At 72.2% G+C, this 42,049-nt stretch carries 37 protein-coding genes and 2 pseudogenes; 8 read left to right on the forward strand and 31 right to left on the reverse strand.

Annotated features, from left to right (window positions below; genetic code table 11):
- The 3 genes and pseudogenes from ACR9ZG_RS05165 to dusB form a co-directional block, all read right to left on the reverse strand.
- Positions 1–429, reverse strand: a pseudogene (locus ACR9ZG_RS05165) (hypothetical protein); the annotation flags it as partial.
- 81 nt (positions 430–510) lie between these two features.
- On the reverse strand, positions 511–1,791 hold the full coding sequence (locus ACR9ZG_RS05170) for a deoxyguanosinetriphosphate triphosphohydrolase (protein ID WP_481283753.1): 1,281 nt from the start codon (positions 1,789–1,791) through the stop codon (positions 511–513).
- Positions 1,781–3,007, reverse strand: a complete 1,227-nt coding sequence (gene dusB, locus ACR9ZG_RS05175) for a tRNA dihydrouridine synthase DusB (RefSeq protein ID WP_481283754.1) — start codon at positions 3,005–3,007, stop codon at positions 1,781–1,783. The genes ACR9ZG_RS05170 and dusB overlap by 11 nt, the downstream gene beginning before the upstream one ends.
- A gap of 34 nt (positions 3,008–3,041) precedes the next feature.
- On the opposite strand from dusB, the gene ACR9ZG_RS05180 reads away from it, so the two are divergent.
- Together ACR9ZG_RS05180 and ACR9ZG_RS05185 are read left to right on the forward strand one after the other, a co-directional pair.
- On the forward strand, positions 3,042–3,587 hold the full coding sequence (locus tag ACR9ZG_RS05180; RefSeq protein ID WP_481283755.1) for an aminoacyl-tRNA deacylase: 546 nt from the start codon (positions 3,042–3,044) through the stop codon (positions 3,585–3,587).
- A 117-nt stretch (positions 3,588–3,704) separates the two neighbouring features.
- Positions 3,705–4,589, forward strand: a complete 885-nt coding sequence (locus ACR9ZG_RS05185) for a DUF559 domain-containing protein (protein ID WP_481283756.1) — start codon at positions 3,705–3,707, stop codon at positions 4,587–4,589.
- Between the two features lie 103 nt (positions 4,590–4,692).
- Here the strand turns inward: ACR9ZG_RS05185 and ACR9ZG_RS05190 are convergent, their stop codons facing one another.
- The 4 genes from ACR9ZG_RS05190 to recO are packed head-to-tail and all read right to left on the reverse strand — an operon-like array spanning position 4,693 to position 7,206.
- The gene (locus ACR9ZG_RS05190) at positions 4,693–4,872 is read right to left on the reverse strand and encodes a hypothetical protein (protein WP_481283757.1); all 180 of its coding nucleotides are present in this window, start codon (positions 4,870–4,872) and stop codon (positions 4,693–4,695) included.
- Positions 4,869–5,540 (reverse strand): DsbA family oxidoreductase, encoded by a 672-nt coding sequence (locus tag ACR9ZG_RS05195; protein WP_481283758.1) that lies wholly within the window; start codon positions 5,538–5,540, stop codon positions 4,869–4,871. The genes ACR9ZG_RS05190 and ACR9ZG_RS05195 overlap by 4 nt, the downstream gene beginning before the upstream one ends.
- A gap of 29 nt (positions 5,541–5,569) precedes the next feature.
- Positions 5,570–6,382 carry an isoprenyl transferase gene (locus tag ACR9ZG_RS05200; RefSeq protein WP_481283759.1) on the reverse strand — a complete coding sequence of 271 codons (813 nt, stop codon included), beginning with the start codon at positions 6,380–6,382 and terminating at the stop codon, positions 5,570–5,572.
- On the reverse strand, positions 6,379–7,206 hold the full coding sequence (recO, locus tag ACR9ZG_RS05205) for a DNA repair protein RecO (protein ID WP_481283760.1): 828 nt from the start codon (positions 7,204–7,206) through the stop codon (positions 6,379–6,381). Before recO ends, ACR9ZG_RS05200 begins: the two co-directional genes overlap by 4 nt.
- 32 nt (positions 7,207–7,238) lie before the next feature.
- Here recO and ACR9ZG_RS05210 point away from each other — a divergent pair, with 32 nt between their 5' ends.
- On the forward strand, positions 7,239–7,985 hold the full coding sequence (locus ACR9ZG_RS05210; protein ID WP_481283761.1) for a trimeric intracellular cation channel family protein: 747 nt from the start codon (positions 7,239–7,241) through the stop codon (positions 7,983–7,985).
- 115 nt (positions 7,986–8,100) lie between these two features.
- Here the strand turns inward: ACR9ZG_RS05210 and leuA are convergent, their stop codons facing one another.
- From leuA to hrcA, 15 genes are all read right to left on the reverse strand, one after another.
- On the reverse strand, positions 8,101–9,876 hold the full coding sequence (gene leuA / locus ACR9ZG_RS05215) for a 2-isopropylmalate synthase (RefSeq protein ID WP_481283762.1): 1,776 nt from the start codon (positions 9,874–9,876) through the stop codon (positions 8,101–8,103).
- A 138-nt stretch (positions 9,877–10,014) separates the two neighbouring features.
- Positions 10,015–12,552 (reverse strand): phosphatidylglycerol lysyltransferase domain-containing protein, encoded by a 2,538-nt coding sequence (locus ACR9ZG_RS05220; protein WP_481283763.1) that lies wholly within the window; start codon positions 12,550–12,552, stop codon positions 10,015–10,017.
- A complete protein-coding gene (locus tag ACR9ZG_RS05225; protein ID WP_481283764.1) occupies positions 12,549–13,850 on the reverse strand; it encodes an alpha/beta hydrolase in 1,302 nt (433 codons plus the stop codon). Before ACR9ZG_RS05225 ends, ACR9ZG_RS05220 begins: the two co-directional genes overlap by 4 nt.
- A gap of 181 nt (positions 13,851–14,031) precedes the next feature.
- The gene (locus ACR9ZG_RS05230; protein WP_481283765.1) at positions 14,032–15,471 is read right to left on the reverse strand and encodes an ABC transporter permease; all 1,440 of its coding nucleotides are present in this window, start codon (positions 15,469–15,471) and stop codon (positions 14,032–14,034) included.
- The gene (locus ACR9ZG_RS05235) at positions 15,468–16,229 is read right to left on the reverse strand and encodes an ABC transporter ATP-binding protein (protein WP_481283766.1); all 762 of its coding nucleotides are present in this window, start codon (positions 16,227–16,229) and stop codon (positions 15,468–15,470) included. The genes ACR9ZG_RS05230 and ACR9ZG_RS05235 overlap by 4 nt, the downstream gene beginning before the upstream one ends.
- 84 nt (positions 16,230–16,313) lie before the next feature.
- Positions 16,314–17,021: a response regulator gene (locus tag ACR9ZG_RS05240; RefSeq protein ID WP_481283767.1), complete on the reverse strand. Its 708-nt coding sequence runs from the start codon at positions 17,019–17,021 to the stop codon at positions 16,314–16,316.
- The gene (locus ACR9ZG_RS05245) at positions 17,018–18,886 is read right to left on the reverse strand and encodes a sensor histidine kinase (RefSeq protein ID WP_481283768.1); all 1,869 of its coding nucleotides are present in this window, start codon (positions 18,884–18,886) and stop codon (positions 17,018–17,020) included. Before ACR9ZG_RS05245 ends, ACR9ZG_RS05240 begins: the two co-directional genes overlap by 4 nt.
- Before the next feature lie 80 nt (positions 18,887–18,966).
- Positions 18,967–19,860, reverse strand: a complete 894-nt coding sequence (era, locus tag ACR9ZG_RS05250; protein ID WP_481283769.1) for a GTPase Era — start codon at positions 19,858–19,860, stop codon at positions 18,967–18,969.
- Positions 19,857–21,233, reverse strand: coding sequence for a hemolysin family protein (locus ACR9ZG_RS05255; protein ID WP_481283770.1), 1,377 nt, complete (start codon positions 21,231–21,233; stop codon positions 19,857–19,859). The genes era and ACR9ZG_RS05255 overlap by 4 nt, the downstream gene beginning before the upstream one ends.
- Positions 21,234–21,241: 8 nt before the next feature.
- Complete coding sequence (gene ybeY / locus ACR9ZG_RS05260) at positions 21,242–21,703, reverse strand: rRNA maturation RNase YbeY (protein WP_481283771.1); 462 nt, start codon at positions 21,701–21,703, stop codon at positions 21,242–21,244.
- 10 nt (positions 21,704–21,713) lie between these two features.
- The gene (locus ACR9ZG_RS05265; protein ID WP_481283772.1) at positions 21,714–22,808 is read right to left on the reverse strand and encodes a PhoH family protein; all 1,095 of its coding nucleotides are present in this window, start codon (positions 22,806–22,808) and stop codon (positions 21,714–21,716) included.
- A complete protein-coding gene (locus tag ACR9ZG_RS05270) occupies positions 22,798–23,163 on the reverse strand; it encodes a histidine triad nucleotide-binding protein (RefSeq protein ID WP_481283773.1) in 366 nt (121 codons plus the stop codon). The genes ACR9ZG_RS05265 and ACR9ZG_RS05270 overlap by 11 nt, the downstream gene beginning before the upstream one ends.
- Positions 23,164–23,258: 95 nt before the next feature.
- Positions 23,259–23,987 (reverse strand): 16S rRNA (uracil(1498)-N(3))-methyltransferase, encoded by a 729-nt coding sequence (locus ACR9ZG_RS05275; RefSeq protein ID WP_481283774.1) that lies wholly within the window; start codon positions 23,985–23,987, stop codon positions 23,259–23,261.
- Position 23,988: 1 nt separating this feature from the next.
- Positions 23,989–25,101 (reverse strand): molecular chaperone DnaJ, encoded by a 1,113-nt coding sequence (gene dnaJ, locus ACR9ZG_RS05280; RefSeq protein ID WP_481283775.1) that lies wholly within the window; start codon positions 25,099–25,101, stop codon positions 23,989–23,991.
- A gap of 43 nt (positions 25,102–25,144) precedes the next feature.
- A complete protein-coding gene (gene hrcA / locus ACR9ZG_RS05285) occupies positions 25,145–26,164 on the reverse strand; it encodes a heat-inducible transcriptional repressor HrcA (protein ID WP_481283776.1) in 1,020 nt (339 codons plus the stop codon).
- Between the two features lie 166 nt (positions 26,165–26,330).
- Between hrcA and ACR9ZG_RS05290 the strand changes: the two genes are divergently transcribed.
- Positions 26,331–26,738, forward strand: coding sequence for a DUF4870 domain-containing protein (locus ACR9ZG_RS05290; protein WP_481283777.1), 408 nt, complete (start codon positions 26,331–26,333; stop codon positions 26,736–26,738).
- A gap of 83 nt (positions 26,739–26,821) precedes the next feature.
- Positions 26,822–27,205 carry a DUF4870 domain-containing protein gene (locus tag ACR9ZG_RS05295; RefSeq protein ID WP_481283778.1) on the forward strand — a complete coding sequence of 128 codons (384 nt, stop codon included), beginning with the start codon at positions 26,822–26,824 and terminating at the stop codon, positions 27,203–27,205.
- A gap of 12 nt (positions 27,206–27,217) precedes the next feature.
- On the opposite strand, the gene hemW is transcribed toward ACR9ZG_RS05295, so the two are convergent.
- The 4 genes from hemW to ACR9ZG_RS05315 all read right to left on the reverse strand — a co-directional run bounded on the left by hemW (position 27,218) and on the right by ACR9ZG_RS05315 (position 32,306).
- On the reverse strand, positions 27,218–28,447 hold the full coding sequence (hemW, locus tag ACR9ZG_RS05300) for a radical SAM family heme chaperone HemW (RefSeq protein WP_481283779.1): 1,230 nt from the start codon (positions 28,445–28,447) through the stop codon (positions 27,218–27,220).
- A complete protein-coding gene (locus ACR9ZG_RS05305; protein WP_481283780.1) occupies positions 28,447–29,094 on the reverse strand; it encodes a DUF1990 family protein in 648 nt (215 codons plus the stop codon). Before ACR9ZG_RS05305 ends, hemW begins: the two co-directional genes overlap by 1 nt.
- A 50-nt stretch (positions 29,095–29,144) precedes the next feature.
- Positions 29,145–30,998, reverse strand: a complete 1,854-nt coding sequence (gene lepA / locus ACR9ZG_RS05310; protein ID WP_481283781.1) for a translation elongation factor 4 — start codon at positions 30,996–30,998, stop codon at positions 29,145–29,147.
- A gap of 87 nt (positions 30,999–31,085) precedes the next feature.
- Complete coding sequence (locus tag ACR9ZG_RS05315) at positions 31,086–32,306, reverse strand: amidohydrolase (protein ID WP_481283782.1); 1,221 nt, start codon at positions 32,304–32,306, stop codon at positions 31,086–31,088.
- 116 nt (positions 32,307–32,422) lie between these two features.
- Here ACR9ZG_RS05315 and ACR9ZG_RS05320 point away from each other — a divergent pair, with 116 nt between their 5' ends.
- Positions 32,423–33,313 (forward strand): NAD-dependent epimerase/dehydratase family protein, encoded by an 891-nt coding sequence (locus ACR9ZG_RS05320; protein WP_481283783.1) that lies wholly within the window; start codon positions 32,423–32,425, stop codon positions 33,311–33,313.
- Positions 33,314–33,469: 156 nt separating this feature from the next.
- Positions 33,470–33,730: a 30S ribosomal protein S20 gene (gene rpsT, locus ACR9ZG_RS05325; protein ID WP_481283784.1), complete on the forward strand. Its 261-nt coding sequence runs from the start codon at positions 33,470–33,472 to the stop codon at positions 33,728–33,730.
- A 182-nt stretch (positions 33,731–33,912) separates the two neighbouring features.
- Here the strand turns inward: rpsT and holA are convergent, their stop codons facing one another.
- Complete coding sequence (gene holA, locus ACR9ZG_RS05330; RefSeq protein WP_481283785.1) at positions 33,913–34,974, reverse strand: DNA polymerase III subunit delta; 1,062 nt, start codon at positions 34,972–34,974, stop codon at positions 33,913–33,915.
- Positions 34,975–35,192: 218 nt separating this feature from the next.
- On the opposite strand from holA, the gene ACR9ZG_RS05335 reads away from it, so the two are divergent.
- Positions 35,193–35,462, forward strand: a complete 270-nt coding sequence (locus ACR9ZG_RS05335) for a hypothetical protein (RefSeq protein WP_481283786.1) — start codon at positions 35,193–35,195, stop codon at positions 35,460–35,462.
- Here ACR9ZG_RS05335 and ACR9ZG_RS05340 read toward each other — a convergent pair.
- The 4 genes and pseudogenes from ACR9ZG_RS05340 to ACR9ZG_RS05355 form a co-directional block, all read right to left on the reverse strand.
- Positions 35,388–37,523, reverse strand: a pseudogene (locus ACR9ZG_RS05340) (ComEC/Rec2 family competence protein); the annotation flags it as partial. The gene ACR9ZG_RS05335 and the pseudogene ACR9ZG_RS05340 sit on opposite strands and share 75 nt — an antisense overlap.
- A gap of 68 nt (positions 37,524–37,591) precedes the next feature.
- Entirely contained in the window at positions 37,592–38,335 is a 744-nt protein-coding gene (locus ACR9ZG_RS05345; protein WP_481283787.1) for a helix-hairpin-helix domain-containing protein, read from the reverse strand.
- Positions 38,336–38,455: 120 nt separating this feature from the next.
- Positions 38,456–41,059 (reverse strand): leucine--tRNA ligase, encoded by a 2,604-nt coding sequence (gene leuS / locus ACR9ZG_RS05350; protein ID WP_481283788.1) that lies wholly within the window; start codon positions 41,057–41,059, stop codon positions 38,456–38,458.
- 98 nt (positions 41,060–41,157) lie between these two features.
- Positions 41,158–42,049 (reverse strand): anthranilate synthase component I family protein (locus ACR9ZG_RS05355; RefSeq protein ID WP_481283789.1); only part of this gene is annotated, 892 nt, incomplete at its 5' end.

Raw genomic sequence — 42,049 nt, forward strand, 5'->3', positions numbered from 1 at the left:
CGCGGACTTCGCCGCGGGTTTCGGCGCGGTGGTCTTGCGCGCACGCGGCCCTTGAGCCGTCGGAGCGGCCGAGGTCTCGGAACCCGACGTGTCCGCCGCGTCCGTCGAGGCCGTCACGCCCGCCGCCTTCGCGGCCGCACCCGTCGCCCCCGGGGAACCCGCGGCGGGCTTCCGGGCAGCAGCGCCGGTCGCGCCCTTCGCCGGGGCCGCGCCCTTCGCCGGGGTCGTGCTCGCGGACGCGGTGGTGCGCTTGGCGGTGGACGAGCCTCCGCTCGCAGCGCCGGTGCGACCACGCGGAGAACGTGAGGCACCCGCAGCACCGCCCGTCGCACCGCCCGCGGCGGTGTCCGGCGCACCGGTGCTCGGCGAGTCCGCGGTCTGCGGCTCCTCCGGCCGGTCGCCCTCCGACGGTGGCTGTGGCGTGCTCATGCGTCTCCCTCCGCTGCCGTGACTTCCATCGTTCTGCACCCGCGCCGGGTATTCAACCCCGCCCCGGCACGGGTCTGGGGTTCAGTGCTGGACCAGGCGCTCGTACCAGCTCAGCGCCGACTGGTCCGTCAGGCTGGCCACCTGGTCGACCACGACGCGCTTGCGCTCCTCGTCCGACTCCGCGAGCCGCCAGTCCTCGGCGAAGCCGGGGTCGAGCTGCTCGGGGCCGCGCGCGTACAGCAGGTCGGCCAGGGTCTTCAGGATCTCCCGCTGCTGAGCGTAGATCGGCTGCCGCGTGTTGCGCGACATCACGAATGTGGCGACGATCCCCTTCAGCACGGCGATCTCGGCGCGGATGGCGTCGGGGACCACCACGTCGGCGCCGAACCGGATGAGGTCGCCTCCGCCGGCCGTCTCCTTCGTGGCGTGCACCGCCGCGTGGGCGAACCGCCCGATCAGCTGGCTGGTCAGGTTCTTGAGGTGGGCCTGCGCCCTCCGGCTGCCGTCCCAGCCGTCGAGCCAGATGTCGAGGCTGTCGAGCCGGTCGAACGCGGCCACGAGGTCGTCGTGGCCGACCTCGCCGCCGACCCAGTCGTGCATGGAGCGGACGAGGTCGTCGTGGTCGACCCGGCTGCCGAGGGCGGCGACGTCGATATAGCCGTTGACGATGGCGTCCTCGAAGTCGTGCACCGAGTAGGCGATGTCGTCGGAGAGATCCATCACCTGCGCCTCGATGCAGCGCTGCCGGTCGGGGGCGCCCGCGCGCATCCACTCGAATACCGCGTGGTCGTCGTCGTAGAAGCCGAACTTGGCGCGACCGCTCGGGTCGGCCACCGAGGAGGTCGCCGGCCACGGGTACTTGCAGCTGGCGTCGAGGCTCGCGCGGGTCAGGTTGAGCCCGTACGGCCTCCCGTCGCGCCCGAACACCTTCGGCTCCAGCCGGCTGAGCAGTCGCAGCGTCTGCGCGTTGCCCTCGAAGCCGCCGATGTCGTCCGCCCAGGCGTTGAGCGCGCGCTCGCCGTTGTGGCCGAACGGCGGATGGCCGATGTCGTGGGCGAGGCACGCCGTGTCGACGATGTCGGGGTCGAGCCCGAGCGCGTTCGCCAGCTCACGGCCGACCTGCGCGACCTCGAGCGAGTGGGTGAGCCGGTTGCGCGCGAAGTCGAGCCCGGCGGTCGGGCTCAGCACCTGCGTCTTGGCGGCCAGGCGGCGCAGGGCGCTCGAGTGCAGAAGGCGCGCCCGGTCGCGGGCGAAGTCGCTGCGCCGGTTGGAGTGGTGCTCCGGGTGCCAGCGCTCGCGGTCGTGGTCGGTGTAGCCGGAGTCGGACGCGGTGTCCGCCGGCGTCGTCAGGCTATCCACCACTGTTGTGCACCTCCGCCTCGGCGACCTCGGCGCGGGTGGCGCCGTCGACCTCGCGGCTGGCGAGCCAGCCGTCCGGGAGGGCGGGACGCTTGGGCGAGCCGGCGCGGCCGCGCTGCCCCTCCGCGGCCTCGCCCGGGTACTCCTGATCCCAGTCGAGCGTCGCGAGGAGGTCGTCGAGGTGCGCCAGCGTGTCGACGGTGGCGAGGCTCGCCCGCAGGTCGCCGCCCACCGGGTAGCCCTTGAAGTACCAGGCGACGTGCTTGCGGATGTCGCGGCAACCGCGCTCCTCGCTGTCGAAGAACTCGGCCAGCAGCTCGGCGTGCCGGCGGAAGGTCGCCGCCACCTGACCGAGCGTCGGCCGGGCCTGAGCGGCTGCCGCCTCCTCGGCGGTGATCTCTCCCGCGCGGGCGCGGAACGCCGCGGCCAGGTCGCCGAAGAGCCACGGCCGGCCGAGGCAGCCCCGGCCGACGACGACGCCGTCGCACCCGGTCTGCTCCACCATCCGGATGGCGTCGTCGGCCGACCAGATGTCGCCGTTGCCGAGCACCGGGGTGCCCGTGATCGTCTCTTTGAGCGTCGCGATCGCCGACCAGTCCGCGTGGCCGGAGTAGAACTCGGCCGCCGTGCGGGCGTGCAGCGCGATCGACGCGACGCCGGCTCCTTCTGCGGCCTTCGCCGCCTCGAGGTACGTCAGGTGGTCGCTGTCGATGCCCTTGCGCATCTTGACCGTGAGCGGGATGTCGCCCGCCGCCTTCACCGCCTGCTCGACGATCTCGCGGAACAGCCCGAGCTTCCAGGGCAGCGCCGCTCCCCCGCCCTTGCGCGTGACCTTGGGCACGGGGCAGCCGAAGTTGAGGTCGATGTGGTCGGCGCGGTCCTCGGCGACCAGCATCGTGACCGCCTCGCGGACGGTCGTCGGGTCGACGCCGTACAGCTGGATGGACCGCGGCGTCTCGGACTCGTGGTGCGTGATGAGCCGCAGCGACTCGGGCGTGCGTTCGACGAGGGCGCGGGAGGTGATCATCTCGCTGACGTAGAGGCCGGCCCCGAACTCGCGGCAGAGCCGGCGGAACGCGGTGTTGGTGATCCCGGCCATGGGCGCGAGCACGACGGGCACGTCGAGGGTCAGCGGGCCGATGGCGAGCCGGTCGCCGGCGGTCGTCTGCCCGTCGGCGGCCGATCGGGGCGCGGGGCTTAGGGTGGCTGTGGTAGACATCTGATTCCGATTCTCCCAGAAAGCGTGCTGAAGCATGGCCGAGAGCCCCGAATCCGTGTACAACCCGACCGCCGCGACCCCGGTGGAGAATGCCGGGACAGCCGAATCCGCCGCCGACGGCCGCTCCCGCGTGCTGGCCGACGCCGCGGCCCGCGGCGTCGCGATCGAGATCGTGGAGCGCCCCGCCGCGCGCAGTCTGGAGGAGGCGGCGAGCCTCCTCGGCCTCCAGCCCTCCGACATCGTCAAGACGCTGGTCGTGAAGCGCAGCGACGACACGTTCGTCTTCGCGCTCGTGCCCGGCGGACGCAAGATCTCGTGGCCGAAGCTGCGCGGCTTCCTCGGCGTGAACAAGCTGCAGCTGCCCGACGCGTCGGTCGCCCTGGCGGCGACCGGCTACGAGCGCGGGACGATCACGCCGTTCGGCAGCACCACCGCGTGGCCGGTCGTCGCGGACGCGACCATCCCCGGCCGCCGCGTGTCGATGGGCGCGGGCGCTCACGGCTACTCCCTCTTCGTGGAGGCGGACGACCTGATCGCCGCGTACGACGCGACGGTCGCCGACATCACCGACCCCGAGTGATCCGTTTGGCGCAACACGCCGCCTGACGCCCCCGCGAGACGGCGTGTTGCGCCATCTCGTTACCCTGGCTGTGGAGAACTTCCGCGGCGTCGCGCCGGGCGTGCCAGGGTGGCGCGCATGCAACCGGCACCCCTTCCGCCCGTCCTCAGCAGCACCCCCTTCAGCACCGCGGAGGCGCGCGCCGCCGGCGTGCGCCCGCAGCGGCTCCGGCGCACCGACCTCGTACGACCGCACCACGGCGTCCGGGTCGCTGCGGAGGCGCGGGCCGCCGACCTGGACGCCCGCTGCCGCGAGCTCCTCCCGGTGCTGCCGGACGGAGGCTGCTTCAGCCACACCACGGCGGTACGGCTGCACGGGGTGAGCGTTGCCTCGCGGCTGATCGACCAGCTCCTCCACGTCGCGGTCCCGCCTCCGCATCGTGCGCCGCGACGACGGGGAGTGGTCGGCCACCAGTGCGCGGTGACCGTGGAGGAGGTCCGCGGGCTGCCCGTCGCCGCCCCGGTGGAGGCATGGTGCCAGCTCGCCGCGCTCGCGACGGAGGACGAACTGGTCCTGACCGGAGACGCCCTGCTGCGGCGGCATCAGCCGCTCGCGCGGCACCAGGACCTCACGAGCGCCGTCGAGGCGGCGGCCGGCCGGCCGGGTGTCCGCCGGCTTCGGGCGGCCCTTCCGCTCGTGCGGGCCCGCACCGACTCGCCGATGGAGACCGTGCTGCGGCTCGCGATCGTGCGGGCCGGGCTGCCCGAGCCCGTCGTCAACTACGCCATCGACGTCGGCGATCGGCTGCTCCACGCCGACCTCGCCTATCCCGCACACCGGGTCACGGTGGAGTACGACGGCGACCAGCATCGGACCGATCCCCGGCAGTACGAACGCGACATCGATCGCCTGTGGCGGATCGAGGCCAGGGGCTGGCGGGTGGTCCGCCTGAACAGGACGCACCTGGCCGGAGGCGCCGGTCAAGCGGTGGCGCGGGTGCGGGCCGCGCTCGCATCGAGTTGACGCGACACGCCGCCTGGCCAGGCGGCGAGACGGCGTGTTGCGACAAACGGATCGAAAATCGCGGTCTCGCCCTGCAGCGAGACGGCGTGTTGTGCCAAGTGGATCAGGAGGTGGTCGTGGGGATCACGCAGGTGTCGCCGTCGCAGACGGCGGCGGTGGTGTCGCCGAGCGGGAGGAGGGTCAGCGACGGTGCAGGGGTCGCGGCGGCGGCAGCGGGCGCCGCCGCGGTGTCCGCACCGTCCAGCACGCCCGCCCCGACAGCCCGCGCCCCGGCGCCGCTCACGCGGTCACCGCCTGGCGCTCGGCCCAGACCTGCTCCAGCACCTGGGCGAACGTCTGCGCCTCCTGCGCTCCGGAGACGCCGTACTTGCCGTCGATCACGAAGAAGGGGACGCCGTTGATGCCGAACTCGGCGGCGGTGCGCTGGTCGGCGCGGACGTCATCGAGGTACTGCGACGACTCGAGCGCCGCGAGCGCGTCCGCGCGGTCCAGCCCGACCTCGGCCGCGAGGTCGGCGAGGTCTTCGGCGCGGCCGACGTGGCGGCCCTCCTCGAAGTAAGCGGCGAAGAGGCGCTCTGCCAGCTCCAGCTGCTTGCCGTGCGCCTTCGCGAAGTGGAGCAGCTCGTGGGCCTTCACGGTGTTGGTGTGCTTGAGGTTGTCGTAGTCGTAGTTCAGCCCGAGGGTGGAGGCGATGCCGGTCACGCGCTCCAGCATCTGGCCGACCTGCTCGGCCGGGATGCCCTTGTGGCCGGCGAGGAAGTCGACCTCGCTGCCGTCGAAGTCCACCGGGGTGTCGGGCGAGAGCTCGAAGGAGTGGTACTCGACCTCGACCGCCCGCCCCTCGCCGGCTCCGGCGAAGAGGCCGCTGCCGCCTTCGAAGCGGCGCTTCCCGATGAAGCACCAGGGGCACGCGATGTCGGACCAGACGTCGATCTTGATGGGTTCGCTCACGATGAGGGCAACACCTTGCAGCCCTGCAGTTATTCCGCGGCGGCGGTGGGCGTATCCACTGCGCCGCCGAACCGCCGGTTGCGGCCCGCGTAGGTCTCGACCGCCTCCCACAGATCGGTGCGGCTGAAGTCGGGCCACAGCGTGTCGAGGAACACCATCTCGGCGTAGGCGCTCTGCCAGAGCAGGAAGTTGCTGGTGCGCTGCTCCCCCGAGCTGCGGACGAACAGGTCGACATCCGGCATGTCAGGGAGGTAGAGGTGGCGCTGGATGAGCTTCTCGCTCACCGCGGACGGCTTGATGCGCCCGGCGACGACCTCCTCGGCGATTCCGCGGACCGCATCGGCGAGCTCTGTGCGGCCGCCGTAGTTGACGCACATGGTGAGGGTCAGGACGTCGTTGCCGGCCGTGAGGCGCTCGGCGAACTGCAGCTCCTTGATGACCGACGACCAGAGCCGCGGCCGGCGGCCGGCCCAGCGCACGCGCACGCCCCACTCGTTGAGCTGGTCGCGGCGGCGGTGCAGCACGTCGCGGTTGAACCCCATGAGGAAGCGCACCTCGTCGGGCGACCGCTTCCAGTTCTCGGTCGAGAACGCGTACACGCTGAGGTGCTTCACCCCGACCTGGATGGCGCCGGCCACGACATCGAGCAGCGCGGCCTCCCCCGCCCGGTGCCCCTCGATGCGCGTCAGCCCGCGCCGGTTGGCCCAGCGGCCGTTGCCGTCCATGACGATGGCGACGTGCTCGGGGACCGCGGAGCGCGGGATCTCGGGCGGGTACAGCCCGGTCCAGTCGAGCGGGCGGTACTCGACCGCGTCCTTGTGCGTGTACGGCTTGGGGCTCATGCCTCTCCCTCTCCGCCGGCGGTCGGGCGGTTCTGCGAGCGGGTGGTCGCCGCGCGGTCGGTCGCCGCGCCAGCGGCCGGACCGCGGTCGGCCGGCTCGCGGTCGTGCTGCACGTGCTGCAGGGAGCGCAGCCCGCGGTCGAGGTGCCACTGCGTATACGCCGCGACGACGCCGTTGGCCTTCGAGCGGGTGCCGTCGTCCGCAGCCTCCGCCGCCTCCCAGTCGCCGGTCAGCAGCGCGCCGAGCAGGCCGATGGTGGCGGCGTCGAGGTGCGGGGCGCCGGGAGGCGCGCAGTCGGCGCACACGACGCCGCCGAGCTGCACCACGAGCCGGTCGTGCGGTCCGGGAGTGCCGCAGCGGGCGCAGTCCTGGAAGCTCGGCGCCCAGCCCGCCAGCGACAGCGCGCGCAGCAGGTACGAGTCGAGTGTCAGCCCCGGGCCGTGCTCCCGGCGCGACAGCGACCGCAGCGCCCCGACCAGCAGGAGGTACTGCTGCAGCGACGCCTCGGCGTCCGTCAGCCGGTCGGCCGTCTCCACCATCGCGTTCGCGGCGGTGTAGCTGGCGTAGTCGTCGGCGATCAGCGCGCCGTAGGACCCCAGCGACTCCACCTGGGTCACGACGTCGAGCGAACGGCCCTCGTACAGCTGCACGTCGGCGACCATGAACGGCTCGAGCCGGGCGCCGAACTTGGAGGAGGTGCGCCGCACGCCCTTCGCGACCGCCCGGATCTTGCCGTGCTGGCGGCTGAGCATGGTGACGATGCGGTCGGCTTCGCCCAGCTTGTGGGTACGCAGCACGACGGCTTCATCACGGTAGACAGGCACCCCTCCAGTATCCCGCGTGATACAAGGGACTGGTGACGACCGCCGCCTTCTCGATCCCGCTCTGGGGCGACCTGCTGGCGGTCGGCGTCGGCAGCCTCCAGGGCGCCCTGTTCGCCTCCGGCTTCCGCGACCGGCGGCTCGACCTGCTCGGCATAGCGATCATCGGCGTGGCGACGGGCGTCGGCGGCGGCCTCCTGCGCGCCCTGCTGCTCAACGTGACGCCGGTCGCGCTGCAGTCGAACTGGTACCTGCCGGCCACCGTCGTCGCCGCCCTGCTCGGCATGCTGCTCGGGAGGGTGTTCCGGAGGCTCGACCCGCTCATCACGTTCCTCGACGCGCTGACCATCGGGCTGTTCGGCGCGATCGGCGCGAGCAAGGCGCTGGCGCTCGGGCTTCCGGAGGTCCCCGCGGTGTTCGTCGGCGTGGTCGCGGCGGTGGGCGGCGGCGTCCTGCGCGACGTGCTGCTCAACCTCCCGATCGCCGTGATGCACGTGGGGTCGCTGTACGCCGTCGCCGCCGCGGCCGGCACCGTCGTGCTGGTCGTGCTGCTCTCCGTCGGCGTTCCGCTCACCATCGCCGTGACGGTGTGCGTCGTCGCGACGCTCGTGATCCGGCTGCTCGCCGTTCGGTTCGGCTGGAGCCTGCCCGAGCAGCGCGAGCTGGGCCGGCTGCCCCGGCCGCGCTTCCCGCGGTTCGGCCGGCGGCCCACGCAGCAGCGCACCGCGGAGCGGACCGAGACCGGGGCGATCCCGCAGTACCGCATCGACAAGCCCGAGTGACGCGCTGAGAACGGAGGAGCGTCCTCGATGACACGCCGGCAGCAGCAGGAAACGGAGGTGCTTCCGGCCGACAAGGCCGGAAGCACCTCCGTCTTCGTTGCGCGGGTGCGGCGGGTCAGGCGGTGACGAGCTCCGGCTCGGCCGACGAGCCGGCGGTCGAGCGGATCGCCCGGTTCACGGCCGAGACGACGGCCTTGAAGGAGGCGGTGGTCGTGTCCGCGTCGATGCCGACGCCCCAGCGGCGCACGCCGTCGACATCCACCTCGATGTAGGCCGCGGCCAGCGCCGACTCGCTCGCCGACAGCGTGTGCTGCGAGTAGTCGTAGAGGTGCGCCTGCACGCCGCGGGCGTTCAGGATGTCGAAGAACGCGTCGATCGGGCCGTTGCCCTCGCCGTTGGCCTTCGTCACGGTGTCGCCGTCGCGCAGCGTGACGCTGAGGCTCACGTGGTCGCCCGACTCGTTCGTCGTGCTCGTACTGCCCAGCTCGAACCGGCCCCACTTGGCGTCCGGGTCGGTGGCCGGCGCCGGCAGGTACTCGTCCTGGAAGATCGCCCAGATCTGCTCGCTCGTGACCTCGCCGCCCTCGGCGTCGGTCTTGGCCTGCACGACGCCCGAGAACTCGATCTGCAGCTTGCGGGGCAGGTCGAGCGCGTGGTCCGCCTTCAGCAGGTAGGCGACGCCGCCCTTGCCGGACTGCGAGTTGACGCGGATGACCGCCTCGTAGCTGCGGCCCAGGTCCTTCGGGTCGACCGGCAGGTATGGCACCGCCCAGACCAGGTCGTCCACGGTCACGCCGCGACGCTCCGCCTCGGCGGCCATCGCCTCGAAGCCCTTCTTGATCGCGTCCTGGTGCGAGCCGCTGAAGGCGGTGAAGACCAGGTCGCCGCCCCACGGGCTGCGCTCGCCGACCGGCAGCTGGTTGCAGTGCTCGACCGTGCGCTTGATCTGGTCGATATCGCTGAAGTCGATCTGCGGGTCGATCCCCTGCGTGAAGAGGTTGACGCCGAGGGTGACCAGGTCGACGTTGCCGGTGCGCTCCCCGTTGCCGAACAGGCAGCCCTCGATGCGGTCCGCGCCGGCCATGTACCCCAGCTCGGCGGCGGCGACGGCGGTCCCGCGGTCGTTGTGCGGGTGGAGGGACAGGATGACATTCTCGCGGTGGTTCAGGTGCCGCGACATCCACTCGATCGAGTCGGCGTAGATGTTAGGCGTCGCCATCTCGACGGTGGCGGGGAGGTTGATGATCACCTTGCGCTCGGGCGTCGGCTCGAAGACCTCCAGCACCTGGTTGCAGATGTCGGCGGCGAACTCCAGCTCGGTGCCGGTGTAGCTCTCGGGCGAGTACTCGTAGTAGATCTCGGTGCCGGGGACCAGCGACTCGTACTGCTTGCACAGCCGCGCGCCGCTCAGGGCGATGTCGATGATGCCCTGCTGGTCGGTCCGGAAGACGACCTCGCGCTGCAGGATGCTGGTCGAGTTGTACAGGTGCACGATCGCGCGCTTGGCGCCGACCAGCGACTCGTAGGTGCGCTTGATGAGGTGCTCCCGGGACTGCGTCAGCACCTGGATGGTGACGTCGTCCGGGATGGCGTCCTCCTCGATGAGGCTGCGGACGAAGTCGAAATCGGTCTGGCTCGCGCTCGGGAAGCCGACCTCGACCTCCTTGTAGCCCATCCGGACCAGCAGGTCGAACATGATGCGCTTGCGCTCGGGGCTCATCGGGTCGATGAGGGCCTGGTTGCCGTCACGCAGGTCGACCGCGCACCAGCGCGGCGCCTCGGTGATGCGCTTCGACGGCCACGTCCGGTCCGGCAGGTCGACGCGGATCTGCTCGTGGAACGGACGGTACTTGTGGATCGGCATGGCGCTCGGCGCCTGGGTGTTCTTCATGGTCTGCTTCCTGGTCGCGGTGTGGTGTGGAGAGCCGACGACGAACTCCGCGACGAGTGAGGCCCGGAACTAGGACTCGTCGCGGCAGCTAAGGAGGAGCAGACCGTACACAGAGTCGAGGGTACCACGGCGCCCCGCTCAGGCTCCACGGGCCGCCGGGGCGGGCCCGGACGCCCGCGCGCCCGGGGCCGGCCTGACCAGCCGTGCTGCCTGCCGCATCGACAGGCCGGGCAGGTATGCCCGGGCGAGCGCGGCGCCGATCTCGGGGAGCGCGAGCGGATCCGGGTAGGCCATCAGCAGCGGGTGCAGCTCGGGCTGGAACTTCTGCTTGAACGCGAACAGGGAGCGGAAGCCGTACACGGGCTCGAGCGACGAGCTCAGGTGCGCGAGGAGGCGGTCCATCGCCCCGGCGTCGTCGGCGGCCGCGCCGGCCGTGTGCGCCAGCGGCGCGGCCGAGAGGCTGAGGAACTCGGCGCCCTCCGTCTTCATCCTGGTGGCCGCCTCGGCGATGAGGAACTCCATCACGCCGTTGATGCTGTCCGGCCGGCGGCGCATGAAGTCGAGCGTCCAGCCGACCACGACGCCGTCGCGCCAGGCGGGCAGCCAGCTGGTGACCGCCTCCACCCGGCCGTCCTCTCCGATCGCGATCATGAGCCGCACGTCGGGGTCGCGGAGCTCGTCGAGACCGCCGAGGGTGAACCCCATCTCCGGCAGCTCCTTGTCGGCGACCCACTGCTCGGAGATGTCGGTGATCTGCACGGCGACGGCCAGCGGGAGGGCGGCGTAGGCGGTCCACTCGGCGCGGATGCCGGCCCGCTGGGCGCGGTTGATCGAGCTGCGGACGTCCTGCCACTTCTTGCCCGTCGTCGCCCACCGCTGCGGCCGGATCACTGTCTCCTCCGCCACGGTCATGGTCGACCAGCCCATCCGGTCGAAGGCCGGGAGGAGGTCGTCCTCGACGCTGTAGAAGACGGGGACCCACCCGTTGTCGTCGCAGAACCGCGCGAAGCGCTCGACGACGCCGTCGTGCGGCGGCGGGGCGCCGAACGGGCCGCCGGTGGTCAGAGCGACGCGGCCGACGACGCGGTAGGCGACCGCGCCCTCCCCCGCCGGGTCGAACCAGTGGCTGCTGCCGGGCCAGGTCGCCATGAAGGCGAGAGCGTCCCCGCCGCCGCGGCGCAGCAGCCGGCGGACGCGACCCCCGTCCGCCGCGCCGCGCTGCCAGGGCGAGTGGCCGAGCACCGGCGGGAGCGCGGCCAGGATCGCGACGAGCCAGAACACGGTACCGAGGTTGTGGTAGACGACGGCGGCGAGCGGCGTGGTCGGGAGGTACTGCACCGGCTCGTGCCGCAGGAAGGCCACCGGCACGAACCGCTCCAGCACATCGCCGAGGAGGTCGGAGAGGTCGACCGGCCGGGTGAAGCCGGTATCGCGCTGCGCCCAGCCGACGAGCACGTACAGCAGGACGAGAGCGACGCCGGTCGCGGTCACGATCGCGAGGTACCGGCGCACCGACCTGGCCGACGGCAGGACCGGGAAGTGCCGCCGCAGCACGACGAGCGCGACCGCGATCGCCAGCGGCACCGCGACCGCGAGCGCGAGGCTCAGCGTGACCTCCCAGTACCGCCCCGGCGCCACGAAGCGCTGCCCGGCGAGCGGCAGCACGCCGTAGTACAGGGCGGCGAGCAGGCCGAGCAGCCCGTTGACGGCGGCGGCCAGCCACACGGCGAACCGGCGGCCGCGCAGCAGTCCTGCGGCGGCCACGAGCAGGATGAGCAGCGGGAGCAGCGAGAGGAGGACCGGCCCGGGGCCGTCCATCCTCGTCAGCGTCAGGGCGTGCACGCACTCCCGCGTGACGGCGAACGCCTGGCAGCGTTCGAGCACGCTGCCGCGATCGGGCATGGCGTCAGTGAACAGCAGCCCGACCGGCGAGAGCAGCCCGTAGCGGGAGGGCGACAGCAGCCCGATGACCGGGCCGAGGGCGGTGATGGTCACCGCGGAGGCGAGCAGCACCCGCACCTCATGATGGGAGCTGCGCTGCCAGCCGTGCAGCCGCTCCCCCGGCCGCAGCAGCACGCCGAGACCGAGCCCGGCGAGCACCGCCAGCATCCGGTAGAGGTCGGCAGGCAGCCCCGAGTACAGCAGGTACACCGCGGCGATCAACAGCGTGATGAGGCGGATGCGGCGACGCCAGAGCACGCCCGCGAAGGCGCTGGCCGCCATGGTCGTGCCCGCGAGTCCGCTGAAGACGTCGAGGACGACCAGTTCGCGCACCCCGCGGGACCACAGCTGCTCCGCCCCGCTGCCGAGCGCCTGCAGCAGTGCGCCGGCGAGCACGCCGGCCACCGGCGTGACCACGAAGGCGACGGCCGTGCGCCAGGGGCCCATCAGCCGCTCGGCCCAGCCGACCAGCAGGGCCGCGGCGATCAGCGCGACGATGAGCTCGCCGAGGTCGTTCGTGAACAGGACCGCGGTCAGCGGGGACCACCAGTGGCCGTCGGTCAGCTGTGCGAGGCCGGTGCCGAGCCAGAGGCGCAGAGGGCGGTGCGGGCCGTGCAGCGGCCCGGTGACGAGGGCGAGCAGGAGGAGGAGCACGACGAGTCCGGCGGTCACGGGATGCCGCCGGACGAGTCCCCAGGGTCGGGCCGTCCACCCGACGGCGGTGACCGCGGTCACGATCCGAGCCCCAGGTGCGCCGCGATCGCCGGGAACCCCTCGCGAAGCGTGTACCGGACGGTGTTCCAGTCGTGCGCGCTGCCCGGTGAGACCAGCAGCGCGGTCCGGATGCCCGCCTTCTGCGCATCCGCGTGCAGCACCCGGGCGTAGCCGAGATACCGCTGATCGTTCTGGCCGACGCCGAACACGATGAGCGTGTCGCGGTAGGGCGCGTGCGCCGCCATCATCGCCGTGGGCTGCGCCGCCTCGTATGCGGCGCGGGAGCCGCCGAACGCGCTGTCGACCGTCGTGCGCTCGTCGCCGAGGGTCGGGCCGAGTTCGCTGGAGGAGGCCAGCGCCGACCCGAACAGCTCCGGGTGACCGGTGGCGAACTGCACAGCACAGGTCGCGCCCTGCGAGTAGCCGACGATGCCCCAGCCCGCCGGATCGGAGCTCACGCGCAGGTGCGCGGTGATCCACTCCCTGACATCCGTGAGCAGGTACGTCGCTGCGTCGCCACCCGACCGAGAATCCACGCACATAGGGTTGCGGCCGGGACCGCCCAGCTGGTCGGCGGCGACGACAATCGGCGCGTAGCCGAGGTGGTCGGCGGCGAAGGCATTCATCGTCTGGGCGACGCGGCCCGCGGTGAACATGTCGGCCGGGGCGCCGGGCTGGCCGGAGAACGCGTACAGCACCGGCAGAGCAGGCGGGTGCTCCGTCAGGGCGACGGGCGGGAGGTAGACGACGGCCTCCCGCGCCGGGAAGTGCGACCGGGTGCCGGGGATGCGGACCGTGCCGACCTCCCCCGCCGCGGGCACGGCGCCGGACGCCTCGGGTGCGGTGGACCGCCAGTCGGTGGACCGCCAGTCGGTGCCGGCGACGACCTCCCCGTGCTCGTGGTGCAGGTCGAGTCCGCGATACGGGACGACGCCGAGCGCGTCGTCGAGGTTCCGGTAGGCGCCGAAGTCGACGTTGACGCCCGCGAACGCCGCCACCAGGAACAGCGGGATGCCGGCCACGGCGACCGCTTTGCGCCACCACCGCGACCCGGCCAGGTTGGCGACCGCGAGCGCCACCCCGGCGACGCCCGCCGCGACCCACGCCGTGGTGACGGGCGTGAGCCCCACCCCGAAGACGTCGAACGCGTCGTCGAGCAGCCACACCAGGAACCAGCCGAGCAGCGCGCCGCCGACGGCCGCGGCCACGCCGGCCAACAGCCGCCTCATCCCCCGCCGCGCGAGCAGGTAGAGGGCGACCGCGGCGGCGAGGCCGTAGACGACGGCCAGGAATCCCGGCGCGTCGATCCGCAGCGTCATGAGCGAGTGCAGGGTGGTCCTCCGGTCGATGCGACGCCCGCCGCGGACGAGGGCCGCGGGTGAGGGCGCTTCACGATAGCTCGCACAGCCGACGGACAGGCCGGACCTCAGCATCCTCCAGCCGACTCGCAGCCGGTCCACGGGATGCGGGCCCGATCGGGCCCGTCGGCTGAGCGAGCGTTCAGTCGACGGCCAGCGCCGCCACGGGCGCGACGCGCGTGGCGCGGCGCGTCGGAGCGATCGAGGCGCACACCGCCAGCGCGGCCGTCGCGACGACGACCACGACGAGGAACGGGAGGGGCACGACCGGCGGCAGCAGTCCGCCGCCCGGGATGCTGCCAAGCAGCGACTCGGCTCCGATCCAGCCGTAGGCGGTGCCGAGCACGAGCCCGGTCACCACCGAGGCGACGGTCAGCTGCGCGGACTCGGCGAGCACCATCCGCTTCACCTGCGTCGCGGTGAAGCCGAGCGCCCGCAGCAGGCCGAGCTCCCGCGCGCGCTGGAGCACGCTGAGCGAGAGGCTGTTCACGACGCCGACCGCGGCGATCACGGCCGAGAAGCCGACGAGCACGGTGAAGACGATCATCGCCACGGTCACGACCTCCTCCGCGCCGGCGTACATCCCCGGCTCTGCGGCGGCGGCCGTGCGGATGACCCGCAGCCAGGTCTCCGAGGCGACGACGAACATCGTGATCAGGGTCACGCCGATCACGAGCCCGATGGCGGTGCGCGAGCTGCGCTCCGGGTTGCGGGCCGCGTTGGCGGCGGCGAGCCTCCCGGCCGCTCCGCGCCCGAGCAGCAGGCCCGTCGCGCGGAGGATCGGGGGCAGGAAGAACGGACCGGCGAGCACGATCCCGGTGAACGAGAGCACGCCGCCGACGAGCGCGACCAGCACCGCCAGGAAGCCCAGGATGATGAGGAGGTCGATCTTCGACTGGGCGAACACCCCGAGCCCGAGCAGCAGGCCGAAGACCAGGAGCGCGATGCCGGGCACCAGCAGCAGCAGCGACGCGGCCAGGCGGCCCGGCCGGCGGACGGCTCGCGCGGGCGGCTCCTGCGCGGCGCCCAGCGCCTCCAGCGGGGTGACCGTGAGCACGCGGCGTCCACCGGCCCAGGACGCGAGCCACGTGGTCGCGATCACGACGACGACCGGGACCAGCAGGGAGGGCGTGAGCACCGGGTACGGGACGTCCGGCAGCACGCCGCCCAGGGTGAACAGCCGCACGGCCAGGAGCGAGAGCGCCGCGGCTGCGGCTCCCCCGCCCACGGCGCCGAGCGCGCCCGCGACGAAGCCCTCGCCGGCGACAGCGCGCCGCTGCGCGCGGGCGGTCGAGCCGAGCAGGCGCAGCAGCGCGATCGTACGCACCCGGCCCGCGATGATGGTGGCGACCGTGTTGGTGGTCACGACCGCTCCGACGTAGGCCGCGATCACGAAGAACACGCCGGCGACGAGGAGGAGGGCGAGCTGCACGGAGCCGTGATCGCCCAGCTGCGTCGCGCCGATGTAGGCGCCGAGCACGTTGGTGCAGGCGAGCAGCGCGACGCCGAACGCGGCGCTCAGCGCGGCGACGAGGATCGTCGCCCGGTGGTCCCTGGCGTTGGCGCGGAAGGCCCGGATCACGCGCGCGCCTCCATCCCGAGCATGTAGGCGGAGATCTCCTCGGCGCTGGAGCGCTCGCGCTCGGCGACGATACGGCCGTCGGCGAGGAACACGATCCCGTCGGCGTAGCTCGCGGCCACGGGGTCGTGGGTGACCATCGCGATGCTCTGGCCGAACTCGTTCGCGGCCTGACGCAGCACGGCCAGGACCTCGCGTCCGGTCCGCGAGTCGAGGTTGCCGGTCGGCTCGTCCGCGAAGACGAGATCGGGCCGGGTGGCCAGCGCGCGGACGATCGCGACGCGCTGCTGCTGACCGCCGGAGAGCTCGTGCGGGCGGTGGGTCAGCCGGTCGCCGAGCCCGAGGATGCCGACGAGGTGGTCCATCCACTCGTCCTCCTCCAGCGTCGGGCGGCGGCCGTCGAGCTCGAACGGGAGGCGGAGGTTGGCGGCGACGTCGAGCGTCGGGACGAGGTTGAACGACTGGAAGACGAAGCCGACGCGGCGGCGGCGCAGCAGCGTGAGCTCGGTATCTCCGAGGCCGGTGATCTCGGTGTCGCCGAGGAACACGCGCCCGCTGGTGACGCCGTCGAGGCCGGCCATGACGTGCATCAGCGTCGACTTGCCGGAGCCGCTCGGCCCCATGATCGCGGTGAAGCGTCCGGCGGGGATGCCGAGGGTCACGCCGGCGAGGGCGTGGACGCGGCCCGCGCCGCTGCCGTAGGTCCTGGTCGCGTCCTCGACGCGCGCGACGTGCCGCGTCGGCTGTGTGGTGGTCTGCATGCCTTCAACGCTAGGGAGCGTCCCCCTGGCGCCGGATCGGGCGGGAGGGCCATCCCGGGTCCGCCGCGAGGATGATCCTGCGTCCTACTCGGTCGCGCCGGTCAGACCGTGCTCGAACGCGTAGACGACCATCTGCACGCGGTCGCGCAGGCCGAGCTTGGCCAGGATGCGGCTGATGTGCGTCTTCACCGTCGCCTCGCTGAGGTACTCGGTCCCCGCGATCTCGGCGTTGCTCAGCCCTCGCGCGGCCAGCACGAAGATCTCGCGCTCCCGGGCGGTGAGGGTCGCGAACTCGGCGGGCTCCGGCTTCGCGGGACGGTCGTCCGAGAAGTACTGGAACAGCTCCCGCGTCGCCCCCGCGGCGATGACCGCGCTGCCCGCGTGCACCGTCCGGATGGCCGCGAGGAGGAACTCCGGCTCGGCGTCCTTCAGCACGAAACCGCTCGCCCCGCCACGGATGGCGCGCGCCGCCGCCTCGTCGAGGTCGAAGGTCGTCAGCACGACGATGCGCGGCGGGGTCCGGCCCGCGCGCTCGGCGTCGGCGACGATCGCGGTGGTCGCGGCGATGCCGTCCATGACCGGCATCCTGATATCCATCAGCACGACGTCGGGGCGGAGGCTGCGGGCGAGTTCGACGCCCTCGGCACCGTTCGCCGCCTCCCCGGCGAGCTCCAGGTCCGGCTGCGACCCGACCAGCATGCGCACGCCCGCGCGGAACAGCGCCTGATCGTCGACCAGCAGTACCCGGATGCGCGGCTCGGCGGGCGCCTCCACCCGCTCCTCGGCGCTCATGCCGCCGCTCCCGCCGGCAGGAACGCCGACACCACGAACCCGGTCCCGACCGGCCCGGCGGTCAGGCTGCCGCCCGCGAGCGAGGCGCGCTCGCGCATCCCGGGCAGTCCGTGGCCGACGCGTGGTGCACCGGAGGTGGTCGGCGGTTCGGCGGGCTGGTGCTTCATGGTGTTCCTCACGGTGATGGCGAGCCCCGGTCCCCCGGCGCTCTGGTCGACCCGGGCGAGGACGACCTCGGCGGGGCGGGTGGTGTCGCCGTGCCGGAGGGCGTTGGTCAGCGCCTCCTGCACGATCCGGTATGCGGCGATCTGCTGGGCCGAGCCGAGGCCGGCCAGCTCGCCGGTGCGCTCCAGCGTGACAGGGAGGCCGGCCGCGCGGATCTGATCGACCGTCCGGTCGACGTCCTCCAGCGTCGGCTGCGGCCCCTCTGCCTGGGAGTGGCGGAGCTCGGCGAGCAGCACGCGCACGTCGGTCAGCGCCGAGCGCGCGGTCGCCGCGATCGTCGTGAGCGCCTGGTCGACCGCCTCCGGGTCGGCGTGACGCGCGTAGCGGGCGCCGTCCGCCTGGGCGATGACGACGGCGAGCGAGTGCGCGACCACGTCGTGCATGTCCCGGGCGATGCGCGTGCGCTCCTGCTCCACGACGACGTCCTCGACGGCACGCGCGCGGTCGAGCTCGGCGGCGGCGCGGGCGCGGCGGGAGTACCGCGCGGTGCGCCACGTGCGCATGAGCAGGCCGAGCACCCACGACAGCGCCAGCACGGTGACGCTCACGATGAACAGGAACGCGAACTGCAGTGCGAGGCTCGTCAGCGAGGTCGAGAGCAGGTTGAAGTAGTCCTGGCCGAGGGCGGAGGTCAGCGTCAGGTAGAGCGCCGCCACGAACGCGCCAAGGCCGGCCGAGATCAGGCCGGCGTAACGCACCACGCGGTCGCCGTAGGCCGCGGTGGCGTAGAGCACGACGAGGATGCCGACATCGCTGATCAGGATGTTGTGGCCGGTGGTCATCTGCAGCACCGCGCCCAGCCAGGCGAGCGCGAGCGACACCGCGGGCGAGAGCCGGCGCAGCGCGACCGCCACGGCGATGGCGACCATGACCAGGAAGGCCGAGCGGTCGCCGCCGGGGCCCGTCAGCCCGCCGAGCATCGACGAGTCCGCGAACAGGCAGAACAGGGCGAGCAGCGCCGCGCCGACGATGTCGAAGGTCAGCTCGCGCCGCGAGAGCCGGCGGACGAGGCCGGGCCGGTCCGGCTCGTCCTCCGACGTCTCGACCCCGCCCGACGACGCCAGCCAGAGCAGGACCGAGCTGCCCTGGTCCTCCGCGGCGGCCGCGACACGCTGCCGCGCGATCAGGAAGCCGAGCAGCCAGCCGGCCGCGAAGACGACCGCCATCAGCACGCTCATCAGCAGCACGCCGACGCCCTGACTGGTGTAATACCCGGCGATCACGGGCCCGAACCGCGCGAACTTCAGCTCCCCGCGCACGGTGAACAGATACGCCATCGCCGGGCCGATGAGGATCGCCGACGCCAGCGTGGTCCACCGCAGCACCCGGCCGCCGTGCGCCGTCACGCCGATCACGACCACCAGCACGGCGACCGCGGCGATGATCCGGAACGAGCCGGGAAGTTGCTCCCATTCGGACAGCTCCACCAGCACGCCGAGCCACACCATCCCGAGCGCCACCGCAGGCAGCACCCGCGACAGCGCCACCGCGGCTCCGTAGAGCAGCAGAGCGACAGCGGCGGCGGCGTCGGACGGCAGCCCGGTCAGCACCCACGCGACCAGCAGCAGCACCGCGAGCGCAGGCTCCAGCACCCAGCGGCGCGGCGCCAGGGTGCTCAGGAGGCGGCGGCGATCGGGCATATCTCTACGGTACGGGGAGCGTGCGGGCGCTGCGGAGCCGAGCGGCGGGAATCATCCTCGGGATGTACGCGCCGGTCGGCTCAGAAGCCGAGCCGCCCGAGCTGCTTCGGGTCGCGCTGCCAGTCCTTCGCGACCTTCACCCGGATGGAGAGGAACACGTGGCGGCCGAGCAGCTCCTCGATCGGCCCGCGGGCGGCTGCCCCGACCTCTTTGAGCCGGCTGCCGCCCTTGCCGATCACGATGGCCTTCTGGCTGTCGCGCTCGACGAACAAATTGGCGTACACCTCGACGAGATCCTTGTCGTCGCGCTCCACGATGTCGTCGATCGTCACGGCGAGCGAGTGCGGCAGCTCGTCCTGCACGCCCTCGAGCGCCGCCTCGCGGATGTACTCCGCGATCCGGTCCTCCAGGCCCTCGTCGGTCACGGCGTCGTCCGGGTACAGCGGGCCGGGCGACGGCGGCAGCAGCTTCATCAGCTCACCGGTCAGCGTGTCGAGCTGGATGCTGCTCGTCGCCGAGATCGGGATGATCGCCTCCCACTCGCGCAGCGCCGACACCGCGAGCAGCTGCTCGGCGACCTGCGGGCGGCTCGCCCGGTCGATCTTGGTGACGATCGCGACCTTCTTGGCGCGCGGGTACTCGTCGAGCTGCTCGTTGATGAAGCGGTCGCCCGGGCCGATCTTCTCGTCGGCCGGGATGCAGAAGCCGATCACGTCCACGTCGCCGAGCGTGGACTGCACGAGCGTGTTCAGCCGCTCGCCGAGCAATGTGCGCGGGCGGTGGATGCCCGGCGTGTCGACCAGGATGAGCTGGCCGTCCTTCTGGTGCACGATGCCGCGGATCGCTCGGCGGGTGGTCTGCGGCTTCGAGCTGGTGATCGCCACCTTCTCGCCGACGAGGGCGTTGGTCAGCGTCGACTTGCCCACGTTGGGGCGGCCGACGAACGAGACGAAGCCGGCGTGGTACTCGGTCACGGGCGCTCCTCCTGGGGCTGGCGGTGGTGGTCTCTGTCGCGATCGCGGTCACGGTCGCGATCACGGTCTCGGTCACGACCGCGGTCGCGCTCCGGCTCCACATCCTGGGCGGGGATCAGCGCCGCATCGCGCTCCACGAGCACTGTGCTCACGTGCCGGCGGCGGCCCTCCACCCGGTCGACGGTGAAGCGGAGGCCGTGCACGGCGACCGTCGAGCCGACCTCCGGCAGGCGGCCCAGCGCCTTGGCGACGAGGCCGCCGACGCTGTCGACGTCGTCCTCCTCGATCTCCACGTCGAACAGCTCGCCGAGGTCGTCGATCGGCATCCGGGTGGCGACGCGGTAACGGCCGTCGCCCAGGTCCTGGACGAGGGCCAGCTCGTGGTCGTACTCGTCCGAGATGTCGCCGACCAGCTCCTCGATGAGGTCCTCGAGGGTGACCAGCCCGGCGATGCCGCCGTACTCGTCCACGACCATGGCCAGGTGGTTGGACTCGCGCTGCATCTGCCGCAGCAGCGCGTCGGCCTTCTGCGACTCCGGCACGAACAGCGCGGGCCTGGCCAGCTCGCGCAGCGTCACCGTGTCGGCGCCGAGCGTGCTCTCGAAGCTGAGCCGGGCGACATCCCGCAGGTAGAGGATGCCGACGACCTCGTCCGGGTCGCCGTCGATCACCGGCATGCGCGAGACGCCCTTGCTGAAGAAGAGGCCCATCGCCGTGCCGATGCCGGAGGAGGCGTCGACCGCGATCATGTCCGTGCGCGGGATCATCACCTCGCGCACGACGGTGTCGTTGAACTCGAAGATCGAGTGGATGAGCTCGCGGTCGTCCTCCTCGAGCACGTCGAAGGCGGTCGCCTCGTCGACGATGCTGAGCAGCTGCTCCTCGCTCGTCACCGGCGCCGACCGGGCGCGCGACGGCGTGACCCGGTTGCCGAGGGCGACCAGGCCGCCGGGGATCGGGCCCAGGACCACGCGCACGAAGCGCACGAGCGGCGCCGCGAGCCGCAGCAGCAGCTGCGAGTTCGCCCGGCCGACGCTGCGCGGGCTCACGCCGACCAGCACGAACGAGACCGCGGTCATGATCAGCGCCGACAGGATCAGCGAGATCCACCACTCCTCGAAGATCTGCTCGAAGGCGAGGGTGACGAGCACCGCCGCGGTCGTCTCCGCGATGATGCGGGAGAAGTTGACCGCGTTGAAGTGCGGGTCCGGGTCGGCGGCGATCGCGCTCAGCGACTTCTTCGCGCGGGAGGTCTCGGCGAGGTCCGCGATGTCGGCGCGCGACTGCACGCCCATGGCGGAGTCGACCGCGGCCATCAGGCCGCCGAACGCGACGAGCAGGAACGCGACGATGAAGAACAGCGTTGCGAGCATGCGGGTGCCTAGCGCTGTCGGTCGTAGCGGGAGAAGCCCACCAGGATGTCGCGCTGGATGCCGAACATCTCCCGCTCCTCCGCCGGCTCGGCGTGGTCGAAGCCGAGGAGGTGGAGGATGCCGTGCGTGGTCAGCAGCAGCAGCTCGTCCATCAGCGTGTGCCCGGCCGTCTCGGCCTGCATCTGGGCGACCTGCGGGCAGAGCACCACATCGCCGAGCAGGCCGGCGGGCGACGGCTCGTCCTCGGTGCCGGGGCGCAGCTCGTCCATCGGGAAGCTCAGCACGTCGGTCGGGCCCGGCTCGTCCATCCACTGCACGTGCAGCTGCTCCATCGCGGCCTCGTCGACCAGGACGATCGCGAGCTCGGCGTCGGGGTGCACGTGCATGATGTCGAACGCGTAGCCGGCCAGGCGCTGCAGGGCGGACTCGTCGACCTCGATGGCCGACTCGTTGTTGATCTCGATGCTCACGGGGTCGCCCTCATCGTCGCTTCGGAAGGTGGTCGCGCGGCGTGCCGGTGCGGCGCTCGGCGCGGTTGGCGAACTCGGCCGCCTGCTCGCGCTCGAAATGCCGCGCCTGCTGGCGCGCGTCGTACTCGGTGTAGGCGTCCACGATCCGGCCGACCAGCGTGTGCCGGACGACGTCCTCGCTGGTGAGCCTGGCGAAGTGGATGTCGTCGATGTCGTTCAGCACGCGCGTCACGAGCCGCAGACCGCTGGCCGCGTTCGGGAGGTCGACCTGCGTGATGTCGCCGGTCACGACCATCTTGGAGCCGAAGCCGAGACGCGTCAGGAACATCTTCATCTGCTCGGGAGTCGTGTTCTGCGCCTCGTCGAGGATGATGAACGAATCGTTCAGGGTGCGGCCGCGCATGTACGCCAGCGGCGCGACCTCGATCGTGCCGGCCGCGAGCAGCTTCGGCACCAGGTCCGGGTCCATCATCTCGTTGAGCGCGTCGTACAGCGGCCGCAGGTAGGGGTCGATCTTGTCGGTGAGCGTGCCGGGCAGGTAGCCCAGGCGCTCGCCGGCCTCCACCGCGGGACGCGTCAGGATGATGCGGTTGACCTCCTTGCGCTGGAGGGCCTGCACCGCCTTCGCCATCGCCAGGTAGGTCTTGCCGGTACCGGCGGGGCCGATCCCGAACACGATCGTGTTGTGGTCGATCGCGTCGACGTAGTTCTTCTGGCCGAGCGTCTTCGGCCGGATGCTCTTGCCGCGCGCGGTCAGGATCGCCTGGCTGAGCACGTCGGCCGGGCTCAGGTTGAGGTCGGTCTCGAGCATGCGAGCCGAGCTGGTGACCTCGGCCGGGCTGATCTCCTGCCCGTTGCGCACCATCTGCAGCAGCTCCTCGATCAGGCGCCGCGCCGACTCCACCTGGGCGGCGTCGCCCGTGAGGCGGATCTCGTTGCCGCGCACGTGCACGCTCACCTGCGGGTACTGGCGCTCCAGCGTGGTCAGGAGCCGGTCCTGCGGCCCGAGCAGCCGGACCATCTGGACGCCGTCGACGCTGAGCAGGGCCTCGGCCCCTCCGTCGGCGGGGGTGCCAGCAGCGGGCGTGGATTCGCTAGTCGGCAAGGCTTCCTTCCTCGAGCGGGCGCTCGGCGTCTCCGCTCAGTACGTGGGCGTGCACATGGAACACGGTCTGGCCGGCGCCGGCGCCGGTGTTGAAGACCAGGCGGAAGTCGCCGCTGCCGTGCTCGTCGGCCAGCCGCTTCGCGGTGGCCACCAGCTCGGCGAGCAGGCCCGGATCGCCGGCGGCGAGCTCGACGACATCGCGGTACTCCTGCGTCTTGGGAACGACGAGCAGGTGCACCGGCGCCTTCGGCGCGATGTCGCGGAACGCGACGACGCGGTCGCCGTCGTAGACGATGTCGGCCGGGATCTCGCGCGCGATGATGCGCGAGAAGATCGAGGGCTCCGCAGTCTCCATACCCTCCATCCTACGGGTGAGCGCCGACGCCGGGGCGGCCGTTCACCGGGGGCGAAAGAGGCACCGGGAGCGCGTGGGCGGGACGGGCTCCGCCGTCACCAGCGGCCGAGCGCCGCGTTCAGCACGGCGAGGGCGGCCGGGCCCGCGGTGGAGGTGCGCAGCACGGTGTCGCCCAGGCGCACCGCCTCGGCGCCCGCCTCGCGGAACGCCGCCAGCTCCTGCGGCGCGATCCCGCCCTCCGGGCCGACGACGAGCACGAGGTCGCGGCCGTCCGCCTCGACCGCGGTGAGCGGCGCGGAGGCTCCCGGCTCCAGGATCAGGAGGCGCGCCCCGGACGCCAGCGCGGCGACCTGCTTCGTCGTCGCCAGCTCCGCCACCTCGGGCGTCCACGCGCGGATCGACTGCTTCGCGGCCTCCCGCACGATCGCCGCCCAGCGGTCGCGGCCCTTGGCGACCTTCTGCCCCTCCCAGCGCGAGACGGACCGCGCGGCGGACCACGGCACCACACGGTCCACGCCCAGCTCGGTCGCCGCCTGCACGGCCAGCTCGTCGCGGTCGCCCTTCGCGAGCGCCTGCACCAGCGTGATCCTGGGCGACGGGCGCTCGACGCGCTCCACCGCCTCCACGTCGATGGTGAGCTCGGCGTTCGTCGCGACGATGACCTCGCCCGCGGCGACCAGGCCGCGGCCGTTGCCGATCAGCACCGACTCGCCCGGGCGGGTGCGGTTGACCGTCGCGGCGTGCTTCGCCTCCGCCCCGGTCAGGGAGAGCCGGGCGCCGACGACGACGTCGTCGAGGTCCTCGCGCAGGTAGAGCGAGCTCATCTCAGAGGTTCAGGAAGCGATCGCGCAGCTTGGCGAACAGGCCCTGCTGGAACCGCGCGAGCGACGGCTCCTGGCCCTTGTGCACGGCCGCGAACTTCTTGATCAGCTCCTTCTCCTTGTGGTCGAGCTTCGTCGGCGTGACCACCTGGATGCCGACCCGGAGGTCGCCGCGGCCCGTGCCGCGCAGGTGCGTGATGCCCCGGTCCTTCACCGTGATGATGTCCGCGCTCTGCGTGCCGGGCTTCAGCTCCAGCCGGATGTCGCCGTCGAGCGAGTGGACGGTCGCGGTGGTGCCGAGGATGGCGTCGGTCATCGACAGCTCGAGCGTGCAGAGCAGGTCGTCGCCGTCGCGGCTGAACACGTCGTGGTGCCTGACCTTGATCTCGAGGTACAGATCGCCGTTCGGGCCGCCGGCGGGGCCGGCCTCGCCGGAGCCCGGCATCTGCAGCCGCAGGCCGGTGTCGACGCCGGCGGGGATGTCCACGGGCACCGTGCGGCGGGCGCGCACCCGGCCCTGGCCCTGGCAGGTGACGCACGGCGTCGCGATGACCGTGCCGTAGCCGCGGCAGGTGCCGCAGGGGCTCGAGGTCATCACATTGCCGAGCAGCGAGCGGACCGACCGCTGGATGCTGCCGGTGCCGTGGCAGATGTCGCAGGTGACCGGCGCGGTGCCCGGCTGGCAGCAGGAGCCGTTGCAGGTCTCGCAGACCACGGCCGTGTCGACCTCCAGGTCGCGGTGCGTGCCGAAGACGACCTCGTCGAGGTCGACCTCCACCCGGAGCAGGGCGTCCTGTCCCCGCTCGCGACGCGACCGGGGACCGCGCGTCGCGCCTCCACCGCCGCCGAAGAACGTCTCGAAGATGTCGCCGAAGCCGCCGAAGTCGGCCGGGCCGGCGCCGCCGAAGCCGGTGGAGCCGCCAAGGTCGTACTGCTGCCGCTGCTGCGGGTCGCTGAGCACGTCGTAGGCGTGGGTGACGAGCTTGAACCGCTCCTGCGCCTCGGCGCTCGGGTTCACGTCGGGGTGCAGCTCCCGCGCCAGGCGGCGGTACGCCTTCTTGATCTCGTCGGGGGTGGCGTTGCGGTCAACGCCGAGGACTTCGTAGTGGTCGGCCACGTAAGGCTGTTCCTTCTTGTCGTGGGTGTGTCTCGCGGGGCGGCTAGTCGCCGAGGAGGCGCGAGAGGTAGCGTGCGACGGCACGGACGGCCGCCATGTTGCCGGAGTAGTCCATGCGGAGCGGGCCGAGCAGCCCGACGCGGGCCACGTCGGACCCCGCGGCACTGTACCCGCTGGACATGACAGAGGTCTCGGCGAGCCCCATCACCGGGTTCTCACGGCCGATGCTGACCGCGACGGAGTGCTGCTCGTGCGCCATCTCGTCGAACAGGCGCAGCAGCACCACCTGCTCCTCGATCGCCTCCAGCACCGGGGTGATCGTGCCGGGGAAGTCGGTCTCGGTGCGCACCAGGTTGGCGGCGCCGGCCATGACGAGCTTCTCGTGCCGGTTGGCCGCGATCTGGTCGAGCAGCGCGCTCGCCACCGGCTCGACGATCGCGCGCGTGCGCTCGGTCAGCGCTCCGGGCAGCAGGCGCAGCCGGGCCGCGGCGTCGACGAGCGACAGGCCGGCGACGGCGCCGTTCACGGATCCGCGCACCTCGGCGATCTCCTCGTCGGTGAGCTCGCCGGACAACTCGATCACCCGCTGCTCGACCGCCCCCGAATCGGTGATGAGCACGCTCAGGAGGCGGCGCGGCGCGAGCGAGACCAGCTCCACGTGCCGGATGCGCGAGCGCTGCACCGAGGGATACTGCACCAGCGCGACCTGGTTGGTCAGCTGCGAGAGCAGGCGGACCGTGCGCGACAGCACGTCGTCGAGGTCGACCGACTGGCCGAGGAACGCCTCGATGGCTGTGCGCTGCGCGGGGGTCAGCGGCCGCGCCTCCGCCAGGTGGTCGACGAACAGGCGGTAGCCCTTGTCGGTGGGCACGCGCCCGGAGGAGGTGTGCGGGGCCGCGATCAGCTCCTCCTCCTCCAGCGCCGCCATGTCGTTGCGGATGGTCGCCGCGGACACGCCGAACGCGTGCCGCTCGACGATGCTCTTCGACCCCACCGGCTCGCGGGAGGCCACGTAGTCCTGGACGATCACGCGAAGGACCTCGAGGCTGCGTTCCGAGACCATGCGAACCCCTCCTGCCGACTCGTCATCCGATGGAACTGGCACTCAATGCTCTGGAGTGCTAATCATATCGCGCGCCGCTGGGAATCGGTGATTGCGGGGCGACACGCCCGGCGCTACCGTATGCGCACCGGCCAGCGGCGTCGCGGCCGCGAAGGAGGGAACCCGCATGTCCGATCAGCAGCCGTACGGAGGCCAGGCCTCCCCTCCCGCGCCGCTCGACGCCGCCCAGGACAAGCAGTGGGCGTCGTTCGCCCACCTCGGCGGCATCCTCTGGCTCCTGCCGTCGCTCATCATCTGGCTCGTCTTCAAGGATCGCGGCCGGCTGACGGCGCAGGAGGCGAAGGAGGCGCTCAACTGGCAGATCACCTGGATCATCGGCTGGGTGATCTCGCAGATGATCGGACTGGTGCTCGGGTCCATCCCGCTCGTCGGCGGGATCGGCTACCTGCTCTTCAGCCTCCTCATCCCGTGGGCCCTGTACGTGGTGAACCTCGTGCTGTCGATCCTCGGCTTCATCCGCGTGAACGGCGGCGGCACCTACCGCTATCCGATGAACTTCCGCTTCATCAAGTGACGAAACGCTCTCGGCGTCTTCTCAGACTCGCGCCCGCCCCTCTAGGCTGAGCAGCGTCCGACCGACCACTCCAAGGAGAGATCATGTCCGCTACACCCCCGCCGCCGCCCCAGCAGCCGCCGTACGGAGGATCCGCACAGCAGCTGAGCCCGGCCGACGAGAAGCTGTGGGCCACCCTCATTCACATCGGGGGGATCCTGTTCGGCTGGATCCCGGCGCTCATCGGTTACCTCGTGCTGAAGGACCGCGGCCCGTTCATCCGCGCGCACACCGCCACCGCGCTGAACTTCCAGATCACGATCTTCATCGCGTACATCGTGGGCTGGATCCTGTCGATCGTCGTGATCGGCCTGTTCATCGTGCTCGCCGCCTGGGTGGTCAGCATCGTGTTCGCGATCATCGCGGCCGTGAAGGCGAACCAGGGCGAGTACTACACCTACCCGGTGGCCATCAAGTTCGTCAGCTGAGCGGCGTCACCGTCACTCCTCCGGCAGCAGCCGCCTGACGACGGCGTCCGCCAAGAGCCGCCCTCGCAGGGTCAGCACCACCGACCCGGCGAGGGCGGCTTTCGCGTCCACGAGGCCGTCGGCGATGAGTCCGGCGACGGCGCGGCGGCCCTCCGGCTCCAGCTCGGCCGTGCGGATGCCCTCGCGGATGCGCGTCAGCAGCAGCACCCGCTCGACCCGCCGGGTCTCGTCGTCGAGGGTCTCCCGCCCGGCGGCCGGGGACTCCCCCGCCAGGACCCGCTGCGCGTACGCGGCGGGATGCTTCACGTTCCACCAGCGCACGCCGCCGACGTGGCTGTGCGCGCCGGGGCCGATCCCCCACCAGTCGTGACCGAGCCAGTACGAGAGATTGTGCCGCGAGCGGTGCTCCGCCCCGCGGGACCAGTTGCTGACCTCGTACCAGTCGTACCCGGCGGCCGCCAGCGCGGTGTCGGCCAGCTCGTACATGTCGGCCTCGAGGTCGTCGTCCGGCTCCGCCACCTGACCGGAGCGGATCTGGCGCGCCAGCTTGGTCCCCGGCTCGACGATCAGGGCGTAGGCGGACAGATGGTCGGGCTCGCACGCGAGCGCGGTCTCCAGGCTCCGCTGCCAGTCGGCGAGGGACTCGCCCGGCGTCCCGTAGATGAGGTCGAGGCTGACGTCGAGTCCGGCCTCGCGCGCCCAGCCGACCACGAGCGGGATGCGCGCCGGGTCGTGCGTGCGCTCCAGCGTCTCGAGCACGTGCGGGACGGCGGACTGCATCCCGAAGCTCACCCGGGTGAAGCCGGCGTCGGCGAGCCGCTGGAGGTCCTCCGCGTCGACCGAGTCGGGATTCGCCTCCGTCGTCACCTCGGCGCCGGGAACCAGCCCCCAGGTGTCGCGAACGGCACCCAGCATCGCGGCCAGGTCGCCGGGCGGCAGGAGGGTCGGGGTGCCGCCCCCGAAGAACACCGTCGACGCCGGTCGGGCGGGCACGCCCGAGCGCTCCAGCGCTGTCGCGCCGAAGGCCACCTCCCGGACCGCGTGTCCGGCGTAGTCCGACTGGGAGACGCCGCGCAGCTCGGTCGCCGTGTAGGTGTTGAAGTCGCAGTAGCCGCAGCGCACCCGGCAGAACGGCACGTGCAGGTAGACGCCGAAGTCGCGCTCGGCGGCGCCGGCCGCCGCTGTCGCGGGCAGCACGCCGTCGGCGGGAGCCGGGTCGCCGAGAGGAAGGGTGCTCGGCATCAGACGGAGCGCGCCGGCAGCAGCGAGCGCAGGTACTTCTTCGTGTAGCTGCGCTGCACGAGCGTCAGGATCGGCGAGAAGAACCGGTAGAAGCCGTTCGACGGCCGCGAGAAGGCGCGCACGACGAACCAGACCGTCCCGTCGGCGCGCAGTTCCACGAGGAACGCCTCCTCGCCGCTCACCGGGTGCCCGTGCAGGGTCCCGTAAGCGAAGCCCTTCCGGTCCGGCTCGTCGACGACGTAGACGACTCGCACGGGCGCAGAGAACTTGAACGGCCCGAACGGGATCTTCAGCAGCGCGGTCATCCCGTTGCGGATGAAGGGCGTGCCGTCGTCGGCGAAGACGTGCTCCTCGACGCGGTGCTCGCGCATCCCGCGCGGCGTGCCGTCGGCGTTGTACTCGATGCCCTCGTACTGGACGCCGGTGCCCTCCTGCACGTCGGTGACGAGGATGCCGCTGCCGCGCTGCACGCCCCACGACATCAGCGCCGACGCGGCGGTCTCGAACCGCTCCTCCCCGGAGCCGAGGCGAACGCTGCGTTCGAGCGGTCGGTAGCCCTGCGGCGGGTAGTAGAGCAGGTCCGCGGCCTGGGTGCCGCCGACGGCGCCGTACGTGACGGGCTGGTCGGTGAAGGAGGAGCGGCGCATGAGGTCTATTCTCGCCCTACTTCTCGGCCTGCTTCATTTCGAGTCCTGCTTCACTTCTTGTCCTTGGTCTTCTCGGTGTCGCCCGACAGCGCGGCGATGAACGCCTCCTGGGGGACCTCGACGCGGCCGACCATCTTCATGCGCTTCTTGCCCTCCTTCTGCTTCTCGAGGAGCTTGCGCTTGCGGGTGATGTCGCCGCCGTAGCACTTGGCGAGCACGTCCTTGCGCATCGCGCGGATGTTCTCGCGGGCGATGATGCGGGCGCCGATGGCGGCCTGGATCGGGACCTCGAACTGCTGCCGCGGGATCAGCTCGCGCAGCCTCCCCGCCATCATCGTGCCGTACGCGTAGGCCTTGTCGCGGTGGACGATCGCGCTGAAGGCGTCGACGGTCTCGCCCTGGAGGAGGATGTCGACCTTCACCAGATCGGCCTCCTGCTCCCCCGCCGGCTCGTAGTCGAGCGAGGCGTACCCGGCGGTGCGGCTCTTCAGCTGGTCGAAGAAGTCGAAGACGATCTCGCCGAGCGGCATGGTGTAGCGGATCTCGACGCGGTCCTCACCGAGGTACTCCATGCCGAGGAGGGTGCCGCGGCGACTCTGGCAGAGCTCCATGATGACGCCGACGTAGTCCTTCGGCGCGAGGATCGCCGCCTTGACGATGGGCTCCTGCACCTTTTCGATCTTGCCGCCGGGGAACTCGCTGGGGTTCGTGACGGTGACGGTCTTCTTGTCCTCGGTGGTCACCTCGTAGATCACGCTGGGCGCGGTGGTGATGAGGTCGAGGCCGAACTCGCGCGAGAGCCGCTCGGTGATGATCTCCAGGTGCAGGAGGCCGAGGAAGCCGCAGCGGAAGCCGAAGCCGAGCGCGACCGACGTCTCGGGCTCGTAGACGAGCGCGGCGTCGGAGAGCTTGAGCTTGTCGAGCGCCTCGCGGAGCTCCGGGTAATCGCTGCCGTCGATCGGGTACAGGCCGGAGAACACCATCGGCTTCGGCTCGGTGTAGCCGGGCAGGGCCTCGGTCGCGGGCTTGGCTGCCGTCGTGATCGTGTCGCCGACCTTCGACTGGCGCACGTCCTTCACGCCGGTGATCAGGTAGCCCACCTCGCCGACGCCCAGACCCTTCGACGGGGTCGGCTCGGGAGCGGAGACGCCGATCTCGAGGATCTCGTGGGTCGCCTTCGTCGACATCATCTGGATGCGCTCGCGCGGCTGCAGCTTGCCGTCGACCATCCGGACGTACGTCACGACGCCGCGGTAGCTGTCGTAGACGGAGTCGAAGATCATGGCGCGCGCGGGCGCGTCGGCCACGCCGACCGGTGCGGGGATCTCCTGCACGACCCGGTCGAGCAGCTCCTCCACACCCATCCCGGTCTTGCCGGAGACGCGGAGCACGTCCTCCGGCTTGCCGCCGATGAGGCTGGCGAGCTCGGCCGCGTACTTGTCGGGGTCGGCCGCGGGGAGGTCGATCTTGTTGAGGACGGGGACGATCGTGAGGTCGTTCTCGAGCGCGAGATAGAGGTTCGCGAGCGTCTGCGCCTCGATGCCCTGCGCGGCGTCGACGAGCAGGATGGCGCCCTCGCACGCGGCGAGCGACCGGGACACCTCGTACGTGAAGTCGACGTGGCCGGGCGTGTCGATCATGTTGAGCGCGAAGGTGTCGCCGTCGACCGCCCACGGCATCCGCACCGCCTGGCTCTTGATGGTGATGCCGCGCTCGCGCTCGATGTCCATGCGGTCGAGGTACTGCGCGCGCATGTCACGCTCGGCGACGACGCCGGTGATCTGCAGCATCCGGTCGGCCAGCGTCGACTTGCCGTGGTCGATGTGGGCGATGATGCAGAAGTTGCGGATGGAGGCCGGGTCGGTGGCGGCCGGCTCGAGGGCCTTCAGAGCTCGTGGTGACATCGTGCCGCCATTCTCCCATGAAGGGGCGCGGCGCGATGCCACCGGAGGCGGTACCGCAGTGGTACCGGGGTCGCTACGGGCGATGCGTCAGGCGAAGCGCTCGGAGCGCTCGACCACGTGACCGGCGCCGTCCTCCCAGCGGTAGACCTCCGCGCCGCCGATGAAGACGCGCTCGGCGCGGGAGTTCACGTCCAGCGGGTCGCCGGACCAGATCACCACGTCGGCGTCGAGACCCGCGGTCAGTGAGCCGACGCGGTCGTCGAGGCCGAGGAACGACGCCGGGTTCACGGTCAGCGCCTCCAGCGCGGTCTGCCGCGGCAGTCCCTCCTTCACGGCGAGCGACGCCTGGTGCACGAGGAAGTTGATCGGCACGACGGGGTGGTCCGTGGTGATCGCGACCCGGACGCCGGCGGCCGCGATCGCCGCGAGGTTGGCGATCGCGCGGTCGCGCAGCTCCACTTTGGAGCGGGAGGTGAACATCGGGCCGAAGATCACCGGGATGTCGCGCTCGGCCAGCACGTCGGCGATCTTGTGCGCCTCCGTGCCGTGGTTGACGACCAGCTTGTAGCCGAACTCGTCGGCCAGGCGGATCGCGGTCGCGATGTCGTCGTGGCGGTGGGTGTGCTGGTCCCAGTACAGCTCGCCGTCGAGGACGCGCGCCAGCGTCTCCTTGGTGAGGTCGCGGGCGAACGCCTTGCCGTCACGCTCCGCCTCCGCGCGCTGGGCACGGTAGTTCTGCGCCTCCACGAACGCCTCGCGGATGATCATCGCAACGCCGAGCCGCGTGCTCGGCGTCTGGTTCTTGCCGCCGTAGACGCGCTTCGGGTTCTCGCCGAGCGCCGACTTCACGCTCACGGCCTCGCGGATGATCTGCTCGTCGATGGTGCGGCCGCCCCAGCTCTTGATCGCGACGGTCTGGCCGCCGATCGGGTTGCCGGAGCCCGGCTTGACGACCACAGAGGTGACGCCGCCGGACAGGGCGTCGCGGAAGCCCTCGTCGTCGATGTTGATCGCGTCCAGCGCGCGCACGGCCGCGGTGTTGGGCGTCGTCATCTCGTTCGTGTCGTCGCCCGCGGGGCCGTTGGCCTCCTCGTGGATGCCGACGTGGCCGTGCGCCTCCACGAAGCCGGGGAGCACCCACTTGCCCGCGGCGTCGACGGTCTGCGCGCCCTCGGGGATCTCGACGGCGTCGGCAGGACCGACCGCGGCGATGCGGCCCTCCTGGATCAGCACGGCGCCGCCCTCGATCGGGTCGGCGGAGACGGGGACGACGTAGGCGTTGACGATGGCGATGGAGGTTCCGGTCATGGTTTCGAGCCTACGCTCGCGCCGGCGAGGGGCCCGGGGGTCCGCGGATCAGTGGAGAAGTCGCCGGCGCGGGCGGACTGTGGAATGCATCGGGCGGGCGCGCGTTGTCCTCACGTATGAGCATCCTTCTGACCGGCGCGACCGGATTCATCGGCACCTCCGTCCTCCCCCGCCTGATCGAGGAGGGGCACAGCGTGACCGCGCTCGTGCGCGACGCGGAGAAGGCGGCGATCGTGGAGGCCGCCGGCGCGGTCGCCCTGATCGGCGGCGCGACCGACGCGGACCTCGTCGCCCGCGCCGCCCTGGAGAGCGACGGCGTCATCCACCTGGCGTCGGCCCAGGAGGTCGACCCGATCCTCATCGACGCCGTGCTGCGCGCCCTGGAGGGCAGCGACAAGCCGTTCGTGCACACCGGCGGCATCTGGACGTACGGGACCAACGGCGACATCACCGAGGAGTCCCCCGCCGACGCGCCCGCGATCACGGCGTGGCGCGGAGCGAACGAGGCCCGGGTGCTCGGCGCGGCGGGCGTGCGCGGGATGGTCGTCGTGCCCTCCATCGTGTACGGCCACGGCAAGGGCCTGGCGAACGTGATCGTGGACGCGCCGCGCGGCGACGGCGTCGCGCCCGCGCTGCGCCTCATCGGCGACGGCTCGCAGCACTGGGCGACCGTGCACGTCGACGACCTCGCTGCGCTCTACGTGCTCGCTCTGGAGCAGGGCGACGCTGGGTCCACGTACATCGGCGCGAGCGGCGCGAACCCCACCGTGCGGCAGCTCGGCGAGGCGGCGGCCGCCGCGGCCCGTGTGGTCGGCGGCGTGCAGGCCGAGTCCGTGGCCGAGACGGAGGAGCGGCTCGGCGCCGGGCTGGCCGAGGCGCTGCTGCTGGACCAGCAGGCGCGCGGCGCGAAGGCGCGGATCGACCTCGGCTGGGAGCCGAACGGGCCGACGCTGCTCGATGAGCTGACCAGCGGGTCGTACGTGCGGGAGGCCGTGGCGGCCGACTGAGGCCGCATCGCGCCGTCGCCGTTTTGGTCGGAGGGCAGGCCCGCTGCTAAAGTTGTTTGTTGGCTTGCGTGTGGGTGTCCCGCACGACGCCGCACCGGCGGCCCTCTCCCGCTGAGCGGCACCTCCGATACTCACTTCGAACGAAAGTAACCATCCGTGGCAAACATCAAGTCGCAGATCAAGCGCAACCGCACCAACAAGAAGGCGCAGGAGCGCAACAAGGCCGTCAAGAGCCAGCTCAAGACCGCCGTCCGCGCCACCCGCGAGGCCGTCGCCGCCGGCGACAAGGACAAGGCCACCGCCGCCCTGAGCCTCGCCTCGAAGCGTCTCGACAAGGCCGTCAGCAAGGGCGTCATCCACAAGAACCAGGCGGCGAACCGCAAGTCGGCCATCGCCAAGCAGGTCGCCGCGCTCTGATCCACGATCAGCACGGGCGCCAAGCGCCCCGCGGGCGCTGAACGCCTCTTCGAAACCCCCGCTCCCGGATCCGTCCGGGGCGGGGGTTTTCGTTTGCTTGGTCGGGAGTGGAGGAACGAGGGGTCGCGGGATCCGTGCGCACGGCCCGCGTCCGCTTCGGTTGCGCGGGCTCGGAGCCGCGACTACTCGCGGCCGCGGGAGCTGACGATCCGGACCAGGCGCTCGAGGGCGAACACCGGGTCGCGGCCGCCGCCCTTCACGTTGGCGTCCGTCTCGGCGAGCACCTCGATGCAGCGGCCCAGCCCGTCCTCCGTCCACCCGGCGAGGTCGCGGCGCGCCCGGTCCACCTGCCACGGCGCGAGGCCGAACTGCTGAGCGAGCTGACCCGAGCCGCCGCGGGCGCCGGAGAGCTTCGCCATGGTGCGGATCTTGCTCGCGAACGCGGCCACCATCGGCACGGGGTCGGCGCCGGAGGCGAGGGCGTGCCGCAGGGTGACCAGGGCCTCCCCGTGGCGCCCGGCGATCGCGGCGTCGGCCACCTGGAACGCGTTGGTCTCGACCCGGCCGCCGTAGTATTTGTCGACGGTCGCCTCGGTGATCTGCTCGGCGGAGTCCGACAGCAGCTGCTGGCAGGCGGCGGCGAGCTCGGCGAGGTCGTCTGCGAACGCGGACGTGATCGCCCGCAGCGCCCCCGGCGTGATCTTGCGCCCCGCCGCGGAGAACTCGGCCTGGGCGAACTCGTACTTCTCGGAGTCCTTCTTGAGCTCGGTGCAGACCACCTCGACCCCGCCGCCCGCGCCGGAGCGGATGGCATCGAGCAGCTTCTTGCCACGCACCCCGCCGGCGTGGCGGAGCACAACGACCGTGCCGTCGGCGGGCGCCGTGAGGTAGTCGAGCATCTCGGCGAGGAAGGCGTCGCCGCACTTCTCCACCGCCTCCACCCGGATGAGCCGCGGCTCCCCGAACAGGGAGGGGCTCGCGAGCGTGAGCAGCTCCCCGGGCGCGTAGTCGGCCGCGGAGAGGTCGCTGATCTCGAGGCTCGGGTCGGCGGCCTTGAGCTCGTCGCGCAGCATCCGCGTGGCCCGGTCGGCCAGGAAGCCCTCGGGCCCGCTGACGAGCACCACGGGGGCCGCCCGGATGCGGTTCCACGGAAGCTGCGGGATCGCGCTCGCCGTGCGCGCTGCGCCGCCGCGGCCGTTGCCGCCTCGGCTCGCGCCGGTACGGCCGGTGTTTCGGGTCGCCACGTTCCTCCTCGTCCACCTCCAGGATACGGGCGGCCACTGTCATCGCGGTCACCAGGGGTGCAGGTGGCGACGGGAGCGACCCCGGCCGCGCGACCGGCACCGCTGCACGCCGGACCGACGGACACGGGACCGGCCGCTCCCGGGGACGCCGCCTCCCCTGCGCGCTCCGACCACAGCGTCGGGCCTTGCGTTCCCGGTGAGACCAGCAGCATGCCCTGTTGATCGGTGCGGGCGACCGCGGTGCCGGCAGCGGCCAGCATCCCGAGGGCGCGGCGCGTGGGGTGGCCGTAGCCGTTGTCGGCGCCGACCGAGACGAGTCCCAGGCGCGCGCGGAGCGTGTCGTACAGTGCGGGGCTCTGGTCGGCCGAGCCGTGGTGCGCGACCTTCACGACGTCGACGGGGCGCACCGCTCCCGTCGCGAGCAGCCGGTCCTGTCCGCGTTCGTCGAGGTCGCCGAGGAACAGGGCGCTGAGACCGTGACCCTGTGATTCGAGGACGATGCTGCCTTCGTTCCCCGTGGGCCCGTCGCGCGCCGGCTCGCCGGGCCGGCCGGGCGCGGACGGCGGCCAGAGCAGGCGCCACGTCGTGCCCCCGAGGGTGCCGGCCATCCCAGCCGTCGCGTGCTGTGTGGGAACGCCGGCGGCGCGCAGCCGCGCCAGGACCGCCTCGTCGGCGTCGCGGACAGCCGGCCCGACGAAGGCGCGCTCCGCGCGGTCGACGATCCCGGCAAGGCCGCCGACATGGTCGGCGTCGTAGTGCGTCAGGACCAGGAGGGTGATCCGGCCGATTCCGAGGCGGTCAAGACAGGCGGCGGCCGGCTCCGGCTCGCGGCCGACGTCGATCATGACGACGGCGGCCCCGTCGCGCAGGAGGATGGCGTCGCCCTGCCCTACGTCGCAGGCGGCGATCGCCCAGTCGGCCGGAAGCGCCACGACGCGAGCGACCGCTCCGCCGCCGAGGGCACCCGCGTAGCTCACGCCCGCGCAGGCCAGGACGACTCCTGCGCACAGTCCGACCGCGCGCGGGATTCGATGCCGCACGCAGACCAGCAGGACCGCCACCGCCAGAACAGCGCACAACCCGACCCCGAGCAGGCCCTCCGGCCACGGCAGCGCGTGCGCCGGCAGCGCGCTCGCCACCCGCGCGACCTGGGCGATCCAGGCGGCCGGGACCCAGGCCAGCCACACGATCGCCTGTCCGAGCGCCGGCGCCCAGGGCAGGACCAGGCACGCGAGGCAGCCGAGCGCCGTGGCGATGGGCGCCGCGGGTTCGGCGAGCAGATTCGCCGGGACCCCGTACAGGGGGATCGTGGGCGACAGGAGGATCAGCACCGGCTGGCAGGCGAGCTGCGCCGCGGTCGGCACGGCCAGCGCCAGGGCGAGCGGTCTCGGCATCCACCTGGTCAGTGCGGCCGCCAGCGGTGCGGCGAGCAGGAGCAGCCCCGCGGTCGCGAGCACCGAGAGCGCGAACCCGTAGTCGCGGGAGAGCCAGGGATCGTGCAGCACGAGGACGATCACCGCCAGCGCGAGCGTGGGCAGCCCATCCACCGGACGGCCGCGAACCAGGGCGAACAGCACGACGGCGGCCATCGCAGCAGCGCGGATGACACTGGGACTCGGGCCCACGAGCACGACGAAGGCGGCCAGCGCGACCGCCGCTGCGACCACCCGCATCCTCCGGCCGAGGCCCAGCGCCGACGCGGCCAGGAGGACCAGCCCGGTGACGAGCGCGCAGTTCGCCCCGGAGACGGCGGTGAGGTGACTCAGGGAGCTCGCGGTCATGGCGTCGTCGAGCGCTGCCGGCACCCGGGTCTCGTCGCCGATGGCCAGCCCCGGCAGGAGCGCCCCGCCGTCGCCAGGGGTGCGCGCCGCCGCCGACGCGAACGCCCGCCGGACGGGCTCGGCCCACGATAGCCAGGGCGGTGGCGGGTGCACGGCCCGACCGCGGTCGTCGGCGACGAGGCGGAACGTGGTCGCCTCCCCCGGGCGTTCGGCCCGCACCCCGCCGTGGAGCGCCACCGCGGAGCCGAGCTCCAGCGATCCGTCGCCCGGTGAGAACACCGTCACCGGTACGGACAGCCCGCTCGCGCGGACGCCTCCACTCGATGCCGTGACGGCGGTGCCGCGCCAGCGCCAGCGCGGCCCTCCACCGAAGCCGGAGGCGAGCGGCCGGGGCGCGGAGTCGACGCGGACCTCGACCGAGACCTCCCGGCCGCTTCGCTCGGCATCGACAAGGACCGCGGCCGTCCGCCCGGGCGCTCCGGCAGCGGTGGCCGCGCAGCCGAGACCCGCGCCGACGGCGATGAGGGCTCCGAAGGCGAGCAGGACTGCGGGCCGCCGGCGGCGCCCCGTCTCCGGGCTTGTTCTCGGCGGGACCGTGCGCCCGGCCCGCGCGAGGAACAAGCCCGCGATCTGCACCACGCAGGCGGCCGCGCACCCGCCCGCCACCAGCCACAGCGGGCCAGCGGACTCCGTCACCGGCAGCCCGACGGCGAGCCCGGCCGCCACCCACGCGGCCGCCGCAGGAAGTGCGAGGCGGATGTCCGGCATCCCGGCGCGGGCGAGTCCCGGGGCACCGGCTGTCGTGTGCCCCTCCTGGCCGGCACCCGGCTCCCGCGTCACACCCGCACCCGGCTCTTGAGGTCCGCGAAGATCTTGTCGCCGATCCCGGTCACCTCGCGGAGTTCGTCCACGGTCGAGAACCGGCCGTGCGCCTCCCGCCAGTCGAGGATGCGCTGCGCGAGAGCCGGCCCGATCCGCGGCAGCGCGTCGAGATCGGCAAGCGTCGCGGTGTTCAGGTCCACCACGCCGTCTGCGGCGCCGCCACCGGCGCCGACGCCACCGGACGCTCCCGGGTTCGCAACCGCTCCACCCGCAGCAGCGGAAGGAGCCTCCCCCAGCTTCGGCACCGGCAGCTGCTCCCCGTCGGTCACCGCCCGCGCGAGGTTCACACCCGCCGGGTCGGCGTCGTCGGTGAACCCTCCGGCCGCGGCGACGGCGTCGAGCACCCGGGCCCCCGGGTGGAGGCTGACGATCCCCGGGGTGCGGACCGCGCCGGTGACATGCACGAGCAGCTCGGGCCCGGCAGTCGAGACAGCCCTTGGATCACCACCGCTCGCCGTCGCCGTGCCGGTCCCCGCAGCCGTGGCTCCTCCTCCGCCCGCGGAGCTGTACGACACGACGCTCCCCTGCTGTGCGAGCGCTGCCAGCACGACCGCCACGACCATCCCCAGCAGAAGCAGCACCACCACCGCGCCGACCCCGATCCGCACACGCGGGGACCGCGCAGCGGGAGCGACGGCCTCAGGCCCGCCCGCCTCCGCGAAGTCCGGCTCCCCCGGTGACTCGGCTCGATGACGCATGCCCCCACGCTAGGAATCCCGCCCGGCGCGCAGGCGCCTGCGACCGGATCCGTGGAAAGCGAAGGGCGGCGGCCCTCCTGTGGAGAGACCGCCGCCCAGCAGCAGCGAGGAGAGCGGACCCTACCCGCGCGGCTTCGTCGCGATGTTCACCAGCTTCGGCGCCCGCACGATCACGTTCACGACCTCGCGGTCGCCCACGCTCCGCGTGACGGCCTCCGAGCCGCGGGCCAGCGCCTCCAGGTCGTCCGCGCTGATCTTGGGCGACACCTCCAGCCGGTCGCGGACCTTGCCGTCCACCTGCACGATGGCCGTGACCGACTCCTCGATCAGGAGGGTCGGGTCGGGCTTGCGCCACTGAGCCAGCGCCACCGACGGCTCGTAGCCCAGCTGCGACCACATGTCCTCGGCGGTGTACGGCGCGAACAGGTTCAGCGCCATCGCGGTGACCTCTGCCGCCTCGCGCACGGCCGCGTCGGCCGGGCCGGCGCCGGTGTCGATCGCCTTGCGGGTCGCGTTCACCAGCTCCATCAGGCGCGCGACGACGACGTTGAACTTGAAGGCCTCCACCAGTCCCGGCGCGTCGGCCAGGAAGCGGTGGGTGACGCGGCGCAGCGCCGGGTCGCCGGACTTCCAGACCACGTCCGGGCTGCTCGTCACGTCGTGCGCGACGCGCCAGGCGCGCGCCAGGAACTTGGCGCTGCCCGACGGGGACACGTCCGCCCAGTCGATGTCGTCCTCCGGCGGTCCGGCGAACGACATGGTCAGGCGCACCGCGTCGACACCGTGCTCGTCGAGCTGCTCAGACAGCTTCACCAGGTTGCCGCGGGACTTGCTCATGGCGGAGCCGTCCATCAGCACCATGCCCTGGTTCAGCAGAGCGGTGAACGGCTCCGTGAAGCTGATCGAGCCCAGGTCGAACAGCACCTTGGTGATGAACCGCGCGTACAGCAGGTGCAGGATGGCGTGCGTCACGCCTCCGACGTACTGGTCGACCGGCGCCCACTTCTCGGCCTCGCGCGGGTCGAACGCCTGCGTGTCGTCCTTCGGGGACAGGAACCGCAGGAAGTACCACGACGAGTCCACGAAGGTGTCCATCGTGTCGGTGTCGCGCTTGGCCGGGCCATCGCAGTTCGGGCAGGAGACGTTCACCCAGTCGGACGCCGCGCCCAGCGGGCTCGTGCCCTTCGGCTGCAGGTCGAGCCCCTCGGCCGGCGGCAGCGTGACGGGCAGCTGGTCCTCCGGCACCGGCACCTCGCCGCACCGCTCGCAGTGGATGATCGGGATCGGCGTGCCCCAGTACCGCTGGCGGGAGATCAGCCAGTCGCGCAGGCGGAAGTTCTTCGCCGGCGCGCCGAGGCCGGAGCCCTGCAGCGCCTCGGTGACGCGGCGGATCGCGTTCGACTTGCTCAGCCCGTCGAACGGCCCGGAGTTGATCAGCCGGCCCTCGCCGGTCAGGGCGACGCCCGTCTCGGCCGGGCTCTCCAGGTGCACGTCCTCCGGCAGCACCGGCTCGCCCGTCTCGGGGTCGACCGGGATGATCGGCATGGCGCCCGTCACCGGCTGCGTGGTGTCGACGACCACCCGCACGGGGAGGTCGAACGCGCGCGCGAAGTCCAGGTCGCGCTGGTCGTGGGCGGGCACGGCCATGATCGCGCCGTGACCGTAGTCGCTCAGCACGTAGTCGGCGGCCCAGATCGGGATGCGCTCCCCGGTCAACGGGTTGATCGCGTGGCGCTCCAGGAAGACGCCGGTCTTCTCGCGCTCGGTGCTCAGCCGGTCCATCTCGGTGGTGCCGCGGACGACCTCCAGGTAGTCCTCGAACCGCTTGCGGACCTCCGGACGCACGCCCTCCACCAGCTCGGCGGCCAGGTCGGAGTCGGGGGCGACGACCATGAAGGTCACGCCGTACAGGGTGTCAGGGCGCGTCGTGTAGACGGTCACCGGCTCGTCACGGCCCTCGATCGCGAACTGCACGTCGGCGCCGGTGGAACGGCCGATCCAGTTGCGCTGCATGCTGATGACCTTGGAGGGCCAGGCGCCCTCCAGCTGCTTCAGGTCGTCCAGCAGGCGGTCGGCGTAGTCGGTGATACGGAAGTACCACTGGGTCAGCTTCTTCTTCGTCACCAGGTTGTCGCAGCGCTCGCAGCGGCCGTTGACGACCTGCTCGTTCGCCAGGACGGTCTGGTCGAAGGGACACCAGTTGACCTGACTCGCCTTGCGGTACGCCAGGCCCTTCTCGTACAGCTTCAGGAACAGCCACTGGTTCCAGCGGTAGTACTCCGGGTCGCAGGTCTGGAGGACGCGGTCCCAGTCGAAGCTGGGCGCGTAGCGGCGCATGCTCGCCTTCTGCTGGGCGATGTTGTCGTACGTCCAGCCGCGGGGGTCCAGGCCGCGCTTGATCGCCGCGTTCTCGGCGGGCAGGCCGAAGGCGTCCCAGCCGATCGGGTGCAGCACGTTGAAGCCCTGCTGGCGCCAGTAGCGGGCGATGACGTCGCCCAGCGCGTAGGCCTCCGCGTGACCCATGTGCAGATCGCCGGAGGGGTACGGGAACATGTCGAGGATGTACTTGCGCGGACGCTTGTCCTCGGGGTCGTCCGTCGCGAACGGCTTGAGCTCGTCCCAGACGGGCAGCCACTTGCTCTGGATGGCCGCGAAGTCGTACTGCTCCTCCGCCGCAGCCGTGCTCGCGCCGGCGGTGCTCCCTGAATCGTGCTGGTGTGCCACGTGACTCCCAAGATCTGTTGTTGCGCTGCCGGCCGGCGTGCGGCGGGCAGGAGAAGACGTCGGGCGTGCGGTGGCCCGAGTTCCCAGACTACTAAATGTCATAGAGGGACAACGCGGGAGGCGTCCGGTCCGTTCCCGGGCGGCCGGCCGCCGTCGTCCGCGCCGATCGCCGCCAACAGCGCCCGCGCCTTCACGTGCACCTCGGCGACCTCCTCCTCCGGCACGGAGAGCGCCGTGATGCCGCCGCCGGCGCCGATCGTCGCCGACCGGCCGTCGAGCACGATGCTGCGGATGACCATCGCCAGCTCGGCGCTCCCGTCGAGGCCGAACCGGCCGAAGCAGCCCGCGTAGGCGCCACGCGGGCCCTCCTCCAGGCCGGCGAGGATGCGCATGGCGCTCAGCTTGGGAGCGCCCGTCATCGAGCCGGCCGGGAAGCACGCCGCGACCGCGTCGACGGCGCCGAGGCCGGGGCGCAGCCTCCCCTCGACCGTGCTCACCAGCTGGTGGACCTGCGCGTAGCTCTCGACGGTCAGCAGCCGCGACACCGCCACCGAGCCGACCTCGCACACGCGGCCGAGGTCGTTGCGCATGAGGTCGACGATCATGACGTTCTCGGCGCGCTCCTTCTCGCTCGCCTCCAGCTCGGCGCGCAGGGCGAGATCGGCGGCGACGGTCGCGCCGCGCGGGCGGGTCCCCTTGATCGGGCGGGTGCGGACGCGGCCCTCCGGCGTCACCAGCAGGAACTGCTCGGGCGACGAGCTGACCAGCGTGCGGCCCTGGATGCGGACGAAGCCCGCGTGCGGCGCAGGGCTGGCCCGGCGCAGCCGGAGGTGGACGGCGAGCGGGTCGGCGGCCGTGACCGCTGCGGCGGTGTTCGTGAGGCACAGCTGGTAGGCGTCGCCGGCGCGGATCGCGTCCTGGCAGTCGGCGATGAGGGCGAGGTACGCGTCGTCGGTGTGGCGCCAGGCGGCGGTGGTGGGAGGAACGGGA

This window comes from Leifsonia sp. KNZ12-8B, assembly GCF_056755495.1.

Excerpts from the sequence above, each read along its gene's own strand:
- dusB (WP_481283754.1), bottom strand. The coding sequence starts at position 3,007 with ATGTCTACCACAGCCACCCTAAGCCCCGCGCCCCGATCGGCCGCCGAC.
- ACR9ZG_RS05180 (WP_481283755.1), top strand. The coding sequence starts at position 3,042 with ATGGCCGAGAGCCCCGAATCCGTGTACAACCCGACCGCCGCGACCCCG.
- ACR9ZG_RS05185 (WP_481283756.1), top strand. The coding sequence starts at position 3,705 with ATGCAACCGGCACCCCTTCCGCCCGTCCTCAGCAGCACCCCCTTCAGC.
- ACR9ZG_RS05200 (WP_481283759.1), bottom strand. The coding sequence starts at position 6,382 with ATGAGCCCCAAGCCGTACACGCACAAGGACGCGGTCGAGTACCGCCCG.
- leuA (WP_481283762.1), bottom strand. The coding sequence starts at position 9,876 with ATGAAGAACACCCAGGCGCCGAGCGCCATGCCGATCCACAAGTACCGT.
- ACR9ZG_RS05225 (WP_481283764.1), bottom strand. The coding sequence starts at position 13,850 with ATGACGCTGCGGATCGACGCGCCGGGATTCCTGGCCGTCGTCTACGGC.
- ACR9ZG_RS05235 (WP_481283766.1), bottom strand. The coding sequence starts at position 16,229 with ATGCAGACCACCACACAGCCGACGCGGCACGTCGCGCGCGTCGAGGAC.
- ACR9ZG_RS05240 (WP_481283767.1), bottom strand. The coding sequence starts at position 17,021 with ATGAGCGCCGAGGAGCGGGTGGAGGCGCCCGCCGAGCCGCGCATCCGG.
- ACR9ZG_RS05245 (WP_481283768.1), bottom strand. The coding sequence starts at position 18,886 with ATGCCCGATCGCCGCCGCCTCCTGAGCACCCTGGCGCCGCGCCGCTGG.
- ACR9ZG_RS05255 (WP_481283770.1), bottom strand. The coding sequence starts at position 21,233 with ATGCTCGCAACGCTGTTCTTCATCGTCGCGTTCCTGCTCGTCGCGTTC.
- ACR9ZG_RS05270 (WP_481283773.1), bottom strand. The coding sequence starts at position 23,163 with ATGGAGACTGCGGAGCCCTCGATCTTCTCGCGCATCATCGCGCGCGAG.
- ACR9ZG_RS05275 (WP_481283774.1), bottom strand. The coding sequence starts at position 23,987 with ATGAGCTCGCTCTACCTGCGCGAGGACCTCGACGACGTCGTCGTCGGC.
- hrcA (WP_481283776.1), bottom strand. The coding sequence starts at position 26,164 with ATGGTCTCGGAACGCAGCCTCGAGGTCCTTCGCGTGATCGTCCAGGAC.
- ACR9ZG_RS05290 (WP_481283777.1), top strand. The coding sequence starts at position 26,331 with ATGTCCGATCAGCAGCCGTACGGAGGCCAGGCCTCCCCTCCCGCGCCG.
- ACR9ZG_RS05295 (WP_481283778.1), top strand. The coding sequence starts at position 26,822 with ATGTCCGCTACACCCCCGCCGCCGCCCCAGCAGCCGCCGTACGGAGGA.
- hemW (WP_481283779.1), bottom strand. The coding sequence starts at position 28,447 with ATGCCGAGCACCCTTCCTCTCGGCGACCCGGCTCCCGCCGACGGCGTG.
- ACR9ZG_RS05305 (WP_481283780.1), bottom strand. The coding sequence starts at position 29,094 with ATGCGCCGCTCCTCCTTCACCGACCAGCCCGTCACGTACGGCGCCGTC.
- lepA (WP_481283781.1), bottom strand. The coding sequence starts at position 30,998 with ATGTCACCACGAGCTCTGAAGGCCCTCGAGCCGGCCGCCACCGACCCG.
- ACR9ZG_RS05315 (WP_481283782.1), bottom strand. The coding sequence starts at position 32,306 with ATGACCGGAACCTCCATCGCCATCGTCAACGCCTACGTCGTCCCCGTC.
- ACR9ZG_RS05320 (WP_481283783.1), top strand. The coding sequence starts at position 32,423 with ATGAGCATCCTTCTGACCGGCGCGACCGGATTCATCGGCACCTCCGTC.
- ACR9ZG_RS05345 (WP_481283787.1), bottom strand. The coding sequence starts at position 38,335 with ATGCGTCATCGAGCCGAGTCACCGGGGGAGCCGGACTTCGCGGAGGCG.